Annotated in this window: 52 protein-coding genes and 1 tRNA gene (1 of these 53 cut by a window edge); 34 read left to right on the plus strand and 19 right to left on the minus strand. The window is 74.0% G+C overall.

Annotated features, from left to right (window positions below; genetic code table 11):
- Positions 1-41 precede the first annotated feature (41 nt).
- The 15 genes from ASG49_RS02250 (at position 42) to ASG49_RS02320 (ending at position 14,562) form a co-directional block, all read left to right on the plus strand.
- Positions 42-1,460 carry an APC family permease gene (locus ASG49_RS02250; protein WP_200936181.1) on the plus strand — a complete coding sequence of 473 codons (1,419 nt, stop codon included), beginning with the start codon at positions 42-44 and terminating at the stop codon, positions 1,458-1,460.
- Between the two features lies 1 nt (position 1,461).
- Positions 1,462-1,905 carry a universal stress protein gene (locus tag ASG49_RS02255; protein WP_056536546.1) on the plus strand — a complete coding sequence of 148 codons (444 nt, stop codon included), beginning with the start codon at positions 1,462-1,464 and terminating at the stop codon, positions 1,903-1,905.
- A gap of 37 nt (positions 1,906-1,942) precedes the next feature.
- Positions 1,943-2,326, plus strand: a complete 384-nt coding sequence (locus ASG49_RS02260; RefSeq protein ID WP_056536549.1) for a VOC family protein — start codon at positions 1,943-1,945, stop codon at positions 2,324-2,326.
- A gap of 94 nt (positions 2,327-2,420) precedes the next feature.
- Complete coding sequence (gene mfd / locus ASG49_RS02265; RefSeq protein ID WP_056536552.1) at positions 2,421-6,005, plus strand: transcription-repair coupling factor; 3,585 nt, start codon at positions 2,421-2,423, stop codon at positions 6,003-6,005.
- Positions 6,002-6,703, plus strand: coding sequence for a hypothetical protein (locus tag ASG49_RS02270; RefSeq protein ID WP_156384149.1), 702 nt, complete (start codon positions 6,002-6,004; stop codon positions 6,701-6,703). Before mfd ends, ASG49_RS02270 begins: the two co-directional genes overlap by 4 nt.
- On the plus strand, positions 6,694-7,326 hold the full coding sequence (locus ASG49_RS02275; protein ID WP_056536558.1) for a MazG family protein: 633 nt from the start codon (positions 6,694-6,696) through the stop codon (positions 7,324-7,326). The genes ASG49_RS02270 and ASG49_RS02275 overlap by 10 nt, the downstream gene beginning before the upstream one ends.
- Positions 7,323-8,111 carry a hypothetical protein gene (locus tag ASG49_RS18470; protein ID WP_056536562.1) on the plus strand — a complete coding sequence of 263 codons (789 nt, stop codon included), beginning with the start codon at positions 7,323-7,325 and terminating at the stop codon, positions 8,109-8,111. Before ASG49_RS02275 ends, ASG49_RS18470 begins: the two co-directional genes overlap by 4 nt.
- Before the next feature lie 58 nt (positions 8,112-8,169).
- Positions 8,170-9,447 carry a phosphopyruvate hydratase gene (gene eno / locus ASG49_RS02285; protein WP_056536565.1) on the plus strand — a complete coding sequence of 426 codons (1,278 nt, stop codon included), beginning with the start codon at positions 8,170-8,172 and terminating at the stop codon, positions 9,445-9,447.
- Between the two features lie 15 nt (positions 9,448-9,462).
- The gene (locus ASG49_RS02290; RefSeq protein WP_235561864.1) at positions 9,463-10,053 is read left to right on the plus strand and encodes a septum formation initiator family protein; all 591 of its coding nucleotides are present in this window, start codon (positions 9,463-9,465) and stop codon (positions 10,051-10,053) included.
- On the plus strand, positions 10,050-10,562 hold the full coding sequence (locus ASG49_RS02295) for a DUF501 domain-containing protein (RefSeq protein ID WP_156384150.1): 513 nt from the start codon (positions 10,050-10,052) through the stop codon (positions 10,560-10,562). Before ASG49_RS02290 ends, ASG49_RS02295 begins: the two co-directional genes overlap by 4 nt.
- A complete protein-coding gene (locus ASG49_RS02300) occupies positions 10,559-11,527 on the plus strand; it encodes a Ppx/GppA phosphatase family protein (protein ID WP_056539593.1) in 969 nt (322 codons plus the stop codon). The genes ASG49_RS02295 and ASG49_RS02300 overlap by 4 nt, the downstream gene beginning before the upstream one ends.
- A 4-nt stretch (positions 11,528-11,531) precedes the next feature.
- Positions 11,532-12,647 carry a YihY/virulence factor BrkB family protein gene (locus ASG49_RS02305; protein ID WP_056536568.1) on the plus strand — a complete coding sequence of 372 codons (1,116 nt, stop codon included), beginning with the start codon at positions 11,532-11,534 and terminating at the stop codon, positions 12,645-12,647.
- A 19-nt stretch (positions 12,648-12,666) separates the two neighbouring features.
- Positions 12,667-13,452 carry a uracil-DNA glycosylase gene (locus ASG49_RS02310; protein ID WP_056536570.1) on the plus strand — a complete coding sequence of 262 codons (786 nt, stop codon included), beginning with the start codon at positions 12,667-12,669 and terminating at the stop codon, positions 13,450-13,452.
- A gap of 10 nt (positions 13,453-13,462) precedes the next feature.
- A tRNA-Leu gene (locus ASG49_RS02315) sits at positions 13,463-13,536 on the plus strand.
- Positions 13,537-13,692: 156 nt separating this feature from the next.
- Positions 13,693-14,562: a Bax inhibitor-1/YccA family protein gene (locus ASG49_RS02320; protein ID WP_056536573.1), complete on the plus strand. Its 870-nt coding sequence runs from the start codon at positions 13,693-13,695 to the stop codon at positions 14,560-14,562.
- 28 nt (positions 14,563-14,590) lie between these two features.
- Here ASG49_RS02320 and ASG49_RS02325 read toward each other — a convergent pair whose 3' ends face one another.
- The gene (locus tag ASG49_RS02325; RefSeq protein WP_056536576.1) at positions 14,591-15,646 is read right to left on the minus strand and encodes an SGNH/GDSL hydrolase family protein; all 1,056 of its coding nucleotides are present in this window, start codon (positions 15,644-15,646) and stop codon (positions 14,591-14,593) included.
- Positions 15,647-15,689: 43 nt separating this feature from the next.
- Between ASG49_RS02325 and ASG49_RS02330 the strand changes: the two genes are divergently transcribed.
- The gene (locus ASG49_RS02330) at positions 15,690-17,060 is read left to right on the plus strand and encodes a cystathionine beta-synthase (protein ID WP_056536579.1); all 1,371 of its coding nucleotides are present in this window, start codon (positions 15,690-15,692) and stop codon (positions 17,058-17,060) included.
- 252 nt (positions 17,061-17,312) lie between these two features.
- On the opposite strand, the gene ASG49_RS02335 is transcribed toward ASG49_RS02330, so the two are convergent.
- A complete protein-coding gene (locus ASG49_RS02335; protein ID WP_056536582.1) occupies positions 17,313-18,200 on the minus strand; it encodes a cobalamin-binding protein in 888 nt (295 codons plus the stop codon).
- Positions 18,201-18,244: 44 nt separating this feature from the next.
- Here ASG49_RS02335 and ASG49_RS02340 point away from each other — a divergent pair, with 44 nt between their 5' ends.
- Positions 18,245-18,880, plus strand: coding sequence for a YigZ family protein (locus ASG49_RS02340; RefSeq protein ID WP_235561865.1), 636 nt, complete (start codon positions 18,245-18,247; stop codon positions 18,878-18,880).
- Here the strand turns inward: ASG49_RS02340 and ASG49_RS02345 are convergent.
- The 5 genes from ASG49_RS02345 to ASG49_RS02365 form a co-directional block, all read right to left on the minus strand.
- Entirely contained in the window at positions 18,877-20,652 is a 1,776-nt protein-coding gene (locus ASG49_RS02345) for a glycoside hydrolase family 2 protein (protein ID WP_056536588.1), read from the minus strand. The two genes, ASG49_RS02340 and ASG49_RS02345, sit on opposite strands and share 4 nt — an antisense overlap.
- 43 nt (positions 20,653-20,695) lie before the next feature.
- Positions 20,696-21,430, minus strand: coding sequence for a hypothetical protein (locus ASG49_RS02350; protein WP_056536591.1), 735 nt, complete (start codon positions 21,428-21,430; stop codon positions 20,696-20,698).
- A 142-nt stretch (positions 21,431-21,572) separates the two neighbouring features.
- On the minus strand, positions 21,573-22,832 hold the full coding sequence (locus tag ASG49_RS02355; RefSeq protein WP_056536594.1) for a lipase family protein: 1,260 nt from the start codon (positions 22,830-22,832) through the stop codon (positions 21,573-21,575).
- Between the two features lie 70 nt (positions 22,833-22,902).
- A complete protein-coding gene (locus tag ASG49_RS02360; protein ID WP_056536597.1) occupies positions 22,903-24,705 on the minus strand; it encodes an acyl-CoA dehydrogenase in 1,803 nt (600 codons plus the stop codon).
- 4 nt (positions 24,706-24,709) lie between these two features.
- Positions 24,710-25,855 carry an SDR family oxidoreductase gene (locus tag ASG49_RS02365; protein WP_056536600.1) on the minus strand — a complete coding sequence of 382 codons (1,146 nt, stop codon included), beginning with the start codon at positions 25,853-25,855 and terminating at the stop codon, positions 24,710-24,712.
- Positions 25,856-26,156: 301 nt separating this feature from the next.
- On the opposite strand from ASG49_RS02365, the gene ASG49_RS02370 reads away from it, so the two are divergent.
- Positions 26,157-28,298, plus strand: coding sequence for a DEAD/DEAH box helicase (locus ASG49_RS02370; protein ID WP_056536603.1), 2,142 nt, complete (start codon positions 26,157-26,159; stop codon positions 28,296-28,298).
- 90 nt (positions 28,299-28,388) lie between these two features.
- On the opposite strand, the gene ASG49_RS02375 is transcribed toward ASG49_RS02370, so the two are convergent.
- A complete protein-coding gene (locus ASG49_RS02375; protein WP_056536606.1) occupies positions 28,389-29,282 on the minus strand; it encodes an alpha/beta fold hydrolase in 894 nt (297 codons plus the stop codon).
- A gap of 5 nt (positions 29,283-29,287) precedes the next feature.
- On the minus strand, positions 29,288-30,478 hold the full coding sequence (locus ASG49_RS02380) for a cell wall metabolism sensor histidine kinase WalK (protein WP_056536609.1): 1,191 nt from the start codon (positions 30,476-30,478) through the stop codon (positions 29,288-29,290).
- 136 nt (positions 30,479-30,614) lie between these two features.
- Between ASG49_RS02380 and ASG49_RS02385 the strand changes: the two genes are divergently transcribed.
- On the plus strand, positions 30,615-32,888 hold the full coding sequence (locus ASG49_RS02385) for a glycoside hydrolase family 3 C-terminal domain-containing protein (RefSeq protein WP_056536612.1): 2,274 nt from the start codon (positions 30,615-30,617) through the stop codon (positions 32,886-32,888).
- A gap of 3 nt (positions 32,889-32,891) precedes the next feature.
- Here ASG49_RS02385 and ASG49_RS02390 read toward each other — a convergent pair whose 3' ends face one another.
- The gene (locus tag ASG49_RS02390; protein ID WP_056536614.1) at positions 32,892-33,842 is read right to left on the minus strand and encodes a pyridoxal-phosphate dependent enzyme; all 951 of its coding nucleotides are present in this window, start codon (positions 33,840-33,842) and stop codon (positions 32,892-32,894) included.
- A 93-nt stretch (positions 33,843-33,935) separates the two neighbouring features.
- Here ASG49_RS02390 and ASG49_RS02395 point away from each other — a divergent pair, with 93 nt between their 5' ends.
- The 4 genes from ASG49_RS02395 to smpB are packed head-to-tail and all read left to right on the plus strand — an operon-like array spanning position 33,936 to position 36,767.
- Complete coding sequence (locus ASG49_RS02395; protein WP_056536616.1) at positions 33,936-34,970, plus strand: acyl-CoA desaturase; 1,035 nt, start codon at positions 33,936-33,938, stop codon at positions 34,968-34,970.
- 58 nt (positions 34,971-35,028) lie between these two features.
- The gene (locus ASG49_RS02400) at positions 35,029-35,760 is read left to right on the plus strand and encodes a hypothetical protein (RefSeq protein WP_056536619.1); all 732 of its coding nucleotides are present in this window, start codon (positions 35,029-35,031) and stop codon (positions 35,758-35,760) included.
- A 31-nt stretch (positions 35,761-35,791) separates the two neighbouring features.
- Positions 35,792-36,280 (plus strand): SRPBCC family protein, encoded by a 489-nt coding sequence (locus ASG49_RS02405; protein ID WP_235561866.1) that lies wholly within the window; start codon positions 35,792-35,794, stop codon positions 36,278-36,280.
- 7 nt (positions 36,281-36,287) lie between these two features.
- Positions 36,288-36,767 carry an SsrA-binding protein SmpB gene (smpB, locus tag ASG49_RS02410; RefSeq protein ID WP_056536622.1) on the plus strand — a complete coding sequence of 160 codons (480 nt, stop codon included), beginning with the start codon at positions 36,288-36,290 and terminating at the stop codon, positions 36,765-36,767.
- A gap of 329 nt (positions 36,768-37,096) precedes the next feature.
- Here the strand turns inward: smpB and ASG49_RS02415 are convergent, their stop codons facing one another.
- The 4 genes from ASG49_RS02415 to mftR form a co-directional block, all read right to left on the minus strand.
- A complete protein-coding gene (locus tag ASG49_RS02415; protein WP_056536625.1) occupies positions 37,097-38,950 on the minus strand; it encodes a glycoside hydrolase family 15 protein in 1,854 nt (617 codons plus the stop codon).
- Positions 38,943-40,400: a glucose-6-phosphate dehydrogenase gene (gene zwf, locus ASG49_RS02420; protein WP_235561867.1), complete on the minus strand. Its 1,458-nt coding sequence runs from the start codon at positions 40,398-40,400 to the stop codon at positions 38,943-38,945. The genes ASG49_RS02415 and zwf overlap by 8 nt, the downstream gene beginning before the upstream one ends.
- Positions 40,401-40,536: 136 nt before the next feature.
- A complete protein-coding gene (locus tag ASG49_RS02425) occupies positions 40,537-41,484 on the minus strand; it encodes a SigB/SigF/SigG family RNA polymerase sigma factor (RefSeq protein WP_056536627.1) in 948 nt (315 codons plus the stop codon).
- A 168-nt stretch (positions 41,485-41,652) separates the two neighbouring features.
- A complete protein-coding gene (gene mftR / locus ASG49_RS02430) occupies positions 41,653-42,294 on the minus strand; it encodes a mycofactocin system transcriptional regulator (protein WP_056536630.1) in 642 nt (213 codons plus the stop codon).
- Between the two features lie 114 nt (positions 42,295-42,408).
- On the opposite strand from mftR, the gene mftA reads away from it, so the two are divergent.
- From mftA to mftF, 7 genes are read left to right on the plus strand one after another with little or no spacing between them, the layout of a single operon-like run.
- On the plus strand, positions 42,409-42,534 hold the full coding sequence (gene mftA / locus ASG49_RS02435) for a mycofactocin precursor MftA (RefSeq protein ID WP_056536633.1): 126 nt from the start codon (positions 42,409-42,411) through the stop codon (positions 42,532-42,534).
- Positions 42,534-42,848: a mycofactocin biosynthesis chaperone MftB gene (gene mftB / locus ASG49_RS02440; RefSeq protein ID WP_056536636.1), complete on the plus strand. Its 315-nt coding sequence runs from the start codon at positions 42,534-42,536 to the stop codon at positions 42,846-42,848. The genes mftA and mftB overlap by 1 nt, the downstream gene beginning before the upstream one ends.
- A complete protein-coding gene (gene mftC / locus ASG49_RS02445) occupies positions 42,845-44,155 on the plus strand; it encodes a mycofactocin radical SAM maturase (protein ID WP_056536640.1) in 1,311 nt (436 codons plus the stop codon). Before mftB ends, mftC begins: the two co-directional genes overlap by 4 nt.
- A gap of 1 nt (position 44,156) precedes the next feature.
- Positions 44,157-45,440 carry a pre-mycofactocin synthase MftD gene (mftD, locus tag ASG49_RS02450; RefSeq protein WP_056536643.1) on the plus strand — a complete coding sequence of 428 codons (1,284 nt, stop codon included), beginning with the start codon at positions 44,157-44,159 and terminating at the stop codon, positions 45,438-45,440.
- 18 nt (positions 45,441-45,458) lie between these two features.
- Positions 45,459-46,259, plus strand: a complete 801-nt coding sequence (mftE, locus tag ASG49_RS02455; protein ID WP_082533716.1) for a mycofactocin biosynthesis peptidyl-dipeptidase MftE — start codon at positions 45,459-45,461, stop codon at positions 46,257-46,259.
- On the plus strand, positions 46,256-47,029 hold the full coding sequence (locus ASG49_RS02460) for a mycofactocin-coupled SDR family oxidoreductase (RefSeq protein ID WP_056536646.1): 774 nt from the start codon (positions 46,256-46,258) through the stop codon (positions 47,027-47,029). Before mftE ends, ASG49_RS02460 begins: the two co-directional genes overlap by 4 nt.
- Entirely contained in the window at positions 47,026-48,468 is a 1,443-nt protein-coding gene (gene mftF / locus ASG49_RS02465; RefSeq protein ID WP_235561869.1) for a mycofactocin biosynthesis glycosyltransferase MftF, read from the plus strand. The genes ASG49_RS02460 and mftF overlap by 4 nt, the downstream gene beginning before the upstream one ends.
- Positions 48,469-48,671: 203 nt before the next feature.
- Here mftF and ASG49_RS02470 read toward each other — a convergent pair whose 3' ends face one another.
- The 3 genes from ASG49_RS02470 to ASG49_RS02480 form a co-directional block, all read right to left on the minus strand.
- Complete coding sequence (locus ASG49_RS02470; protein ID WP_056536649.1) at positions 48,672-49,496, minus strand: VWA domain-containing protein; 825 nt, start codon at positions 49,494-49,496, stop codon at positions 48,672-48,674.
- A gap of 122 nt (positions 49,497-49,618) precedes the next feature.
- The gene (locus tag ASG49_RS02475) at positions 49,619-50,512 is read right to left on the minus strand and encodes a MoxR family ATPase (RefSeq protein ID WP_056536652.1); all 894 of its coding nucleotides are present in this window, start codon (positions 50,510-50,512) and stop codon (positions 49,619-49,621) included.
- Between the two features lie 41 nt (positions 50,513-50,553).
- Positions 50,554-51,666 carry an NDMA-dependent alcohol dehydrogenase gene (locus ASG49_RS02480; protein WP_056536655.1) on the minus strand — a complete coding sequence of 371 codons (1,113 nt, stop codon included), beginning with the start codon at positions 51,664-51,666 and terminating at the stop codon, positions 50,554-50,556.
- 187 nt (positions 51,667-51,853) lie between these two features.
- On the opposite strand from ASG49_RS02480, the gene ASG49_RS02485 reads away from it, so the two are divergent.
- On the plus strand, positions 51,854-53,479 hold the full coding sequence (locus ASG49_RS02485) for a sigma-54-dependent Fis family transcriptional regulator (RefSeq protein ID WP_200936183.1): 1,626 nt from the start codon (positions 51,854-51,856) through the stop codon (positions 53,477-53,479).
- A gap of 137 nt (positions 53,480-53,616) precedes the next feature.
- Here ASG49_RS02485 and ASG49_RS02490 read toward each other — a convergent pair whose 3' ends face one another.
- Complete coding sequence (locus ASG49_RS02490; RefSeq protein WP_056536658.1) at positions 53,617-54,519, minus strand: PfkB family carbohydrate kinase; 903 nt, start codon at positions 54,517-54,519, stop codon at positions 53,617-53,619.
- Positions 54,520-54,642: 123 nt separating this feature from the next.
- Here ASG49_RS02490 and ASG49_RS02495 point away from each other — a divergent pair, with 123 nt between their 5' ends.
- Positions 54,643-54,858 (plus strand): bacterioferritin-associated ferredoxin, encoded by a 216-nt coding sequence (locus ASG49_RS02495; protein WP_056536661.1) that lies wholly within the window; start codon positions 54,643-54,645, stop codon positions 54,856-54,858.
- 10 nt (positions 54,859-54,868) lie between these two features.
- A complete protein-coding gene (gene bfr / locus ASG49_RS02500) occupies positions 54,869-55,336 on the plus strand; it encodes a bacterioferritin (RefSeq protein ID WP_235561870.1) in 468 nt (155 codons plus the stop codon).
- 94 nt (positions 55,337-55,430) lie between these two features.
- Here bfr and ASG49_RS02505 read toward each other — a convergent pair whose 3' ends face one another.
- Complete coding sequence (locus ASG49_RS02505) at positions 55,431-56,174, minus strand: IclR family transcriptional regulator (protein ID WP_235561871.1); 744 nt, start codon at positions 56,172-56,174, stop codon at positions 55,431-55,433.
- Between the two features lie 133 nt (positions 56,175-56,307).
- Between ASG49_RS02505 and ASG49_RS02510 the strand changes: the two genes are divergently transcribed.
- Positions 56,308-57,671, plus strand: the 5' portion of a protein-coding gene (locus ASG49_RS02510; protein WP_056536669.1) for a malate synthase G. It continues 826 nt past the right edge of the window; only the first 1,364 of its 2,190 coding nucleotides appear in the window; the start codon lies at positions 56,308-56,310; the stop codon falls past the right edge of the window.

The raw sequence follows: 57,671 nt of genomic DNA on the forward strand, positions 1-57,671 counted from the left end.
GCTCGACGGCTCCGAAGTGAGGCACCGTGTCCGACACGTCCGTGAACACCTCCGACGCCGAGCCCGCCGAAGGGGACCTCAAGCGGTCCATCACCGGCCGACTGCTCTTCTTCTACGTCCTCGGTGACGTGCTGGGATCGGGCATCTACGTCCTCATCGGCGCCGTGGCCGGCGAGGTCGGCGGTGCCTTCTGGGCCGCCTTCGCCGTCGGTGTCACCGTCGCGGCCTTCACCGGCCTCGCCTACGCCGAGCTGGCGACGAAGTTCCCCCGGGCCGCCGGCGCCTCGCTCTACGTCAACAAGGCCTTCGGCAACAAGGGCCTGACCTTCATGACGACCGTGCTCTACCTGTCGGCGACCTTCGCGGCGGCGGGCTCGCTCGCCGCGGGCTTCGCCCGCTACTTCGGCCAGGTCTGGGAGCTGCCGCCCGCCCTGCTCGTGATGATCGTGTTCATCCTGCTGCTGGCTCTGGTCAACTACGTCGGCATCACCGAGTCGGTGGTGGTCAACATGATCATGACCATCGTCGAGGTCACCGGTCTGGTCATCGTCCTGCTGGTGGGGGCCATCTACGTCGGGCAGGGCAAGGCCGACTTCAGCACGCTGACGGACTTCTCCACCGGCGACAGCGTCATCTTCGCCATCATCGCGGGCGTCGCGCTGTCGTTCTTCGCCATGACCGGCTTCGAGAACGCCGCGAACGTCGCCGAGGAGACCATCGACCCCTCGCGCAACTTCCCGCGCGCCCTGATCGGCGGCATGGCCGCCGCGGGTGTCATCTACGTGCTGGTGGCCATGTCGGCCGCGCTCGTGGTCCCGGTCGACACCCTGTCCGGGTCCGACGCCGCGCTGCTGGAGGTCATCCGGGCGGGCGTGCTGCCCGTCTCGGTGTCGGTGATGGTGCTGGTGTTCGCCGTCATCGCGATGGTCGCCATCACCAACACGACGCTGGTCCAGGTCGTCACGCAGTCGCGCATCCTCTACGGCATGGCCCGCGAGGACGTCGTGCCGGCGCCCTTCGCGCGCGTGCACCCCGTGCGCCGGAGCCCCGTCGTCGCGCTGGTCTTCAGCGCGATCGTCGTGGTCGCCCTGCTGGTCGTGGGCGAGCTGCTGAACCGAGCCGGGCTCAAGATCGACATCGTCGAGCGCCTCGCGGCCGTCACGGTGGTGCTGCTGCTCGTCGTCTACGCCGGCGTGATCATCTCCTGCCTGAAGCTGCGGGGCAGTGGCGAGACCGACGACACCTTCCGGGCCCCGACCGCGCTGCTCCTCGTCGGCCTCGTCGGCAACGTGATGCTGCTCTACTACGTGGTCAGCACCGACCCGGGCTCACTGGTCTGGTGCGCCGGGCTGGTGGCCGTCGGGCTCGTGCTGTTCGTGGTGGAGGCCGTCTTCGGCAAGCGTGACCGCCCGGCCGGGACGCGCCGGGGCGAGCAGACCCTCGACGAGGGAAGGAGCTGACATGCACGTCGTCGTCGCCACGGACGGGTCCAAGCAGTCGCTGGCCGCCGCCAAGAAGCTGATGTCCTTCGCCGACCCCGCCAAGATCACCGACATCTCGGTGGTCGGCGTGATCAGCCCCTACGCCTCGGTGGCCTTCGCCGACGAGATCAGCAAGGAGAAGCCGCACGACCGCAGCTTCCGCGAGGCGGCCGAGGACGCCGTCGCCACGGTGGCCGCGGTCTTCGACGGCTGGGGACCCAAGGTCCACCAGCGGCTGCGCAGCGGCTCGCCCGCCAACGAGATCGTCAAGGCGGCCAAGACCCTGGGCGCCGAGCTCGTCGTGGTGGCCAGCGGCAGCCGCGGGCTCAGCGACACGGTGCTCCTGGGCAGCACCGCCCAGCGGGTCCAGCACTCGGCGCCCTGTCCCGTGCTCGTCGTACGACCGGCGCGGCGCAAGAAGTAGGTCGCGCCCGACCCCGGTCGCGGAGGAGGGTGGGCCCATGACCTCCTTCGTCTCGCACACCTCCGTGGACTGCCACGACGCCTTCGCCCTGTCCGAGTTCTGGAAGCAGGTCCTGGAGTACGTCGACGACCCGGACGACGCCAACGAGCCCGGTCACGACGAGTGCTGGATCCAGCGACCCGACGGCGGCCACCCGCTGCTGTTCATCCAGGTGCCCGAGGCCAAGCAGGTCAAGAACCGGATCCACCTCGACCTGCGGCCCAGCGCCGGGAGCCAGGCCGAGGAGCTGGAGCGGCTGCTCGGCATCGGGGCACGGCAGGTCGCCGACCTCCGGGGGCTGCACGGGCCGGGCACCGGCTGGATCGTCCTGGCCGATCCCGAGGGCAACGAGTTCTGCCTGCTGAACCCCGCCGCGCACTAGGCGCGACCCCGCTTCCCGGGGTTCGTAGACTGGGGACACCCCCTGGCGAGGACGTCGGGGGGTCGATGCGCGTGCCCCCAGAAGTGCCAAGGAAGTGTCTGTGCCCCTCCCCACCCCCTCCCCGCTGTCCCCGCTGAGCGCGCTGGTGCTCCGCGAGCCGGTGCTCGCTGGCGCGCTCGCGCGGGCCGACGACGCCGGGGCGGCCCTCGACCTGGTGGGCCCGCAGGCGCTGCGGCCGTTCGTCGTCGAGGGCCTCGTGCGGGCCGGCCGCACCGTGCTGGCCGTCGCGGCCACGGTGCGCGAGGCCGAGGACCTGACCGAGGAGCTGGCCGACCTCCTCGGGGCCGACCAGGTGGCGCTCTTCCCCGCCTGGGAGACGCTGCCGCACGAGCGGCTCAGCCCCCGCAGCGACACCGTCGGTCGCCGGCTGGCGGTGCTGCGGCGGCTGGTGCACCCCGGCACCGACGCCTCCAACGGTCCGCTGCAGGTCGTCGTCGCGCCGGTGCGGTCGGTGCTGCAGCCCCAGGTGAAGGGGCTGGCCGACCTCGAGCCGGTCGAGCTGCAGCCCGGCCAGGAGGTCGAGCTCGAGGACGTCGTCGCCCGGCTCGCCGGAGCGGCGTACTCCCGGGTCGACCTGGTGGAGAAGCGCGGCGAGTTCGCCGTCCGCGGCGGCATCGTCGACGTCTTCCCGCCGACCGAGGAGCACCCGCTGCGCGTGGAGTTCTTCGGCGACGAGGTCGACGAGATCCGCAGCTTCGCCGTCGCCGACCAGCGCACGCTCGAGCCGGTGCAGCGGCTGTGGGCGCCCCCGTGCCGCGAGCTGCTCCTCACCGAGGACGTACGCCGCCGCGCCCGCGAGCTCGGCGAGCAGCACCCGCAGCTGCGCGAGCTCACCGACAAGCTGGCCGAGGGCGTGGCCGTCGAGGGCATGGAGTCGCTGACCCCCGTGCTCGTCGACGAGATGGAGCTGCTGGTCGACCTGCTCCCGGCCGCTTCCCACGTGCTCGTGCTCGACCCCGAGCGGGTGCGCACCCGCGCCCGCGACCTGGTGCAGACGAGCGAGGAGTTCCTCGACGCGAGCTGGGCCGCCGCGGCCTCGGGCGGCACCGCCCCGATCGACCTCGGCTCGGCCTCGCTGCAGGGCATCGCCGAGGTGCGCGAGGTGGTCCGCGAGAGCGGGCGCGCCTGGTGGGGGATCTCGCCGTTCGGCCTCGACCTGGACTCCGGGGCCCTCGAGGTCGGCGCCCAGCCGGCCGAGGCCTACCGCGGCGACGTGGAGCAGGCGGTCGGCGACATCCGCACCGCGCTGGCGGCCGGCCACACCGTGGTGACGCTGCACCAGGGCGCCGGCCCGGCCCAGCGCATGGTCGAGGTGCTCGGCGAGCACGACGTGCCCGCCACGCTGGTGGCCGACCAGGCCTTCGCCGAGCGCGCCGACGGCGTGGTGCAGGTCGGCCAGGGCTGCCTGGCCCACGGCCTGAGCCTCGCCGAGCCCGGGCTGCTGCTGCTCACCGGCGAGGACATCGCCGGGCAGAAGGCCACCACGCGCGACATGCGCAAGATGCCCGCGCGCCGCAAGAAGCAGATCGACCCGCTCGAGCTCAAGGCCGGCGACTTCGTGGTCCACGAGCAGCACGGCGTCGGCCGGTTCGTGGAGATGAAGCAGCGCACCGTCCACGGCGCGGTCCGCGAGTACCTCGTCCTGGAGTACGGCGCCTCCAAGCGCGGCCACCCCGCCGACCGCCTCTACGTGCCCGCCGACGCCCTCGACCAGGTCACCCGCTACGTCGGCGGCGAGCAGCCCAGCCTGGACCGCCTCGGCGGCGCCGACTGGGCCAAGCGCAAGGGCCGCGCCAAGAAGGCCGTGCGCCAGATCGCGGCCGAGCTGATCAAGCTGTACGCCGCCCGGCGGGCCACCAAGGGCCACGCCTTCGGCCCCGACACCCCCTGGCAGACCGAGCTCGAGGACGCCTTCCCGTTCCACGAGACCCCCGACCAGCTGAGCACGGTCGAGGAGGTCAAGGCCGACATGCGCCAGGTGGTCCCGATGGACCGGCTGGTGTGCGGCGACGTCGGCTACGGCAAGACCGAGATCGCGGTCCGGGCGGCGTTCAAGGCGGTGCAGGACGGCAAGCAGGTGGCCGTCCTGGTGCCCACCACGCTGCTGGTGACCCAGCACTTCTCGACCTTCGCCGAGCGGATGAGCGGCTTCCCGGTCACCCTGAAGCCGCTCAGCCGGTTCCAGACCGACAAGGAGGCCAAGGAGGTCATCGCGGGGCTGGCCGACGGGAGCGTCGACATCGTCATCGGCACCCACCGGCTGCTCAACCCCGACATCACGATGAAGGACCTCGGCCTCATCGTGGTCGACGAGGAGCAGCGTTTCGGCGTCGAGCACAAGGAGCAGATGAAGCGGCTGCGCACCAGCGTCGACGTGCTGTCGATGTCCGCGACCCCGATCCCGCGCACCCTGGAGATGGCGATCACGGGCATCCGCGAGATGTCGACGATCGCGACGCCGCCCGAGGAGCGGCACCCGGTGCTGACCTACGTGGGCGGCTACGAGGACCGCCAGGTCGCCGCCGCCGTACGCCGCGAGCTGCTGCGCGACGGCCAGGTGTTCTTCATCCACAACCGGGTCAGCTCGATCGAGAAGGCCGCGGCCAAGATCGCCGAGCTGGTGCCCGAGGCGCGGGTGGCCACCGCCCACGGCCAGATGGGGGAGCACCAGCTCGAGCAGGTCATGCTCGACTTCTGGGAGAAGCGCTTCGACGTGCTGGTGTGCACCACCATCGTCGAGTCGGGTCTCGACGTCTCCAACGCCAACACGATGATCATCGAGCGGGCCGACACCCTCGGCCTGTCCCAGCTGCACCAGCTGCGCGGCCGGGTGGGCCGGTCGCGGGAGCGCGCCTACGCCTACTTCCTCTACCCCCGCGACAAGCCGCTCACCGAGACCGCCCACGAGCGGCTGGCCACCCTGGCCCAGCACTCCGACCTCGGCGGCGGCATGGCGATCGCGATGAAGGACCTCGAGATCCGCGGCGCCGGCAACCTGCTCGGCGGCGAGCAGTCAGGCCACATCGCCGACGTCGGCTTCGACCTCTACGTCCGGCTGGTCGGCGAGGCGGTCGCGGAGTTCCGCCAGGACGGCTCGGCGCCGGAGCAGGCCGTCGAGGTCAAGATCGAGCTGCCGGTCGAGGCGCACCTGCCGCACGACTACGTGCCCAGCGAGCGGCTGCGCCTGGAGATGTACAAGCGGCTGGCCGAGGTGCGCTCCGACGAGGACGTCGCCACGCTGCGCGAGGAGCTGGTCGACCGCTACGGCGAGCCGCCGGCCGAGGTGGTCCGGCTGCTCGGCGTGGCCAGCTTCCGTGCCCGCTGTCGCGAGGCCGGCGTCAGCGAGGTGACGGTGCAGGGCAAGTACGTCCGGTTCCACCCCGTCGAGCTGCCCGAGTCGCGCGTCGTACGCCTGAACCGGCTGCACCCCAAGAGCCTCTACAAGGCTCCCGTGGCTACCATGCTCGTGCCGCGGCCCCAGCCGCCTGGCTTCGGTGCGCCCGCCCCGCGGGACGAGGAGCTGCTCGACTGGGCGCGGCAGGTGATCGACGGGGTGATCGCCCCGGACCAGGCCAAGGCCCCGGTCGGGGCCGGCGCGAGCGAGAGGACCGGATCGTGACTGCACTGCCAGGGAGCCGACGGGCCCGGTGGACGCGCGGCATCGCCCTGATCGGCGCGGGCGGCGTGCTGCTGACCGGGTGCAGCGGCCTCACCCCGGGCACTGCCGCCGTGGTGGACGGCACCCGGATCACCTCGGCGAGCGTGGACGAGCTCGCCGACGCCCAGTGCAGCGCGATCGAGCAGGCGGGCCAGCAGGGCCAGGCGCAGCCGGTCGCGCTGGCGTCGGTGAAGCAGCAGATGCTCTCGCTGCTCATGGACATCGAGATCGACGAGGCGTTCGCCAAGGACGAGGGCATCACCGCGCCCCAGGCGCTGGTGACCTACATCGACGACCAGCTGCAGAGCCAGGTGCAGGGCCTGCGCGGCCGCGCGGGCGAGGTGCTGGGCGCGACCCTCGAGCGGTACGCCGCGAGCCGGGCCGCCGTCGTCCAGGCCGGCGCCGAGGCGGTCGGCCAGCAGCCCAGCCCCGACAACCTCGAGCAGCTCGTCAACGCCGGGCAGGAGCGGCGCGAGCAGTGGGCCGAGGGGGCGCAGATCGACACCGACCCCCGCTACAGCCCCGACGCCGACGGCAGGCCGGGCGGCGGCAGCGGCTCGGTCTCGACGGCCGCCTCCGACTTCGCCAAGCAGGGTGCGGCCGAGCAGGTCGACCCGACCTACGTCGCCGGCCTGCCCGACTCCCAGAAGTGCGGCTGAGCCGCGCGGGGACGATGGACCCGTCGGCCCTGCTCGAGGTCGTCGCGATGATGCGGCGGCTGCGGGGGGAGTGCGGCTGGAAGGCGGCGCAGACCCACCGGACGCTGGCGCGGCACCTGCTCGAGGAGACCTACGAGACCCTCGAGGCGATCGAGTCTGACGGGCCCGACCGGGACGACCACCTGCGCGAGGAGCTCGGCGACCTGCTGCTCCAGGTGCTCTTCCACGCCGCCATCGCCGAGCAGGAGGGTCGCTTCGACCTCGACGACGTCGCCGCCGGCCTCGCCACCAAGCTGCGCCACCGCAACCCGCACGTCTTCGGCGACCTCGTCGAGACCGACCCGGTGCGGATCAACGACGCCTGGGAGGCTGCCAAGGCCACCGAGAAGCAGCGCGACGACCTGTGGGAGGGCATCCCCGCGGCGCTGCCGGCCCTCGCCCTCGCCGCCAAGGTGCTCGAGCGCCACGAGCGCGCCGGCATCGCGGCGCCGGCCCCGGTCGAGCAGCCCGACCCGGCGACCGCGGTCGGCGAGGAGCTCCTCGGCTGCGTCGAGCGGGCGCGGTCGCAGGGCGTGGATCCCGAGCAGGCGCTGCGCGACGCCGTGCGACGGCGACGGCCGTGACCGGCCGGGCCGGTGCCGCGCCGCTCGCCCTCGCGCTGGCCCTCGCACTGGGCCTGGGCGTCGCCGGCTGCGCGCGCGGTCAGGACGACGAGCTGGCGCCGCGCCCGACCCGCACCGTGACCACCACGCCCAGCCCCACGGTGCAGCCGCCCGCCACCGTCCCGCTCGGTGGGGCGACCGGGTTCACCGACGACGGCCTGGTCTGGGCCCAGGGCAGCACGCTCCACGTCGGCAGCCGCACCCTCGACCTCGCGCCGGTCTCCGTGGAGGGGCTGGTGGCCACCCCCGACGGGGCCTACGTGCTCTCGCAGGGGGAGCTGTGGTCGGTCGACCTGCGCCGCGCCGAGGGCACGTCGCTGCCGGGGGTCGAGCGGGTCGGGCTCTCTCGAGACGGTCGCCGCCTGCTGGTGGACCTCCGGGGCGACAGCCGCCGCCGTGCCTACGACCTGGCCTCGGGCCGGCTGGTGCGAGGCGCCGCGCCCGCCCCGCTCCGGGCTCGCGTGCGGGCCGCCGGCCCGGGGGAGTACGCCGTGTCCTCGGCCGCCGACGGCACCCCGCGCGTGACCGGGCCCGACGGCGGCGAGGTCACGGTGCTCGACCTGCCCGACCGGTTCGTGCCGGAGACCTGGCCGACGCCGACGACCGTGGTCGGCCGCGCCGGCGCCTCCGACGGGTCGCGCTCCACCGTCAGCTGCCGCCTGGACGGCACCGCTCGCTGCACCACGCTGGGCGACCCGGACTCCGACGAGCCGGTCGTCCTCGCGGTCGCGGCGCTCCCCGGATAGGGGCACCTGCGCCGTTAGGGTGGGAGCGCCGCTGCCCGACTCACGAGGAGCACCTCCCTTGGCTTCCATCGACACCGTCATCGCCCGCGAGATCCTCGACTCCCGGGGCAACCCGACGGTCGAGGTCGAGGTGCTGCTCGACGACGACTCCGTGGGTCGCGCCGCGGTCCCCTCCGGTGCCTCCACCGGTGCCTTCGAGGCCGTCGAGCTGCGCGACGGCGGCTCCCGCTACGGCGGCAAGGGCACCGAGAAGGCCGTCGCCGCCGTGCAGGACCAGATCGAGCCCGAGATCATCGGCCTCGACGCCACCGACCAGCGCCTGGTCGACCAGGCGATGCTCGACCTCGACGGCACGCCCAACAAGGCCAACCTCGGCGCCAACGCCATCCTGGGCGTCTCGCTGGCCGTGGCCCGCGCGGCCGCGCTCAGCTCGGGCCTGCCGCTGTTCCGCTACGTCGGCGGCCCCAACGCCCACCTGCTGCCGGTGCCGATGATGAACATCCTCAACGGCGGCGCCCACGCCGACACCAACGTGGACGTGCAGGAGTTCATGGTCGCCCCGATCGGCGCGGCCACCTTCCGCGAGGCGCTGCAGCAGGGCGCCGAGGTCTACCAGGCGCTGAAGTCGGTGCTGAAGAAGCAGGGCCTGGCCACCGGCGTCGGTGACGAGGGCGGGTTCGCCCCCGAGCTGAGCAGCAACCGCGCGGCGCTCGACCTCATCGCCGAGGCGGTCTCCGCCACCGGTCTCAAGCTCGGCGACGACGTCGTCCTGGCCCTCGACGTGGCCGCGAGCGAGTTCCACGAGAAGAAGAAGTACGCCTTCGAGGGCAAGAAGAAGTCCAGCGCCGACATGGTCGACTACTACGCCGACCTGGTCTCGGCCTACCCGATCGTCTCCATCGAGGACCCCCTCGACGAGGAGGACTGGGACGGCTGGGCCGCCATCACCGAGCGGCTGGGGGAGAAGATCCAGATCGTCGGCGACGACCTCTTCGTCACCAACGTCGAGCGGCTGCAGCGCGGCATCGACGCCCGCTCGGCCAACGCGCTGCTGGTCAAGGTCAACCAGATCGGCTCGCTGACCGAGACCCTCGACTCCGTCGACCTGGCCCACCGCAACGGCTTCCGCTGCATGATGAGCCACCGCTCCGGCGAGACCGAGGACACCACCATCGCCGACCTCGCCGTGGCCACCAACTGCGGCCAGATCAAGACCGGCGCCCCGGCGCGGTCCGAGCGCGTCGCGAAGTACAACCAGCTGCTGCGCATCGAGGAGGAGCTCGACGACGCCGCGCGCTACGCCGGCCGCGGCGCCTTCCCCCGCTTCCGCGGCTGACCCGGAGGACCACGAGTGGCCACCCGACACCCGCAGCGCGGGTCGCGCCGTACGTCCCGCCCGGGGCGTCCGGTCTCGACCCCGCGGCACCTGCCGGGCAACCTGCGGCCCCGCGCGAGCGGCGGCACCCGCGAGCGGCAGGACCCGCGCGCCCCGCGGCCGCGGTTCACCCAGCGGATGGCCGTCCTCGTGCTCGTCGTCGCGGTGCTGGTGGTCTCCTACGCCTCCTCGATGCGGGCCTTCCTCGACCAGCGCAGCCACATCGCCGAGCTGCGCGCGCAGATCGCCGGCTCCGAGCGCGAGATCGCGGGCCTGGAGCGCGAGAAGCGCCGGTGGCAGGACGACGCCTACGTCGAGGCCCAGGCCCGGGAGCGGTTCGGCTGGGTGATGCCCGGCGAGACCAGCTACCAGGTGATCGACCGCGACGGGAAGCCGCTCGAGCGCACCGACGAGCTCACCGACCCCGACTCCGTGGAGGAGGAGGTCACCGAAGCCTGGTGGGACAAGGTGTGGGGCTCGGTGGAGACCGCCGACCACCCCGAGAAGGTGCCGACGCCGCCGAGCGAGATCGACACCCCCGAGCCGCCGGCGGAGCCCGACTCGTGATCGACCCCGACGACGTCGCGGTGGTGACCGAGCAGCTCGGCCGTCCCCCGCGCTCCATCCACGCGGTCGGCCACCGCTGCCCGTGCGGCAACCCCGACGTGGTGGCCACCGAGCCCCGGCTCGACGACGGCACGCCGTTCCCGACCACCTTCTACCTCACCTGCCCGCGGGCGGCGTCGATGATCGGCACCCTCGAGGCGTCCGGCCTGATGCGCGAGATGAACGAGCGGCTGGCCGAGGACGCCGACCTCGCCTCGTCGTACGCCGCGGCGCACGACGCCTACCTCGCCGCCCGTGCCGAGATCGGCGAGGTGCCCGAGATCGCCGGCGTCTCCGCGGGCGGCATGCCCGACCGCGTGAAGTGCCTGCACGTCCTCGCCGGCCAGGCGCTGGCCCAGGGCCGCGGCACCAACCCGCTCGGCGACGAGGTGCTCGACCGCCTGGGTGCCTGGTGGGAGAAGGGGCCGTGCGTGGTCTCGACGGACCCGGCCGACGGGGACGGCTCGTGACGCGGGTCGCCGCGTTCGACTGCGGCACCAACAGCCTGCGGGTGCTCGTCACCGACCTCGATCCCGAGCGGGGGACCTCCCAGGAGCTGGTGCGCGAGATGCGCATCGTGCGGCTCGGCCAGGGCGTCGACCGCACCGGTCGGATCTCCGAGGCCTCGCTGCAGCGTGTCTTCGACGGGGTCGAGGAGCTGATGGGCCTGGTCGAGCCCCACGACGTGTCCTCGGTCCGGTTCTGCGCCACCTCGGCTGCCCGCGACGCCGAGAACGCCCAGGACTTCCTCGACGGCGTCCGGGCCCGGACCGGCACCACCCCCGAGGTGCTCGACGGCGAGGCCGAGGCGCGCGCGACCTTCGCCGGCGCCGTGCGCGACCTGCCGCCGCTGCCCGGCCCGCTGCTGGTCCTCGACATCGGGGGCGGCTCGACCGAGCTGGTGCTCGGCGACCCCGCGGGCGGGGTGAGCGCCCAGCACTCCCTCGACATCGGCTCGGTGCGCCTGACCGAGCGCTGCCTGCCCAGCGACCCGCCGACCCGTGACGAGGTCGAGGCCGCGGTCGCGGCCATCGACACCGCCCTCGACGGCTGCGAGGTCGACCCGGCGCAGGCGGGTGCGGTGATCGGGGTGGCCGGCACGGTCACGACGCTGGCGGCCGCGGTGCTCGGCCTGGCCTCCTACGACCGCGCGGTGATCCACCACAGCGTGCTGCGCGCCGACGCCGTGCAGGGCGCGGTCAGCCACCTGCTCAGCCTCGACGTCGAGCAGCGCCGGGCGCTGGGCTACATGCACCCCGGGCGCGCCGACGTCATCGCCGCCGGGGGCCTGATCCTCACCGCCGTGCTCCGGCGCACCCCCGTCGCCTCCCTGCTCGTCAGCGAGCACGACATCCTCGACGGCATCGCCTGGTCCCAGCTCGACCCCACCCCCTCAGGCCTCCCCTCGGGCGGGTCGCCCCACGGAAAGGGATAACCCCGTGTCCACCACCACCCCCACCCGCCCCGACGCCGGCAGCTCGCGGCTGCAGGCGCAGGACCCCACCACCACCGACCCGGCACCGGAGCCGGCGAGCCGTCGCTCGCCCTGGTTCGTGCTGCGCCGCACCCTGGGCGAGTTCCGCGAGGACCGCGGCAGCGACCTCGCCGGCGCCCTGACGCTGTGGACGCTGCTGGCCGTCGTGCCCGGCCTCGCGCTGCTGCTGGGGCTGGTCGGCCTCACCGGCCAGACCGGCAACGCCGTCACGCTCGTCGACGACGTGCTCTCCCGGCTGCTGTCGGGCGCCACCGTCGAGCTGGTCACCGGCCGGCTCACCGAGCTCGGCCGGCTCTCGTTCCTCGGCTCGGTGGTCCTCGTCGGCGTCGCCGCCCTGCTCCTGGCCTGGGCGGCCAACGGCTACGTCCGCGCCTTCGCCCGCGTCACCAACACCGTGCACGAGGTGCCGGAGGGGCGCCCCTCCTGGCGGCTGCGGCCCGCCCAGGTGGTGCTGACCGTCGCCGTCGTGGCCCTGGCCGCGCTGGCCCTGACGCTGATGGTCGTGACCGGTCCGGTCGCCCAGGCGCTCGGTGACGCCCTCGGCCTGTCCGCCGACGTGGTCGGGGTCTGGTCGGTGGCGCAGTGGCCGCTGCTGGCCCTCGTCGTCGTCGCCCTGGTGACGCTGCTGCTGCACGCCACCCCCAACGTGAAGTTCGGCCGGATCAAGCTGCTGACCCCCGGCTCGTTCGTCGCGATCCTGGTGTGGGTGGCGGCCTCGGTCGGGCTGGCGTTCTTCGTGGCGACCTACGGCACCTACGACCGCACGGTCGGGGCGATGGCCGGTGTCGTCGTCGTGCTGCTGTGGCTGTGGGTCACCAACGCCGCGCTGGTGCTCGGGGCCGAGCTCGACGCCGAGCTCGAGCGCGGTCGTCAGCTGCAGCACGGGCTGGCCGCCGAGGAGCGGCTCCAGCAGCCGCTGCGCGACGACCGCGTCAGCCTCAAGCGCGACCACCGCCGCGAGCGCGACCTGACCACCCAGCGCGACATCCGCGTCGCCGCCGCCGGTCACGGCAACCCCGCCGACCGACCCTTCGGCCGGGCCTCGCGCGGCACCGAGTGACAGCCGCGGTGGTCCTGCGGTGATCGTCCCGGGGTCGGGCCACCCGGCCGACCCCGTGGGTGCCGGCGCCGCGCCGCCGCCCTCCGCCCGGTCGGCGGCCGGAGTCTCGCGCCTGGCGGCCCGGGCGACGCTCGGGCAGGTCGACGCCCGCGTCTCGGTCTGCCGCGCCTGTCCCCGCCTGGTGGCGTGGCGCGAGCAGGTCGCGCGCGAGCGGCGGGCGTCGTACGCCGAGGAGGAGTACTGGGGCCGCCCGGTGCCCGGCTTCGGCGACCCGGCCGCCCGCGTGCTCGTGGTGGGGCTCGCCCCCGCCGCCCACGGCGCCAACCGCACCGGACGGGTCTTCACCGGCGACCGCTCCGGCGACTGGTTGTTCGCCTCGATGCACCGCGTCGGCCTGGCCTCCCAGCCCACCTCGCGGCACGCCGACGACGGACTGACGCTGGTCGGCACCCGGGTCGTCGCCGCCGTGCGCTGCGCCCCGCCGGCCAACCAGCCCACTCCCGTCGAGCGCGACACCTGCGCGCCCTGGGTGGAGCGTGAGGTCCGGCTGCTTCTGCCCACGCTGCGGGTGGTGGTGTGCCTGGGCGGGTTCGGCTGGGACGCCGCGCTGCGCTCGCTGGAGGGCGCCGGCGTCGTCGTGCCGCGGCCGCGGCCGCGCTTCGGCCACGCCGTCGAGGTCGACCTCGACGGCCTCACCCTGCTCGGCTGCTTCCACCCCTCGCAGCAGAACACCTTCACCGGCCGGCTCACCGAGCCGATGACCGACGCGGTGCTCGGCCGGGCCGCCGAGCTCGCCTCCCTATGATCGGCCCCGCGCCCCGGTATCCCAATCGGCAGAGGAAGCGGTCTTAAACACCGCGCAGTGTGGGTTCGAGCCCCACCCGGGGCACCGGCCCGTGCTGGTCACCCGGACGTCCGCCTCACCCGGGTGGATCCCGGGAACACCGGCCCCGGGCGGGACGTTGTGAGAGCGACGCACCGGTAGGATCCGGGCTTCACGCGAACACCAGAGTAGGGGGTTCGCACGGCTCCCTAGGAGGACGCCTTGCAGAGCAGCAACCCGATCTTCCGACGTTCCGAGGGCTTCAACGGCCGCGGGAACGCCACCACGAACAGCCCAGCGACCTGGAGCACCGGTGCCACCACCGGCTACGCCCAGGGTCAGGGCGGCTACGACCAGGGCGGCTACGGGGGCGGCTACGGCCAGGCCCCGCAGGTCGACCAGGGCCGGATGACCATCGACTCGGTCGTGCAGAAGACCGGCCTGACGCTCGGCGTCGTGGTCCTCCTCGCCGCTGCCACGTGGTTCCTGACCCCGAACCTGTCCGAGGACCCCGCGGCGATCAGCACGCTCTACGCGCTGTCGATGTTCGGCGCGCTGGCCGGCTTCGGGCTGGCGATGGTCAACTCCTTCAAGAAGGTCATCAGCCCCGCGCTGGTGCTGGCGTACGCCGCCGTCGAGGGCATCTTCGTCGGCGCGTTCTCCAAGTCGCTCGAGGCGATGTTCGGCGACGGCCTCGTCATCGGTGCGGTGCTCGGCACCATGGCGGCGGTCGCCGGCACGCTCGCGGCGTACAAGTTCTTCGACATCAAGGTGACCCCCAAGTTCCGGATGTGGGTCATGGGCGCGCTGATCGGCTTCGTCGCCGTCAGCCTGCTCAACTTCGTGCTGCGGTTCTTCGGCGCCGACTTCGGCTTCAACGGCTTCGGCACGATGGGCCTGATCTCCAGCGTCATCGCGCTGGGCCTCGGCGTCCTGCTGCTGATCCTCGACTTCGACTTCGTCGAGCGCGGCATCGAGGCGGGCCTGCCCGAGCGCGAGTCGTGGCGGGCGGCCTTCGGCCTGACCGTGACGATCATCTGGATCTACATCGAGCTGCTGCGCCTGCTCGCGATCCTGCGCGGCAACGACTGACCTGACCCGATCCCCGCGAGGGGGAGCGTCACCCGGGAGCCCCGGCCGAGTCCTCGGCCGGGGCTCCTGCGTCCTCCGGCGCGCCCTCGGCGCCGTCGGGGGTCTGGGCGGTGCCGGTCGGGAGCAGCCGCCGGCGCATCAGCGTCACCCAGCGGCCGCCGACGCCACGGGTGGCGCCGCCGACCTCGGTGCCGTCGATCTCGGTGCCGGGGCTCTCGCTGGCCTTGGCGGCGGCGTACCCGATGGGCAGCACGGCCTCGCCGCGTCCGGCGCGGGGCGCGTCCTCCTCGGTCTCGCCGAGGCCCAGGGCCGCGAGCACCGAGGGCACCATCACGCGCGCCATCGACTCGTAGCCGCGGGCGGAGGGGTGGAACCGGTCGGGACCGAAGAGCAGGGCCGGGGCGGCGGCGAACTCCTCGCCCAGGATCGAGGCCAGCGAGACCGTGCGGCCGCCGGCCTCGACGACGGCGATGGTCTGGGCGGCCGCCAGCTGCCGCGACCAGATCCGCGCGACCTGGCGCAGCGGCGGCGGCAGCGGCTGGATGGTGCCGAGGTCGGGACAGGTGCCCACCACCACCGCCGTGCCGGCCTCGGTGAGGCGGCGCACGGCCGCCGAGAGGTGGCGCACCGACGCGGACGGCAGCACCGCGTGGGTCACGTCGTTGGCGCCGATGTAGATGATGGCGACGTCGGGGGAGGCGCTCAGCGCGGCGGTGACCTGGTTGTCCAGGCCGCTGCTCTGGGCGCCGACCTTGGCGTACTCGCGGAGGTGGACCCGGCGGTCGGCCCGCTCGGCGACGCCGGAGCCCAGCCAGGCGCCGGGCGTCTCCTCCACGGTGCGCACGCCGTAGCCGGCGGCGCTGGAGTCGCCGAGCAGCGCCAGCCGCAGGGCGGGACCGGGGCGACCGCGGCCGTACCACCCGGTGGCGTCCCGGACGCGGCCGTCGGCCTCGCCGATGGTGTGCCGGGCGAACTTCGCCTCGGCCCGCAGCACGCCGTACAGGGAGGCCCCGAGCGCGGTCAGGCCACCGCCCCCGTAGACGGCCGCCGCCGCGATCCGGCGTACCGCTGCTGCTCGTGCCACGCCGCGATCCTAGTGAGTGCCGGTCGCGGCATAGGTTGGGCCCATGAAGTACGCCAACTCCCTCCTCGAGCTGATCGGCAACACCCCGCTGGTCCGGCTCAACCGCACGGCCGGCACCACCTCGTCGCTCGTGCTCGCCAAGATCGAGTACCTCAACCCGGGTGGCTCGGTGAAGGACCGGATCGCGGTCAAGATGATCGACGCGGCCGAGGCCAGCGGCGAGCTGAAGCCCGGCGGCACCATCGTCGAGCCGACCTCGGGCAACACCGGCGTCGGGCTGGCCCTGGTGGCCCAGCAGCGCGGCTACTCCTGCGTCTTCGTCTGCCCCGACAAGGTCAGCGAGGACAAGCGCAACGTCCTCAAGGCCTACGGCGCGGAGGTGGTCGTCTGCCCGACCGCGGTCGCCCCGGAGCACCCCGACAGCTACTACAGCGTCTCGGACCGGCTGACCCGCGAGATCGACGGCGCCTGGAAGCCCAACCAGTACGCCAACCCCAACAACCCGCTGTCGCACTACGAGCAGACCGGCCCCGAGATCTGGGAGCAGACCGAGGGCCGGATCACCCACTTCGTGACCGGCATGGGCACCGGCGGCACCATCAGTGGCGTCGGTCGCTACCTCAAGGAGCAGAACCCCGACATCCAGGTGGTCGGCGCCGACCCGCACGGCTCGGTCTACTCCGGCGGCACCGGCCGCCCCTACCTCGTCGAGGGCGTCGGTGAGGACTTCTGGCCCGACACCTACGACCGCGGCGTCGCCGACCGCGTCATCGAGGTCTCCGACGGTGACTCCTTCCACTTCACCCGCCGGCTCGCCCGCGAGGAGGGCATGCTCGTCGGTGGCTCCGCCGGCATGGCCGCCTTCGCGGCGGTCCAGCTGGCCCAGGAGCTCGACGACCCGGACGCCGTGATCGTGGTGCTGCTGCCCGACAGCGGCCGTGGCTACCTCACCAAGGTGTTCAACGACGAGTGGCTGGCCCGCTACGGCTTCCTGACCGACCCGCACAGCGGCCAGAGCGTCGGGGAGGTGCTGCGCGCCAAGAAGGGCGACATCCCCGACCTGGTGCACACCCACCCGACCGAGACCATCGCCGAGGCGGTCGCGATCCTGCAGGAGTACGGCGTCTCGCAGATGCCCGTCGTCCGCGCCGAGCCTCCCGTGATGGCGGCCGAGGTGGCCGGCTCGGTGTCCGAGCGCCGTCTGCTGGACGCGCTGTACGGCGGCAAGGCCCGTCTTGCCGACCAGGTCGAGGACCACATGGACGACCCGCTGCCGACCATGGGCGCCGGGGCGGGCGTGCCCGAGGCGGTCGCCGCCCTGCGCGACGCCGACGCGGTGCTCGTGCAGGAGGACGGCCGGCCGATCGGCGTGCTCACGCGCCAGGACCTGCTGGGCTTCGTCACCGCCGACTGACCCCCGCGGCGAGGGGGCCGGAAATGGCCGTGTCCCTCGCGCTTCGTGCGGGGGGAACGTAGGCTGGTCCCACGCGCGAGCGGCGGTGCACCCACACCGGCCGCCGCGCGTGCGGCCGGAGGCGGACGGCCTGCGCAGCAGGCCCCTCCACGTCCGTCGTCAGTCGAGGACGGCGGGGTGACACTCCCAAGGTCACCCCGTCGTCTGCCGGCTTCCCGCCCTGACGGGGTGCCCGCGGCCGTCCAGCGGCCACTAGCGGACGCGGCGGGCTGCGGCCGGGTCCGGCGTACGCCCGGTGAGGATCTGCTCGAGCTGCTCGACACCGTCCACCAGCCGCGGCCCCGGACGGGCGTACGACGCGTTGGCGTCCACCGCCCACACCGGCACGCCCGCAGGCAGCACGTCGCGGGCCAGCAGCTGCTCGGCCAGCTCCACCGACCGCGGCAGCTCGAAGCCGCACGGGGCGCAGACCACGACGTCGGGCGCCGCGTCGCGGACGGCGTCCCAGCCCAGGCGCACCGACTTCTCGCCGGCGCGGCCGAGCACGGACTCGCCGCCGGCCAGCTCCACCATCTCGGGCACCCAGTGGCCGGGGGAGAAGGCGGGGTCGGTCCACTCCAGCACCGCGACCCGGGGCCGGCGCGACCCGCGCAGCGAGGACCGGGCGGCGACCAGGAACAGCCGGGACCGCAGCCCCGCCACCAGCTCCGCGGCGGCCGGCTCCCGTCCGGTGGCGCGGCCGAGGACCAGGACCGAGTCGAGCACCTCGTCGAGCGTGTGGGGGTCGATGGTGAGCACCTCGGCGGTGCAGCCGAGGTGGGCCAGCGCGTCGTCGACCACCGAGACGTCGACGGCGCAGACCGCGCACAGGTCCTGGGTGACCACCAGGTCCGCGTCCAGCCCGGCCAGCGCGCCGGCGTCGAGGTGGTAGAGGTCCTCCCCGGCCCCCATCGCCTGCGCCACGAAGGCGTCGATGCCCGCCGGGTCGAGGCCCTCGGGGAGCGCGCTGGTCGACACGATGGTGCGGGAGCGGGCCTCGGGCGGGTGGTCGCACTCGAAGGTGACGCCGACGACGTCGTCGCCGGCCCCGATCGCGAACAGGATCTCGGTCGTCGACGGCAGCAGGGAGACCACGCGCATGGACGCCATCGTCGCAGGCGGTCGATGCTGCGATGATCGGCGCCGTGACCAGCACCGCCTACCTCACCGTCGCGCGCGACGGCTGGGCCGAGACCGAGGTGGAGCGCTCCCGCTTCCGGGGGACCGTCGCCCGCGTCACCGACGAGCAGGAGGCCCGGGCGGTCGTGGAGACGCTGCGCCGGCAGCACTGGGACGCCCGCCACCACTGCTCGGCCTTCGTCGTGGGCCCCGAGCGCACCCTGGAGCAGGCCAGCGACGACGGTGAGCCCGCCGGCACCGCCGGCCCGCCGATCCTGGCGCAGCTGCGCGGTCGGGGGCTGAGCGACGTCGTCGTGGTGGTGAGCCGTTGGTTCGGCGGCGTGCTGCTCGGCACCGGCGGCCTGACCCGGGCGTACGCCGACGCCGCCCGCGCCGCGCTCGACGAGGTCGGGACCCTCGAGCGGGTGCTCCACGACCTGTGCGAGGTGAGCGTCGACATCGCCGAGGTCGGCCGGCTCGAGCACGCGCTGCGCTCGCGCGGCGCCAAGGTCCTCGGCGTGGAGTACACCGGCGAGGCCCAGCTCCGGCTCTCGGTGCCGCCGGCGGCGCGCCACGTGGTGGAGGAGACGGTCGCCGAGCTGACGGGCGGGACGGCCGAACCGCGGCTGGTCGGCCGGCAGTGGGTGGACGCCGGGCGCTAGCGGCCCCCGGAGCCGGTCATGGCGGCCCGCAGCCGGGCGGTCACGGCCCGCACCGCGTCGGCGTCGGGCTTGAGCACCTCGCGGTCGTAGGTCAGCAGCCCGTTGAGCTCGTCCTCGACGTCGCTGAGCTGGGTCCAGACGGTGGCGGCCAGCCCGTCCCGGGCAGCCTCCACCAGGCCCTCGTGCAGCTGCTCGAAGGCCGCGGTGAGGGCGGCCGCGTCGTCGTGGTGGCGGTAGCCGAACTCGCGGTCGCTCCAGTCGTGCCCGGGCACGCGCAGGCTGTGGCCGCCGTACTCGGTGAGCGCGACGACGCGGCGCCACCACCGGGGCCGGTGCAGCCGGGGCAGGGTGAAGGGCCGGAGGTAGGCGTGGAAGCTGCGCACGTCGCCGCCGCCCTGGTCGACCCAGCCGCTGACGTGGTTGACCGGTCGGGTGGGGTCCTGGCGGCGTACGGCGCGGGCGTGGGCGTTGGCGTCGAACTGGCCCCAGCCCTCGTTGAACAGCGTCCAGACGACCACCGACGGGCTGGCGCCGAGCAGCGCGACGGTCTCGTGCAGCTCGCGGGTCAGCTCGGCCCGGCCGTCGGCGTCCTGGCGGCCGAACAGCCCGTGCAGCCGGTCGGGGATCGGCAGCGGCAGGCGGGCCGGCCGCGTGGTGGTGAGGGCGCGGTAGCGGCCGCCCCCGTTGACGACGTCCTGCCACACCAGCATCCCGAGCCGGTCGCAGTGGGCGTACCACCGCAGCGGCTCGACCTTGGCGTGCTTGCGCAGCACCGTGAACCCGAGGTCCTTCATGGTGGCGATGTCGTGCACCATCGCCGCGTCGCTCGGCGCGGTCAGCAGCCCGTCGGGCCAGTAGCCCTGGTCGAGCACGCCCACGTGGGGGTAGGTCCGACCGTTCAGCAGCAGCCGCGCGTGCCCGTCGGCGTCCCGGCCGGTGCCGAGGGTGCGCAGCGCGGTGTAGGAGGTGACGCGGTCCTCGCCGTGGGTCACCGTCACGTCGTACAGCTGGGGGTGCTCGGGCGACCACGGGCGTACGACGCGCAGCGGCAGCCGGGCCGTCGCGCCGGACCCCACCGACGCGCGGGCCACCTCGCCGTCCTCGGCGGTGCTCACCACCACGGTGGCGCGCCCGGCCCCGACCAGGTCGAGCCGCACCTCCAGCGACGCCTCGGCGAGGTCGGGGGACAGGACCGGGGTGACCTCCAGGTCGGCGACGTGGCCGGCGGGCAGCCACTCCAGCCAGACGGTCTGCCAGATGCCCGACTGGGCGGTGTACCAGATCTCGCCGCGGTCCAGCCGCTGCTTGCCGCGGGCGTGGGGGGCGGTCTCGGAGCGGTCGCGGACCCGCACCACCAGCTCGTGCTCGCTGCCGGGCGACCCGAGGGCGTCGGTGACGTCGAGGGTGAAGGGCAGGTAGCCCCCGGTGTGCTCGCCGACCTCGACGCCGTCGACACGGACGCTCGCCTGCTGGTCCACCGCGCCGAGGTGGAGCAGCACCCGGCCACCGGGCTCGACGTCGGGCGTGGTGAGCGCACGGCGGTACCAGAGCCACTCGTCGGGGCGGAGCTGCCGCCCGACACCGGACAGCGGCGCCTCGGGGGAGAACGGCACCACGATCGGGCCGTCGTACGCCGTGGGCGGGGTGGGCTGGTGGGTGAAGGCGTGCTCCCAGACCCCGTTGAGGCTGCGCCAGGTCGCGCGCTCGCGCTGGGGGCGCGGGTGCTCGGGGAGCGGCGCGTCGGGGTCGACCGTGCGGCCCCACCGTGTCATCACGGCAGGAGCATGGCACTCCCCGAGCGCGCCCGGGGCGTCCTCAGTCCTGCTTCTCGACGTCCTCGCGCACGTCGAGGAGCAGCGAGGCGAGCTGCTTGCTGTCGTAGCCGGCCACGGTCGGGACCAGCTCGCCCATCGTGTCGTTGGTCGCCCAGGCGCAGATGGCGATCTTCTGGCCGGTGCCCTGGTAGGCGCACACGGCCTGGCCACCGCCCTCGCCCGCGGACACCTTCTCGGTCTTGAAGCCGTTGGTCTCGGCCTGCTTGCGGAAGGAGGAGACGAACTTCGCGGGGTCCTGCTGGCCGTCGATCTTGGCGCCGAGGAAGACCAGCGCGCCCTTGGGGCCGCGCTTGGTGTCGTCCTGGTCGTAGACGCCCGAGCGGACGTAGCTGACCCGCTTGGCCTGCGTCTTGAACTGCTCCTCGGCGGCGGTGAGCTGCTCCTTGAGCTCGGCCTCCTTGGCGCTGTCACGCTTCATGCCGCCGGCGGTGTCGGTGATCGTCAGGGTGTGCTCGTCGGGCCCGGTGAGCGCCACGACCGCCACCACAGCGGCGCCGGCGACCAGCGCCAGGGCGACCACGGCGGCGACGATGCCGATGACCAGCTTCTTGCGCGACTTCTTCTCCGGCGGGGGCGGCGGGGGCGCACCGCCCGGCGTGCCGTAGCCCTCGGTGGGGGGCGGGGGCGTCGTGCCGCCGGCGCCGCCCGGGGTCGCGCCCGCGGCGGGCGTCCCGTCGTGGGGCGGCTGGGCGGGCGGCGGGAACTGGTCGCTCATGCGGGCCAGTGTGCCCCAGGGGCCTCAAACCCGACCAATCGCGCGTGCGAGGGGTGAGTCGACCCACGGCGCGGGCGGCGCTGGGAGGACGCTATGGAGACCGTGGCACGTGCCACGGTCTCCGTAGTCGACCTCGGTGCCCTCAGAAGGTGCCGCAGGTGCTGACGGCCGGCTTGCCGGCGAAGCGGGCCTCGAGGAAGGCCAGCGACTCCGGGTACGACGCGACGGCGCCGCCGACGTGGGTGGGGGCGGCGTTGGGGGCGAACCGGACCGTCGCACCCTGGGCGCACCAGCGCCGGGCGACGTCGCGACCCACGGTGAAGGGGATGACGTCGTCGGCGACGCTCTGGGTGACCAGCGCCGGCACCGACGGCTTCCGGCCGTCGCCGATCTTCTGCTCCGCCACGACAGTGTCGAACGGCGGCTCGTCGAGGTAGGCGGTGAGCGGCCGGCCGTCCGCGGTGAGGGTCGCCGACCGGGTGAAGGGGTAGCGGGCCACCGACTCCACGGTGCACTGGCCCTCGAGCTCCTCGAGCACCTGCTCGCCGCGGGGGTTGAGGTAGGGGTCGGTGTCGATGTCGTAGCTGGCGGCCAGCCCGGCCACGGCGTACCCCAGGAAGGCGAAGTAGGGCGAGCCGTCGAGGTTGTCGGCCACCGCCTTCAGGTCACCGGGCACGGCGCCGGCCACGACGCCCGCCAGCCGCAGCTCCGGGGCGTACGACGCGGCGATCTCGGCGGCCGCGGCGGTGGCGCCCCCGCCCTGGGAGTAGCCGGTGAGGGCGACCCGGCCGGCGTCGGGGAGGTTCGCCGCCGGCAGCGCCTGGGCCGCGCGGACCACGTCGAGGGTGGCGCGTCCGGTCACCTCGCGGCTGACGTAGGTGTGGGTGCCGGGCGTGCCCAGGCCCTCGTAGTCGGTGATCGCGATGCCGTAGCCGCGGCTCAGCAGGCCCTTGACGAAGCCGCCCTCGTACTCCGTACCGGCGTTGAGCTGGCGCGAGGGGGCGCACTGGTCGCCGAGCCCCTGGGTGCCGACGGCGAAGCCGACGACCGGGCGCTCGCCGGGACCGGACCACGCGCGGCGCGGCGTGAGCACGCTGCCGGTCACGGCGATCCGCTCCCCGTTGCGGTCGGTGCTGACGTACATCACCCGCTGCACGTCGGCGTCGGCCCGCAGCGTCCGGGCGGGGTCGAGGTAGAACGCCGACGGCTCGCTGCGGATCACGGTGCCGGGGGCGCCGTCGACGCTCGCGGGCGGCGTGTAGAAGGCCGCGTCGTCCGCGGCGACCGGGGCCGTCACGGTCGCGGCGCTCGCGGCGGGTGCCGTGCCGGCCAGGAGCGCGACCGGGGTGGCCAGGGCGACCGCTGCTGCGGCGAGACGACGGGGACGGCGGTGCGGGTGCATGACGCTCCAGGGGGTCGACGCGGTGAGACCCGGTTCCTACCCGTCGTTACCGCGCGGTAATCCTGGCGTGTCAGAGCACGGTCGGGTCGAGGTCCAGCGTCGTGGTGTCGAGCGAGGCCAGCAGGTCGAGCCTCGGCCCGGTGGTGGGGAGCTCGAAGGCGTAGAAGTAGCGCGCCGCGGCCCGCTTGCCGTGGTGGAACGGCTCGTCGCCGTCGCCCACCGCGACCAGCTGCTCGAGCCACAGCCACGCCACCACCACGTGGCCGAAGGCCTCGAGGTAGGGCGTCGCGTTGGCCAGCGCCAGCGCCGGGTCGCCCTTCTCCCACAGCACGCCGGTGACGCGCAGCAGCTCGGTCCAGGTGCGGTCCAGCCGGTCGGCGTACGCCGCGGGCTCGCCGCCGGCGGCCCGGGCCGCCGCGACGGTGGCCGTGACGCGGGCGCCGAGCACGCCCAGCGACCGACCGCCGCCCTCGACGACCTTGCGGCCCAGCAGGTCCTGGGCCTGGATGCCGTGGGTGCCCTCGTGGATCGGGTTGAGCCGGTTGTCGCGGTAGAGCTGCTCGACGACGTAGTCACGGGTGTAGCCGTAGCCGCCGTGCACCTGGATCGCGAGGTCGTTGGCGGCCAGGCACCACTGCGAGGGCCACGACTTGGCGACCGGGGTCAGCAGCGAGAGCAGCTGCTCGGCCTCGTGGGCGGTCTCGGCGTCGGGGTGGGTGCGCGACTCGTCGACGAGGTGGGCGCAGAACAGCACGAGGGCGAGCGCGCCCTCGGCGTAGGACTTCTGCGCCAGCAGCATCCGGCGCACGTCGGCGTGCTCGACGAGCGGCACCGGGGGCGTCGTGGGGTCCTTGCGGTCCAGCGGGCGGCCCTGCGTGCGGACCCGGGCGTACTCCAGGGAGTGCAGGTAGCCGGTGTAGCCGAGCGCCATCGCGCCCGCACCGACGCTGACCCTCGCCTCGTTCATCATGTGGAACATGTAGGTCAGGCCGCGGCCCTCCTCGCCGACGAGGTGGCCGACTGCGCCCGCCCGACCGCCCGGCGTGGCCAGGCCCTCGCCGAAGTTGAGCAGCGTGTTCGTGGTCGCGCGGTAGCCCATCTTGTGGTTGAGCCCGACCAGCGCGACGTCGTTGCGCTCGCCGACCGAGCCGTCCTCGGCCGGGAGGTGCTTGGGCACGATGAACAGCGAGATGCCCTTGGTGCCGGGCGACGCGTCGGGCGTGCGGGCCAGCACCAGGTGGACGATGTTCTCGGCCAGCTCGTGGTCGCCGCCGGAGATCCACATCTTGGTGCCGGTCAGCCGGTAGCTGCCGTCGTCCTGCCGCACCGCCCGGGTGGTGATGTCGCCGAGCGAGGAGCCGGCCTGCGGCTCGGAGAGCGCCATGGTGCCGTACCAGCGCCCCTCGACCACCGGGACGGCGTACGTCGCGACCTGCTCGGGGGTGCCGTAGGTCGCGAGCAGGTTGGCGTTGCCCTCGGCGAGGAAGGGGTAGGCGAAGGCGCCGATGCTGGCGGCCTGGAACCAGCTCGACGCCGCCTGGTGGACCACGAACGGCAGCTGCATGCCACCGAGCTCGTGGTCGAAGACGCTGGTGGGCAGCCCCGAGGCGGTGTAGGCCGCCAGCGCCGCCTTCACCGACTCCGGCTGCACGACGCGGCCGTCCTCGCCGACGTACGGCTCGTGCGTGTCGGCCTCGCGGTTGAGCGGGGCGAAGTGCTCGGTCGCGAGCTGCTCGGCGAGGTCGAGCACGGCGTCGAAGGTCTCGCGGTCGTGCTCGGCGTACCGCTCCCGCTCGACGAGCCGCTCGACCCGGAGCCAGTCGTGCAGCAGGAAGTCGAGGTCGCGGCGCGACATGATCAGCGAGGAGGCCATGGGGTCAGCCTGCCACCGGCGGCGCGGGCACGACCCCGTCCGCCTCGAGCCGGTCGAAGAGGTCGAGGAAGGCGTCGAGGGTGACGCGGTGGCCGGTGAAGCCGGCGCGGCGGCTGCGGGCCAGGTCGGTCAGGCACTCCATCTCGCGGCCGAGGTCGCCGTCGGTGTGCCACCACGAGGCGACGCGGTCGACGTCGGTCTCGCGCAGGCCCTCGCGCTCGGCGATGGTGCGCCAGGTCGGTGCGGCGTCGGCCATCTGCTCCTCGAGCGGGCGCGGCGCGTCGGCGTACCCCTCGGGGCGTACGCCGAGCCGGTCGGCCAGCCGCGGCCACAGCCAGCGCCAGCGGAAGACGTCGCCGTTCGCGACGTTGAAGGCGGTGTCGGCGGCCGCCGGGGTCGTCGCCGCCCAGTGCAGCTGCTCGGCCAGCAGGTCGGCGTCGGTCATGTCGGTGACGCCGTTCCACTGCGTCTCCGAGCCCGGGAACACGAACGGCCGGTCGAGCTCGCGGCAGATCGCGGCGTACGCGGCGAGGGTCTGGCCCATGTTCATCGCGTTGCCCAGCGCGGCGCCGATGATCGTGTGCGCGCGGTGGACGCTCCAGGTGAAGCCGTCGCGCTCGGCCGCGGCGAACAGCTCGTCCTCCTGGGCGTAGTAGAAGTTCTTGTGGGGCAGCCGCTCCTCGTCCTCGTGGAACGGCGTGTCCGGCACCTCGCCCTGGCCGTAGGCCTCGAACGGGCCGAGGTAGTGCTTCAGGCCGGTCAGCAGTGCCACGTGGCGCACCGACCCGCCCGCGCGGACGGCGTCGAGCACGTCGCGCACCATCCCGGCGTTGACGCGGATGTTCTCGTCCTCGGTGTCCTGCCGCGCCCAGGCGGTGAGGAAGACGTGGGTGGGCCGGTGGTCGGCCAGGGCGGTGCGCAGCTCCTCGGCGTCGGTGAGGTCGGCCCGCACCGTCTCCACGGACTCCAGGCCGGGCAGGTCGCGGCCGCTGCGGGACAGGCCGAGCACGTGGCAGCCGGCGTCGACGAGACGGGCGGACAGGGCGGCGCCGGAGATGCCGGTGGCACCCACGACCAGCGCGGTCGACCCGTCCGGTGCGGGGGTGGGCACGGGCGGGACGGAGGACGAGGGGGCGTCGGAAGAAGTCACGGACCGACGTTAGGCGCACCATCCAACGTTCCGGGGGTACGATGAGGCGCAGAGCAGCCGTCTCGACGGCTGCGGTCCCACCCGGAGGTGGCCCGTCGTGGCCCGACCCGGAGGTCGCCCAGGCCACGCGAGCAGCAGCGTGGGGACCGACCCAGCAGGAAGCGGACGCCCGCCGTCCGCCGCAGATCCGCCGCACCTGGTCCTCGACCGCGGACCCGGTGCGTCACCGGGGCCGCTCCGCAGCAGCCCCGGACCGGGCTCGTCGAGGTGGCGTACCCGGGCACACCGACAGGAGGAACCTGTGGCTCGAGGAGGCCAGCGCCAGAACGGCGCCCGCCGAGGCACGCAGCAGCGACGTCGCACGCGCGCGGTCGACAACGAGGGCATCATCCCCGTGCTCGCGCGCACCGTCCGCGAGGTCGAGAACGCCGTCGGCCGTGGCTCGGTGATGCCGTCGGTCCGCAGCAAGTTCCAGGTCGTCGCGCTCCTCGCCCGCGAGGAGCGCACCCGCGTCAAGGCCGACACCGAGCTCAACGAGTCGCGCCGCGGCGAGCAGCTCAAGCGGCTCGACGGCATCGCCACCATCCTGGCCACCACCGCCGCCCGCGACAGCACGCTGTTCACCCTGCTCGACGAGAACGCCGAGATCAGCGAGTCGGCCAAGGTGCTGATGCGCGAGATGCTCGAGGAGGCCGGCCTCGAGGCCCCCGAGGAGCCCGAGCCCCAGGTCGACGACGTCGTCCTGCCCGCCACGCACCGGCAGGTGGTGCCGCAGTCGGTGGTCTCCCGCCAGCTCGCGAACCCCTTCCTCGTCCCCGACTTCACCAACGCCCGCCAGGTCCGCACCCAGGCCCGGCGGCTCGCCGGCTGGGAGCTGCTCGGCCCGCTCTTCCGCTCCTTCGAGTACGCCGGCGCCGGCGCGTCCGCCTGCATGGCGCTGCCCGACCTCGAGGCCGACCCGGGGGCCTTCCAGGCACCCGACGGCCTCGAGCTGATGCCCCACCAGGCCCAGCTCGTCGCCTCCGCCGCCGGCGGCCACCGCACCTTCCTGCTCGCCGACGAGCCCGGCCTGGGCAAGACCGCGCAGGCGCTGCTCGCCGCGCAGGCCGCCGACGCGTTCCCGCTGCTCGTCGTGGTGCCCAACGTCGTCAAGACCAACTGGGCCCGCGAGGCCGGCCTGTGGACGCCCGCCCGACCGGCCACCGTGATCCACGGCGACGGCCGCGACGTCGACGGGTTCGCCGACATCGTGGTCGTCAACTACGAGGTGCTCGACCGCCACGTCGGCTGGCTGGGCGAGTTCGGCTTCCGCGGCATGGTCGTCGACGAGGCGCACTTCATCAAGAACAAGCAGTCGCAGCGCTCCCAGCACGTGCTCCACCTGTCGGAGAAGATCCGGGCCCGGGCCGGTCGGCCGCTGCTGATGGCGCTCACCGGCACCCCGCTGATCAACGACATCGAGGACTTCCAGGCGATCTGGGAGTTCCTGGGCTGGATCAACGACAAGGTCCCGCTCGGCGACCTCATGGAGTCGCTGGAGGAGACCGGCCTGACCCCGCAGGACCCGGGCTTCTACCCGGCCGCGCGGCAGAGCGTGGTCGACCAGGGCATCGTGCGCCGCCGCAAGGTCGACGTCGCCGCTGACATCCCCGCCCGCCGGGTCGCCGACCTGCCGGTCGAGCTCGACGACGAGGCCGGCCGCTCGATCCGCGAGGCCGAGCGCGAGCTGGCCCGCCGGCTCGTGGGTCGCTACGAGAGCGCCATGGCCACGCGGTCCTCGGGCCGCACCGGCGAGGGCATCGACCACGAGCTGGTCCGCCGCGTCGCCCAGTGGGAGCGCGAGGACGGCAGCAGCGAGGGCGGCGAGAACGTCTTCGGGATGCTGCGCCGCATCGGCCAGGCCAAGGCCGGGCTGGCGGCCGACTACGCCGCCCAGCTGGCCCGCAGCGTCGGCAAGGTCGTCTTCTTCGCCAAGCACGTCGACGTCATGGACCAGGCCGCCGAGGTCTTCACCAAGCGCGGCCTGCGGTACTCCTCGATCCGCGGCGACCAGACCACCAAGCACCGCCAGGAGCAGATCGACGCCTTCGTCAACGACCCCGACGTCAGCATCGCCGTGTGCTCGCTGACCGCCGCGGGCGTGGGCCTCAACCTCCAGGTCGCCTCCAACCTGGTGCTGGCCGAGCTGTCGTGGACCGACGCCGAGCAGACCCAGGCGATCGACCGCGTCCACCGCATCGGCCAGGAGGAGCCGGTCACCGCCTGGCGCATCATCGCCACGCAGACGATCGACACCCGCATCGCCGAGGTCATCGACCGCAAGGCCGGCCTCGCCGCCCGCGCGCTCGACGGTGCCGGCGAGGACGTCGCCACCTCGGTCGACGTCCAGCTCGAGGCCCTCGTCACCCTGCTCACCGACGCGCTGGTGGAGCAGGCCGCCTGACGCCGACCGGGCAGCTGTGCTGACCTGGGAGGCGCCGACCGGGCAGGAGTGCGGGTCCCGGCCGGCAGAAGTGCCCGGTCGCGTGGGTGGTCAGTCGGCGAGGAAGGCCGCGATCGCGGTCGCGGTCTCGTCGGGGGCCTCCTCGGGGAGGAAGTGGCCGCAGTCGAGGGCGCGGGCGGTGACGTCGGTGGCGTACTGCTGCCACACCGCCTCCACGTCGTACGCCGCACCGACGAACCCCCGCGAGCCCCACAGCACCAGCAGCGGGACCTCGACGCGACGTCCGGCAGCCGCGTCGGCGTCGTCGAGCGCGAGGTCGACGGTGACCGCCGCGCGGTAGTCCTCGCAGCTGGCGTGGACGACGGCCGGGTCGGAGAAGCAGCGGACGTAGTCGGCCACCGCCGCCTCGTCGAAGGCGTCGGGCACCGCCGACCAGGCGCCCAGCTTGGCGCGCAGGTAGCCGCCGGGGTCGGAGCCGATCAGCCGCTCGGGCAGGTCGTTCTCCTGGCTGAGGAAGAACCAGTGCTCGTAGGTGCGTGCCAGCGCGAGGTCGACGTGGTGCAGCACGTGCCGGGTGGGCGCGACGTCGAGCACCGCGGCGCGGGTGACGGCGTCGGGGTGGTCCAGGCACAGCCGGTGGGTCACTCGAGCGCCGCGGTCGTGGCCGACCACGGCGAACCGCTCGTGGCCCAGCGCGCGCATCAGCCCGACCTGGTCAGCGGCCGTCGCGCGCTTGGAGTACGCCGTGTGGGCGGGCTCGTCGGGCGCGTCGACGGGCCGGTCGCTGTCGCCGTAGCCGCGCAGGTCGGCGAGCACGACGGTGTGGTGCTCGGCCAGCGTCGGGGCGACGCGGTGCCACATCAGGTGGTTCTGCGGGTAGCCGTGGAGCAGCAGCACCGGCGTCCCGGAGCCCGCCACCCGGGCGTGCACCCGGACGCCCGCGACGTCGAGGTCGAGGGTGTCGAAGCCGGGGAGCAGGTCCATGCGGCTCATCCTGCCGGGAGCGTCACGCGGAAGCTGCTGCCCTCGCCGGGGGTGCTGGTCGCCTCGAGCCGTCCGCCCATCAGGTCGACCAGCTCGCGGCAGATCGCCAGGCCCAGCCCGGCGCCGCCGTGGCGTCGGGTCTGGGAGGAGTCGAGCTGGCTGAACGGCTCGAACAGCGACTCCAGCAGCTCCGGAGGGATGCCGGCCCCGGTGTCGACGACCTCGAACCGGACGGCCGGCGCGTCGGCTCCCCCCGCGCCCAGGGCGGCCGTCGTGGTGACGGCCAGGATGGCGATCTCGCCGTCCTCGGTGAACTTCACCGCGTTGCCGACGAGGTTGGTCAGCACCTGCGAGAGCCGCGCCGGGTCGGCGACGAGGCGGGGCAGGTCGCCCGCGACCTCGCAGCGCAGCCGCAGGCCGCGGCGTACGGCCAGGGGCTCGGCCCACGCCCGCAGGTCGTCGACGATGTCGGTCACCACCAGCTCGACGGGGTCGAGCCGGAGCCGGCCCGCCTCGAGGCGGGAGATGTCGAGGATGTCGTTGACGAGCAGCAGCAGCCGCTCCCCGGACCGGTGCACGACGTCGACAAGGTGGCGCTGCTCCTCGTCGAGCTCGCCGTCGGCCAGCAGCTCGGTCGCGCCGAGCACGCTGGTCAGCGGCGTGCGCACCTCGTGGCTCATGTTGGCCAGGAACATGGTCTTGGCGGTGGCCGCGTCCTCCGCCGTACGCCGCGCCTCCTCGAGGTCACGCATCATGGCGTTCTCGCGGGTCATGTCCTCGGCCACGCCGTGCAGCTCGACGACCTCGCCCTCGACGACGACCGGGACGAGGGCCACGTTGAGCTCCATCGCCTCGCCGGCCGCGTTGCGGATCTGCGTGTGCAGCTTCTGCGACTCCCGCCCCAGCGCACCCTCGAAGGCCGCCACCGCGTCGGGCAGGGCCTCGGCCACGAGGACCTCGTCGAACCGCATCGTGCGCAGCTGCTCGAGGGGGTAGCCGCTCAGCTCGACGGTGACCGCGTTGGCGTCCTGGAACCGGCCCTCGGGGTCGAGGGAGAACGTGGCGTGAGGGTTGTCGAAGAACAGCGCCCGGTAGCGCTCGGTGCTCTCGCGGAGGGCCTCGGCGTCGCGCTCGGCGGCGGCGTGCCGGTCGGACGGGTCGTGGGGTCCGGTGCTGTCACTTCCAGGCGACGTCACGCGCGCCGACTCCTTCCTCGCACGGCCCCGGCGGGGTCAGGGCACATCGTGACAGAAACGGCAGACCTCGCGGGTCGTGACGTCGCTTCCGGGCGCGCTAGCGTCGGCAGCGCCCCCGAGGACCCCTGGAGGACCCGTGACCCCGCTCGACGTCGACGACGTGCTGCCCCAGCTCACGCTCGAGGAGAAGGTCTCGCTGGTGATGGGGGGCGACTTCTGGCACACCGCCGCGGTGGAGCGTCTCGGCGTCCCACGGGTGATGGTGGCCGACGGCCCGCACGGCCTGCGGATGCAGCCCGACGAGGGCGACCACGCCGGCATCGGCGGCAGCCTGCCCGCCACCTGCTTCCCGCCGGCCGCCGGCCTCGCGTCGTCGTGGGACCGCGCCCTGCTGGCCGAGGTCGGCGCCGCGCTGGCCCACGAGGCCCGCGAGCAGGGCGTCTCGGTGGTGCTCGGCCCCGGCGTGAACATCAAGCGGTCGCCGCTGTGCGGGCGCAACTTCGAGTACCTCTCCGAGGACCCCCACCTCGCCGGCGAGCTGGCGCTCGCGCTCGTCCAGGAGCTCCAGGCGGGCGGGGTCGGCACCTCGGTGAAGCACTTCGCCGCCAACAACCAGGAGGACGACCGGCTGCGGGTCAGCGCCGAGGTCGACGAGCGCACGCTGCGCGAGATCTACCTGCCCGCCTTCGAGCGCGTCGTCACCGGGGCCCAGCCGTGGACGGTGATGTGCGCCTACAACAAGGTCAACGGCACCTACGCCTCGGAGCACCACTGGCTGCTCACCGAGGTGCTGCGCGACGAGTGGGGCTTCACCGGTCTGGTGGTCTCCGACTGGGGCGCGGTCCACGACCGCGTCGCGGCCCTCGCCGCGGGACTCGACCTCGAGATGCCCCCGCAGCGCGGGGTCAGCGACACCGCGCTCCTCGACGCCGCGCGTTCCCACCGGCTGCCGCCCGAGGTCCTGGACCTCGGCGCCCGCCGCGTCCTGGAGCTCGTACGCCGCGCCCAGCCCACGCTCGAGGCCGCCGGCGACACCCCCGCCCCGGCCAGCCGCGCCGAGGAGCACCACGCCCTGGCCCGTCGCGCCGCGGCCGCCTCGGCGGTGCTGCTGCGCAACGAGGGCGGCCTGCTGCCGCTGGACCCCGACGCCGGAGGGGTGGTGGCCGTCCTGGGGGCGTTCGCGACCGAGCCGCGCTACCAGGGCGCCGGCAGCTCCCAGGTCAACCCGACCCGCGTCGACGTGCCGCTCGAGGAGCTCCGCGCGGCGCTGCCGGGGGCGCAGGTGGAGCACGCTGCGGGGTTCGTCCTCGACGGCGAGCCCGACGAGGCGCTGCTCACCGAGGCCCGCGACCTCGCCGCCCGAGCCGACACCGTGGTGCTGTGCCTCGGCCTGCCGGCGGCCGCGGAGTCCGAGGGCTTCGACCGGACCCACCTCGAGCTGCCCGCCGACCAGCTGGCCCTGCTCGACGCCGTCGCGCGCGTGCACGACCGCGTCGTCGTGGTGCTCGCCAACGGCTCGGTGGTGCGGATCTCGGACTGGGAGCACCGCGTCGGCGCGGTGCTGGAGTGCTGGCTCGGGGGACAGGCCGCCGGCGGCGGGCTCGCCGACCTGCTCACCGGCCGCGCCACCCCCGCGGGCAAGCTCGCCGAGACGGTGCCGCTGCGGCTGGAGGACACCCCCTCCTACCTCGGCTTCCCCGGCGACTCCCAGGTGGTGCGCTACGGCGAGGGGCTCTTCGTCGGCTACCGCGGCTTCGACGCCCGCGCGCAGGAGGTCAGCCACCCGTTCGGGTTCGGCCTGTCCTACACCACGTTCGCGCTGGCCGAGCCGCGCGTCGAGGTGACCGGCAGCGTCGCCGACGGCGACCTCGCCGTCGTGGTCCGGGTCGCGGTCACCAACACCGGCGAGCGCGCCGGGGCCGAGGTCGTCCAGCTCTACGTCGCGGCGCCCGACGCGACGGTGACCAGGCCGCACCGCGAGCTCAAGGCCTTCGACCGGGTCGCCCCGGAGCCGGGGGAGACCGGCGAGGCGGTGCTGCACCTCGACGAGCGGTCGTTCGCCCACTGGTCGGAGCTGCACCGGCGCTGGGCGGTGGAGGCAGGCGACTTCGTGCTGCACGTCGGCACCTCCTCGCGCGACCTGCCGCACGCGTCGCGGGTGCACCTCGACGCCCCGTCGCTCGCGGCCCCGCTCGGGCCGGACTCGACGCTGCACGAGTGGCTGGCCGACGACCGGGGGCGCGTGCTGCTGGCCGAGCTGTTCGAGCAGCAGGGCGGCGGCGGGATCCTGGCCGACGAGCACATGGTCGCGGTGATCGGCACGATGCCGCTCACCACGCTCGCCGGCTTCGGCACCGCGGGCCTCGACCACGCGGCGCTGTCCGGGCTGGTGGAGCGGCTCGACCGGTAGCGGTCAGGCGGGTCCGAGGCCGGCCGCGAAGCCGGGCACCGCCGCCGACCCGAAGAGTCCCGGGAGCCCGCCGGTGTGCAGCAGCACGGTGCGCTCGCGGCGGCGTACGTCCCCCTCGGCGACGGCCGCCACCAGCCCCGCCAGCGCCCGGCCGGTGTAGACGGGGTCGAGCACCATGCCCTCGGTGCGCGCCGCCAGCACCAGGGCGTCGCGGACCGGCTGCGGGAGCGCCGAGTAGCCCTCGCCCACCTGGTCGTGCCGCAGCCGCAGCTCCCCGGTGAGGTCGGCGCCGAACTCGGCCGCGAGCCGCCGCACCCGCACCTCGGGGTCTCCGGTCGCGCCGGTGTCCACGCCCAGCACCCGGTCGGTGCCGAGCGCGGCGAGCAGACCGGCCATGGTGCCGCCGGAGCCGACGGCCACCACGACGTGCGCCGCGTCGGGCACCTGCTCCAGCAGCTCGGCCCCTGCGTCGGCGTACGCCTGGGCGCCGACGGCGTTGGAGCCGCCGTAGGGCACGAGGTACGCCGCGTCGCCGAGCTCGGCGACCCGCTCCGCGGCCCGTCGCTCCAGGCCGGGTGTGTCGACGTGGCCGGCCCAGTGGAGCCGGGCACCGAGGAGGTGGTCGAGCAGCAGGTTGCCGGTCGGGTCCCCGTGGGGGGCCTCGCCGGCCAGCACCAGCTCGACGGCGAGCCCGAGCCGGGCGCCGGCGGCCGCGGTCAGCCGGGCGTGGTTGCTCTGCGCGGCACCGGTGGTGACCAGGGTGGTCGCACCGCGGGCGAGTGCCTCGGCGGTGGTCCGCTCCAGCTTGCGGACCTTGTTGCCGCCGCCGCCCAGGCCGAGCAGGTCGTCGCGCTTGACCACGAGGTCGGCATCGCCGAGGCCGAGGGCCCGGGCCAGCCGGGGGGCCGGCTCGACGGGGGTGGGATAGGTGCCCAGGACGGTGCGGTCAGCCATGGCCCGACCCTGGCACAGGGCGTACTCTCGCCGGGAGGGCCGTCCCGCCCGTCCCGTCGGGACCGGGGCGCGGGCAGTCAGGGGAAGGTCGCCATGACCGCAGCACCGACCGCAGCGACCAGTCCCGGGGCGGGCTACGCCCTGCTGGCCAAGGAGATCCGTGGCCTCGGCCTGCTCGAGCCACGTCGCGGCTTCTACGCCGGCGTCGGCGCGGTGGCGCTGGTGCTGACTGCGCTCGTCGTCGTGGCGATGGTGGTCTGGCGCGACTCGTGGTGGCTGCTGCTGGGGGCGCCGGTGCTCGCGGTGCTCTCCACGCAGTACGGCTTCCTCGGCCACGACATCGGCCACCGCCAGGTCACCCGCGGCCGCGTCGCCACCCGGGTGCTCGGCATCGGGGTCGGCAACGGGCTCGCCGGGCTGTCCTACGGCTGGTGGGTGGCCAAGCACAACGCCCACCACGCGCACCCCAACGACCTCGCCACCGACCCCGACGTCGCCGTCGGCGCGCTGGTCTGGGACGCCGACCAGGCCGAGGAGCGCCGGGGCGGGTTCGTCGGCTGGGTCACCCGCCACCAGGCGGCGCTGTTCGTGCCGATGCTGCTGGGCGAGGCGTTCGCGCTGCACGTCTCGAGCGTCCGCGAGCTGTTCAGGCCCGGGCTGCGCGACCGGTGGGCCGAGGCGACGCTGCTGGTGGCCCACCTCGCGGCGTACGTCCTGCTGCTCGTGACGACGCTGACCTGGGCCCAGGCCATCGTGTTCGGGCTGGTGCACAAGATGCTCCAGGGGCTCTACCTCGGGCTGTCCTTCGCGCCGGGCCACAAGGGGATGCCGACGCTGGGGCCCGTCGAGGCGGCCGACCCGCTGCTGCGGCAGGTGCTGACCTCGCGCAACATCCGCGGTGGCCGGTTCGTCGACGCGGCGCTGGGCGGGCTGAACTACCAGATCGAGCACCACCTGTTCCCGAGCATGCCGCGGTCCAACCTGCGCCACGCCCAGCCCGTCGTACGCCGCTTCTGCGCGGAGCGCGGGGTGCCCTACGCCGAGGCGGGGGCCGGCACGGCGTACGCCGCGGGGCTCAAGCACCTCCACGCCGTCGGCAGCCGGCTGCGGGAGCGCGTCGCGGCCTGAGGCCGCTGTCGGCGCCGCTGTCGATGTCGTTGTCGGGGCCGGGTCCTACCGTGGACCCATGGCCGATCTCCGCTTCTGGTTCGACCCCGTCTGCCCGTTCGCCTGGATGACCAGCCGCTGGGTGCGGCTGGTGCAGGAGCAGCGCTCCTACGACGTCGAGTGGCGCTTCATCTCGCTGCGGCTGCTCAACGCGGCCGTGGACTACGACGCCCAGTTCCCGCCGGAGTACGCCGCCGGCCACACCGCCGGGCTGCGGCTGCTGCGGGTCGCGGCGCGGGTGCGCGAGGAGCACGGCCCCGACGCGGTCGCGCGGCTCTACGAGGCGCTGGGGCAGCGGATCTTCGAGACCCCGCGCGCGGGCGGCTGGACCGACGCCGACCAGTCCGTCGACGAGCGCGGCACGGCGGCGTTCCTCGAGCCGGTGCTGGCCTCGGTGGGGCTGCCGACCTCGCTGGCGGAGGCGCTGTCGGACGACACGCTCGACGCGGTGGTGCGGGCCGAGACCGACGAGGCGCTCGCGCTGACCGGGCGCGACGTCGGCACCCCGATCATGCAGGTCGACCCGCCGGACGGCGTCGCGTTCTTCGGCCCCGTCATCAGCCGGGTGCCCGACGCGACGGGTGCCGCCGAGCTGTGGGACCACGTGGTGGGGCTGGCGCGCTACCCCGGGTTCGCCGAGCTCAAGCGCAGCCTGCGCGAGCGGCCGCAGCTGCCCGGCCTCGGTGTCGACGTGGACGAGGTCGGCGTCACCGAGGACTGGCACGGCGGCAGCCGGCGGCAGCACCGCTGAGGTCTTGCCCGGCTCTGCCAGGGTGGGGCCCGTGACCACCTCGCCGCCGCTGCACCACCAGCAGACCATCGTCGTCCACGTCCCCGCCGAGGAGCTCTACGACCTCGTCAGCGACGTCACCCGCACGGGCGAGTGGAGCCCGATCTGCACCGCCTGCTGGTGGGAGGACGGCTCCACTCCGGGCACCGTCGGCGCGTGGTTCGGCGGCCGCAACCAGACGCCCGACCGCACCTGGGAGACCCGCTCGCAGGTCGTCGCCGCCTCCCGGGGCCGCGAGTTCGCCTGGCTGGTCGGCGGCCGCTTCGCCCGGTGGGGCTTCACCCTGGAGCACGACGACGACGGCACCTACCTGACCGAGTCGTGGGACTTCCTGCCTGCGGGCATCGAGTTCTTCCACGAGAAGTACGGACCCGAGGCCGAGGCGCAGATCGCCGACCGGTCGCAGGCCGCGCTGAGCGGCGTCCCCGAGACACTGGCCGCCATCAAACGGATCGCCGAGGACGCCGCCGCCGCGCGATGATGGCGCGGTGAAGAAGCAGGAGCAGGAGCTGGTCGTCGCGCGCAACCGCAAGGCGCGCCACGACTACCACCTCGAGGACACCTGGGAGGCCGGCATCGTGCTCGTCGGCACCGAGGTCAAGGCGCTGCGCGCCGGTCGCGCCTCGCTGGTCGACGGCTTCGCCGAGGTCGAGGACGGCGAGGTGTGGCTGCAGCAGGTGCACATCCCGCAGTACGCCCAGGGCACCTGGACCAACCACACCGTCCGCCGCAAGCGCAAGCTCCTGCTGCATCGCACCGAGATCGACCGCATCGAGCGCCGGCTGAGCGAGAAGGGCCTCACCCTGGTCCCGATCTCGCTCTACTTCTCCGGCGGTCGCGCCAAGGTCGAGATCGCCCTCGCCCGCGGCAAGAAGACCTGGGACAAGCGCCACGCCCTCGCCGAGCGCCAGGCCACCCGCGAGGTCGAGGCGGAGTTCTCGCGGCGGTTGAAGGGGCGGCGGGAGTAGGTCGGGCGGGGTTGGCCGGGCGGGGTTGGTCGGGCAGTTTCACCGGCCAGCCGGTGAAACTGCCCGCGAGGGTGGGGCAAACCGGGCACGAACGGGCAGTTTTGGTGCACCCGGCGCCCGAGTTGTCCGCACGCCGGGTCGGCGGGGCGACGGGCCGGTCGGTCGCCGGGTCGCCGGATCGGCGTACGCCGGGACGCGGGCCGTGCTGCCCCGAGCAGGTAGACGCCATCTGGTGCGGTGCTGTGGTGCCCGAGTGCGGCGTACACGCCTTGTTCAGATGCAATAACTCCGCGTTACATGGGGGCCCGGCCCCGGCCACCCACCGACCCCTACCCGAGCTCCCGGTCGAGGTTCATCGCCGCGGAGATCAGCGAGAGGTGGGTGAAGGCCTGGGGGAAGTTGCCGAGCTGCTCGCCGGCGAGGCCGATCTGCTCGCCGTAGAGACCGAGGTGGTTGGCGTAGGTGAACATCTTCTCCAGGGCCAGTCGGGCGTCCTCGAGGCGGCCGGACCGGGTGAGCGCCTCGACGTACCAGAACGAGCAGAGCGAGAAGGTGCCCTCGGAGCCCTCCACACCGTCGGGCGAGGCCTCGACGTCGTAGCGGAAGACGAGGCTGTCGGAGACCAGGCGCTCCTCGATCGCGGCCAGCGTGGAGGTGAAGCGCGGGTCGTTGGGGGCCACGAACTTCACCATCGGCATCAGCAGGACGCCGGCGTCGAGGGTGTCGGCGCCCGCGTGCTGCATGAACGCGCCGACCTCGGGGTCCCAGTGCTCGTCCATGATGCGGCGGTAGATGTCGTCGCGCACGTCGGCCCAGCGCGACAGCTCGCCGGGCAGGCCGCGCTGGCGGGCGGTGCGCATCATCCGCTCGATCGCGACCCAGCTCATCAGCAGCGAGGTGGTGTGGTGGCGCGGGTCGTCGCGGATCTCCCACATCCCGGCGTCGGGCCGCTCCCAGTTGTCCATCAGCCACTCCAGCGCGCGGGTGAGGTCGTGCCAGGAGTCGGCGCTGATGCCCTCGCCGTACTTGTTGTAGAGGTAGACCGAGTCGATCAGCTCGCCGTAGATGTCGAGCTGGAGCTGGTCGACGGCGCCGTTGCCGATCCGCACCGGACGCGAGTCGCGGTAGCCGCGCAGGTGGTCGAGCTCGGTCTCGTGGGGGACGTTGCCGTCGATGTCGTAGAGCACGCGCAGCGGGCCGAGGTCCTCGGTCGTGCCGTTCTCGGGCGGGTGCGCCATCCGCTCCGACAGCCACCGCATGAAGGCGGCCGCCTCGTCGGTGAAGCCGAGCCGCAGCAGGGCGTAGAGGCTGAAGGCGGCGTCGCGGATCCACACGTAGCGGTAGTCCCAGTTGCGCCCCCCGCCCATCGACTCGGGCAGGCTCGTGGTCGGCGAGGCGATGATCGCGCCGGTCGGCTCGTGGGTGAGCAGCTTGAGGGTGAGGGCGGAGCGGTTGACCGTCTCCCGCCAGCGTCCGGTGTACGTCGACCGCGACACCCACGACCGCCAGAACTGGGCGGTGCGCTGGAACAGCCGGTCGCTGTCGACCGCGTCGGTCGAGGCCACGGCGTCGTCCTCGCCCAGCACCTCGAGCACGAACAGCGCCTCCTGGCCCTGCCTCAGGGTGAGGTCGGCCAGCACGTCGCCGTCGCGCAGGTGCAGCTCGACCGACGCCGTCAGCCCGAGGCGTACGTCGCCCCCGGTGATCAGCACGCCCTCCGCGACCGCCTCCGTCTCCGGGTGGGTGCGGCCGTAGTCGGGCCGGGCGCTCAGCGTCATGGTGAGGTCGGTGGTGCCGCGGACGGCGGTCACCCGCCGCACGATGCGCTGCCGGTGGTCGGGGTCCGAGGCCTGCAGCACCGGCATGAAGTCGTGGACCTCGGCGACCCCGCGCTCGGTCATGAAGCGGGTGACCAGGATGGTGCTGTCGGGGAAGTAGAACTGGCTGGTGCGCACGCCCTCCTCCTGCTGCGGCCCGAGCCGCCACGAGCCGCCGCGGCGCGGGTCGAGCAGCGAGCCGAAGACGCTGGGCGAGTCGAAGCGGCCGGCGCAGAACCAGTCGATGGTGCCCTCCGAGCCCACCAGGGCGCAGGTCCGCAGGTCGCCGATCAGCCCGTGCTGGGCGATCGGCAGGAAGTCCTCGTGACCGTCCGCCTGACCGTCCGCCTGACCGGCCTCAGCCACGGAGCTGCCAGCCGCCGGGCGGCATCGCCAGCGCGGCCTCGGGACCCCAGGAGCCCGGCGCGTAGGGCTGCACCGCGGGCGGCGCCTGCAGCACCGGCTCGCAGACCTGCCACAGCCGGTCGACCTCGTCGGCGCGGGTGAACAGCGTCTGCTCGCCGCGGAGCACGTCGAGCAGCAGCCGCTCGTAGGCCTCCAGGGGCGTCGCGTCGGGGGCGTCGTCGCCGACGTCGAGGTGCATCGTGGCCTCGACGAGGTCCATGTCGGGCCCGGGCTTCTTGGCCCGGATCTCGACGTGGATGCGCGGGTCGTCGGTCAGCTCGAGCACGAGGTCGTTCGGCGGGCGCGAGGTCGGCTCGTCGTCGAACATGGTGCACTCCGAGCCGCGGAAGCGCAGCGTGATCACCCGGTCGCCCTTGGCCAGGCGCTTGCCGGTGCGCAGGTAGAACGGCACGTCGCGCCAGCGGTCGTTGTCCACGAACGCCTCGATCGCGACGAACGTCTCGACCTCGGAGTCGTCGGCGACGTCGTCCTCGTCGCGGTAGCCGTCGTACTGGCCGTAGACCACGCGCTCGGGGTCCAGCGGCCGCATCGCCTCGAACACGGCGTGCTTGGCGTCGCGCACCGCGTCGGCGGTGAAGTGCTTCGGGTCCTCCAGCGCCACGAACCCCAGCAGCTGGCACAGGTGGGTGGAGATCATGTCGCGCAGGCAGCCGGTGGACTCGTAGAAGCTGCCGCGGCCCTCCATGCCGAGGTCCTCGGGCACGTCGATCTGCACCGAGGCGATGGAGTGGCGGTTCCAGGCGGGCTCGAACAGGCCGTTGGCGAACCGCAGCGCCAGGATGTTCTGCACCGCCTCCTTGCCCAGGAAGTGGTCGATGCGGAAGACCTGGTCCTCGTCGACGACGTCCTTGAGCGCGGCGTCGAGCTCGCGCGCGGTCTCCAGGTCCAGGCCGAACGGCTTCTCCAGCACCAGCCGCGCGCGCTCGGTCAGCTGCTCGCGACCGAGCATCGCGACCATGCCCTGCATGGCCGAGGGCGGCACGGAGAGGTAGACCAGGCGGCGTACGTCGTCACCGAGCTCCTCCTCGCAGCTGCGGACCGCGTCGGCGAGGTCGCTGCCGTCGTCGGCGTCGGAGGTCTGGAAGCTGATCCGCTCCAGCAGCCGCTGCGCGACGTCGTCGTCGAGGTCGTCGACGGTGTCCTGGAGCCCTTCGCGGACCTGGTCGCGGAACTCGTCGTCGGTGCCCGGCGAGTGGCGGCCGCTGCCGATGATGCGGAAGTCCTCGGGCATCCGGCCGGCGGCGGCCAGGTGGTAGAAGCCGGGGAAGAGCTTGCGGGCGGCCAGGTCACCGGTGGCCCCGAAGAGGACCATCACGTGGGGCGGGAGCTGCTCCTCGGTGGAGGAGGTGGAGGGGGCGGACTGCGGGGCGGTGGGGGAGGAGTCGCTCACGTCTCCTTCGTACCCGACGCCACCAGCGCGTCACGTGGCCCACGCCACGCCGCTCACGGGCCCGCGACGCAAGCCCCTGACGCAGCACGGACGCGGACCCGAGAGGGGTCCGCGTCCGGGTGTGGTGCCTGGTGGCTCAGCCGACCGAGCGGTCCCCCTGGGGGTCCTCGATGTCGGAGCGCAGCTGGCCCAGGATGCGGGCGAGCAGCCGGGAGACCTGCATCTGCGTGACACCGATGTCCTCGGCGATCTCGCGCTGGGTCAGGCCGTCGAAGAAGCGCAGCTGCAGCACGCGGCGGTCGCGGTCGCCGAGGCGGCGCACGACGGGACCGAGCATGACCCGGGCCTCCGCGGCGTCGCCGTCGTTCTCCTGACCCGGCAGCACGTCGCCCAGGGCGATGGGGGAGTCCTGTCCGACGGGCACGTCCAGCGAGGCCGGCGTGAAGCAGCCGAGCGCGCTCATGGCCTCGGACACCTCGCTCTCGGCGACGCCGAGGCGCTCGGCGATCTCCTTGGGCTCCGGGTCGCGACCCAGGCTGTTGGCGAGGTCGCCGCGCGCCGGGGCGATGCGGGCCTGGAGCTCCTGGATCCGGCGCGGGGGCCGGACCATCCACCCGGCGTCGCGGAAGTGGCGCTTGACCTCGCCCCGCATGGTCGGCACGGCGAAGCTGACGAACTCGTGGCCCGTGGAGCGGTCGAAGCGTCGCGCCGCCTTGACGAGTGCGAGCCGGGCGACCTGGAGCAGGTCGTCGGTGGGGATGCCGCGCGAGCGGAACCGGGCGACCACCGCGGTGGCCAGGCCGAGGTTGAGCTCGACCACGCGGTCGAGCAGTCGACGGCGCTCCTCGGGGTCCTCGGTCGCCTCGGCCTCGGCGAAGAGGTCGGCGGTGTCGTGGGCACGCTCCTGGCGACGTGCCTCCGAGGGCGTCGTGGGGCGGTCGTCGAGCGAGGCGGAGGCCTGGGCGGGCGCGCGCGGCTCGCGTGTCATCGTCGTCGTCGGCGCCTCGTGGGGGGCGGCGATGGTCGTGGCAGAGGTGGAGGTGTCGGAGAGGTCAGAGTGCGTGGGGCGGTCGATGTCGTCCATCGGGTGCTCACCACCGTTCGTGTCGCTGTGTGGTTTCGCCGAGTGGCTGCAGCGAAGGTGGGCGCGAGGCGCCTCGCACGAGGTGTATCGGTGGGTGCTTCCTGGTCCGCCGACGTCGGGGCGATCTCGTGCAACGTCATCGACAGTACGCCCTCCCCCTGACAGTCCTCACCCCCCTGCGGGTGAATTTCCGGTGAGGTGGGCCCTCAGGCCGATCATCGCGTCGTCCAGCAGGCCGCGCAGGTCGGCGTCCGGGTGACGCAGCCACAGCTCGTACGCCGCGAGGGCCAGCGCGAGGGAGACCTGGCTCACCACCTCGGGCAGCAGGTCGTGCGGCCCGACCCCGTGCCGGCGGGCCACGAACGCGGCGATCACGGCCCGCCACTCGGCGTACCGCAGCACCGAGTGGGCCTGCAGCTCCGGCGTCATCAGGATCAGTCGCATCCGCTCGCGGTGCCCCGGCTCGGCCCCGTCGGGGAAGTCGTTGAAGGACAGCACGGCCCGGTGCACCGCCTCGTGGACCGGCAGGTCCTCGGGCAGGGCGGCCAGGGTGTCGCGGAAGCCGGCCAGGGTGCGGTCGAAGCGCCCCCACGGGATGTCGTTCTTGGAGCGGTAGTAGCGGAACAGGGTGCGGCGGCCGACCCCGACCTCGGCCGCGATCATGTCGAGGGTGGTGCCGGCGAAGCCGTGGGTGGCGAAGAGCCGGAAGGCCGCTCGCTCGATGGCGCCGTGGCTGGTCGCGACGGGGCGTCCGAGGGCCGAGCTGCTGCTGCGCGCCGGCGTGGCGCCGGACGGGGACCGCTCCACCATGAGGGGCGCGAATCTACCCGACCGGAGGGGTGACTTTCCGCACTTGGTGCCAATACTGTGGCGCGAACCACAGCCCGGGCACGGGGTCCGGGCGGGCGACGTCCAGGAGGACCCATGACCCCCGAGCAGCCCAGCACCACCGCGGAGCAGAGCGCACCGGCCGACGCCGCCACCGGGGAGGTCGTCACCGACAGCCTCGTCGAGGAGGTCTCCATCGACGGCATGTGCGGCGTCTACTGATGCTCGACGAGCCCTGGACCCTGTCACCGGCGGTGGCGTTGCGACCCGAGCCGTTCGGGGCGCTGGCCTACCACTTCGGCAACCGCAAGCTGAGCTTCCTCAAGCGGCCCGAGCTGGTGACGGTGGTCCGGGGACTCGGCGACCACGCGGACGTGCGCGCCGCGCTGCTCGCCGCCGGCGTCCCCGAGCCGCAGCACGCCTCGTACGTCGAGGCGCTGCGCGGCCTGGCCGCCACCGACATGATCCGTCCCCGTACGACCTCCCGCGAGACCTCCTCTCAGGTCTCCTCCCAGACCGCTGGAGCCCCGGCATGACCCTCACGCCCGCCCGCCCCTCCGCGCGCACCGCCCCGCTCGTGGCCCGTTCCGAGCGACCGCAGGGCGGCACCCTGGTGGAGCAGTTCGAGTTCGGCCTCGACGCCCCGATCTGCCTGACCTGGGAGCTGACCTACGCCTGCAACCTCGCCTGCGCCCACTGCCTGTCCTCCTCGGGCAAGCGCGACCCGCGCGAGCTGAGCACCGAGCAGTGCGAGGCCGTGATCGACGAGCTGCAGCGGATGCAGGTCTTCTACGTCAACATCGGCGGCGGCGAGCCGACGATCCGGCCCGACTTCTGGCACCTGCTGGAGTACGCCGTGGACCACCAGGTCGGCGTGAAGTTCTCCACCAACGGGGTGCGCATCACCCCCGAGCGGGCGCGCTTCCTGGCCTCCACCGACTACGTCGACGTGCAGATCTCGCTCGACGGCGCGACCGCCGAGGTCAACGACTACGTGCGCGGGCCGGGCTCCTTCGACACCGCCCTGACGGCGCTGCAGAACCTCCAGGACGCCGGGTTCGAGGACGCCAAGATCTCGGTCGTCTGCACCCGGCAGAACATCGGCCAGCTCGACGACTTCAAGGCCATCGCCGACCGGTTCGGCGCCACCCTGCGGCTGACCCGGCTCCGGCCCTCGGGCCGCGGCGCCGACGTGTGGGACGAGCTGCACCCGCTGCCCGAGCAGCAGCGCGTGCTCTACGACTGGCTCGTGGCCCACGGCGAGGGCGTGCTGACCGGGGACTCCTTCTTCCACCTCGCGGCCTTCGGCGAGGCGCTGCCCGGCCTCAACCTGTGCGGCGCCGGACGGGTGGTGTGCCTGATCGACCCCGTCGGCGACGTCTACGCCTGCCCCTTCGCGATCCACGACAACTTCCTCGCCGGCAACCTGCTGGACGAGGGCGGCTTCCAGCGGGTCTGGCAGGACTCCGAGCTGTTCACCGACCTGCGGTCGCCGCAGACCGGCGGCGCGTGCGCCAGCTGCTCGGCGTACGACGCGTGCCGCGGGGGCTGCATGGCCGCGAAGTTCTTCACCGGCCTGCCGCTCGACGGCCCCGACCCGGAGTGCGTCAAGGGCAACGGCGAGTTCGCCCTGGCCGGCGAGCGCACCATCCCCGCGCCCAGCCAGGACCACTCGCGCACGATGCCGACGCGCAACCAGCCGGTGATGCTGACGCTGCAGCGCACGCCCCCGGTGAGTGCCTGCGCCGAGAGCCCGCTGGCGGGGTTCGACCCGGTCAGCCCGCTGGGCGACGGGGCCGCGCCGGTGGTCTCCTCGGGCGGCTGCGGCTGCGGGGACCACTGAGATGGCCACCCCGGCGATCTTCTCCAGGATCGAGAACCCCTGGAAGCAGAACCCCTGGTTCGAGTCCGTCGCCGTCGCCCAGCAGCGGGCGCGCAAGCGGCTGCCCAAGCCGGTGTACGGCGCCCTGGTCGCGGGCTCCGAGCGCGGCCAGACCATCGCCGACAACCAGGCGGCGTTCGCCGAGCTCGGGATGGCGCCGCACGTCGCCGGCCACCAGGCCGAGCGGTCGCTCGGCACCACGGTGATGGGCCAGTCGATCTCGCTGCCGGTGATCATGAGCCCGACCGGCGTCCAGGCCGTGCACCCCGACGGCGAGGTCGCCGTCGCACGGGCCGCCGCCGCGCGGGGCACCGTGATCGGGCTGTCCAACTTCGCCTCCAAGTCGGTGGAGGAGGTGGTGGCGGCCAACCCGCAGACCTTCTTCCAGATGTACTGGACCGGCGACCGCGACACCATGGTGCAGCGGATGCAGCGCGCCCACGCCGCCGGCTCCCAGGGCCTGATCGCCACCCTCGACTGGTCGTTCTCGATGGGCCGCGACTGGGGCAGCCCCGAGATCCCCGAGAAGGTCGACCTCAAGACGATGGTGCGGATGGCGCCGCAGGTCGCGCTGCGGCCGCGGTGGCTGTGGGAGTTCGGCAAGACCGGGCAGATCCCCGACCTGACCGCGCCCAACCTCGCCCCGCCGGGGCAGGACAAGGGACCGACCTTCTTCGGCGCCTACTACGAGTGGATGACCACGACCCCGCCGACGTGGGACGACGTGGCCTGGATGCGCGAGACCTGGCACCAGATCTCCGGCAAGCCGTTCATGCTCAAGGGCGTCTGCCGCGTCGACGACGCCCTGCGCGCGGTCGACGCGGGCGTCACCGCGATCTCGGTGTCCAACCACGGCGGCAACAACCTCGACGGCACACCGGCCGCGATCCGCTGCCTGCACCCGATCGCGTCCGCGGTCGGCGACCAGCTCGAGGTCGTCATGGACGGCGGCGTACGCCGTGGCTCCGACGTCGTCAAGGCGCTGGCCATGGGGGCCCGTGCGGTGATGATCGGCCGCGCCTACCTCTGGGGCCTCGCCGCCAACGGCCAGGCCGGCGTGGAGAACGTCCTGGACGTTCTCCGCAGCGGCATCGACTCCGCGCTGCTCGGCATGGGGCTGTCCTCGATCGACCAGCTCACCCCCGAGCTGCTCGTGGTGCCCGAGGGCTTCCACCGCACCCTCGGTGCCCCCGGCAGCCACGGCGCCGCGGCCACCTCGGCGCCGCGGGCCACCGCCGCGTCGTGACGACCTGGTGACCCGCCCATGACCGGTCGCGCGCTCCGGCTCGCCGACCTGACCTGGCCGGAGCTGCCACCGTCCGCCACGGTGGTGGTCCCGGTCGGGTCGCTGGAGCAGCACGGCCCGCACCTCCCGCTCGAGACCGACGCCCTGGTCGCCGAGGCGGTCGCGGTGCGGGCCGTCGCGGCGCTCGACCGCGACGACGTGCTGGTCGCCCCCGTCGTGGCGTACGGCGCCAGCGGCGAGCACCAGCACTTCGCCGGCACCGTCTCGACCGGCACCCCCGTGCTGCACCTGCTGCTCGTCGAGCTGGTGCGCTCGCTGCGCACCTGGGCGGCGCGGGTGGTGCTGGTCAATGGTCACGGCGGCAACCTCGACGCCGTCCGCGGCGCGGTCGGCCAGCTGGTCGACGAGGGCCACGACGTGACCTGGGCGCCGTGCGCCGCTGTCGGCGCCGACCTGCACGCCGGCCGCACCGAGACCTCGCTGCTGCTCCACCTGCGCCCCGACCTGGTGCGGCTCGACCGTGCCGTCGCCGGGGCCACCGCGTCCGCCGCCGAGCTGCTGCCGCTGCTGCGTGCCGGCGGCGTGGTCGCGGTCTCGGCCAACGGCGTGCTCGGCGACCCCGCCGGCGCGAGCGCCGAGGAGGGCCGCGCGCTGCTGGAGGAGATGGTGGGTCGGGTCGTGGCCGTGATCTCCTCGTCGGTCGAGCCCGCTCCGTCGCCGGTCGAGCCCGCTCCGTCGTCGGTCGAGCCCGCTCCCTCGTCGGTCGAGCCCGCTCCCTCGTCGGTCGAGCCCGTCGAGACCCCGCAGGGCGCCCGGTGAGGGTCGCGCTCGTCACCGGCGCGGCCCGCGGGATCGGCGCCGCGACCGTCAACCACCTCGCCCGGGACGGGTGGGCGGTGCTGGCGCTGGACGCGTGCGCCGGGCCCGACGCGGCGCCGTACGCCCTGCCCGACGTGGCCGACCTCGAGGCCGTCGCCGCCCCGCACGCCGAGGTCGAGGCGGTGGTGGCCGACGTCCGCGACCGTCCCGCGCTGGACGCGGCGGTCGCCCGCGCGCTCGACCGGTGGGGCCGCCTCGACGCGGTCGTGGCCTGCGCGGGCATCGTCGGCGGCGGGCGGCCGCTGTGGGAGACCGACGAGGCCGAGCTCGACCTGCTGTGGGACGTCGACGCCAAGGGCGTCTGGCACACCGCGGCGGCCACGGTGCCGGCGCTGCTGGCCGGGCCCGACCCGTCGGGCGCGCGGTTCGTGGCCGTCGCGTCGGCGGCGGGGACGCACGGGCTGTTCCGGATGGCGGCCTACAACGCGGCCAAGCACGCGGTCGTCGGCATCGTGCGCGGCCTGGCCGCCGACCTCGTGGGCACCGGCGTCACCGCCGTGGCGGTCTCGCCGGGCTCGACCGACACCGCGATGCTGCGCGCCACCGCCGCGTTGTACGACGCCACCACCGACGACCTCGCCGCCCACCAGCTGCTGCGCCGCGCGCTCCGGCCGGAGGAGGTGGCCGCCACGCTGGTCTTCTGCTGCTCGCGCGAGGCCGCGGTGCTCAACGGCAGCGTGGTCAGCGCCGACGGCGGGTTCCAGGCGTGAGCGCCGCCCTGGCCGAGCCCGCCGACGACGGTCGGCTCCCCGGTGGGTTCGAGGTGCGGGTGCGCTCCGACGTACGCCGGGTCGAGGACGGCCGCACCCTGCTCGGCGGCTCGCCGCTGCGCTCGCTGCGGCTCTCGCCCCGCGCCCGGCTCGCCCTCGACGGCGACCGGCTGGTGGTCGCCGATGCCACCTCGGAGGAGCTCGCGCGCCGGCTGCTGGGCGCCAACCTCGCCGACCCGGTGCTGTCCGGGGTGCGGGTCGCGCCGTCCGAGCTGACCGTGGTGGTCCCGGTCCGCGACCGTCCCGAGCAGCTCGAGCGCGCGCTCGCCCCGTTGGCCGGGCTGCGGCTGCTCGTGGTCGACGACGCCTCGCACGACCCGGCCGCGGTCGCCGCGGTGGCGGCGCGGCACGGCGCTCGTGTGCTCCCGCTGCCGGTCAACCTCGGCCCCGCGGGGGCACGCAACGCCGGGCTGCGCGAGGTGCGCACGGCGTACGTCGGCTTCGTCGACTCCGACGTCCAGGCCGAGAGCGCCATGCTGCTCCGGCTAGCCCGCCACCTCGCCGACCCGCGCGTCGCGCTGGTCGGGCCGCTGGTGCGGAGCCGGGCCAGGTCGGTGCCACCGCGGTGGTTCGAGCGGTACGACGAGTGCTCGTCCTCACTCGCCCTGGGCAGTCGCAGCTGCGCGGTCGCGCCGGGCGCCGCCGTGGCGTGGCTGCCCAGCGCCTGCCTGGTCGGCCGCACCGACCTCCTGGGCGACGGCTTCACCGAGGCGATGCGGGTCGGCGAGGACGTCGACCTGGTGTGGCGGCTGGTCGGGGCGGGGCGGGTGGTCCGCTACGAGGCGGGCGAGACCGCGTGGCACGACGCCCGGACGACCGTGGGGGAGTGGGCGGGCCGGAAGTACCTCTACGGCACCGGCGGCGCGTCCCTCGCGGCCCGCCACGGCGCTGCCGGCGCGGTCGCGGTGCTCTCGCCCGCGATGGCGGTCGCGGGTGCGGCCGTGCTGCTGCGCCGGCGCTGGTCGCTCCCGGTGGTCGCGCTCGGCCTGGCCTGGGCCTTCCAGCAGCTGGTGCGGGTGCTGCCCGACGTGCCCGAGCGCCCGGCCCTGGCGGCCTCGGTCGCCGCTCGCGGTCTCGGCTGGGCCGTTCGTCAGGAGTCCGCCCTGCTGCTGCGCCACTGGTGGCCGCTCGGGCTGCTCGCCCTCGGCTCCCGGTCGGGTCGTCGGGCCCTGGTCTCCGCGGTCGCCGTCGACCTGGTGGTGCACCGTGACGTCGTACGCCGCACCGGGCTGCTGCGCACCCTCGTGGCCCGCCGCGTCGACGACCTCGCCTACGGCGCCGGCTTGTGGGCCGGGGCGGTGCGGGAGCGCGAGTGGCGCGGGCTCGCCGTACGCGTGGTGGGGCGGCGGCGTCCTCCAGCCCCACCCGCTGGACGATGACGCCGGGCTGATCGCGACTCGGGCACAGCCGGCTCTGCTGGATCCGAGCCCCCGGTCGGTCCCCCCAGCCGTACGTCGCCCACGGTCGCCGCTCACGCGACGTACGGACAACTCGGGCGGGCGATGGGGGAAAACTGCCCGTGGTTGACCGTTATGCCGGACCTCGCGGGCAGTTTCACCGGCCAGCCGGTGAAATTGCCCCCTCACCGCCCCAACAGCTGGTCCAGCAACCGCGGCAGGTCGTCGACGGACTCGATGGCGGCGATGCGGGCGCCCGCCTCCCGGGCGACGCGGCGGGCCTCCTCGTCGTCGGAGGCGGGGGCGATGACGACGAGCTCCTCCAGCGCCCGGGCGGCGGGGACGGCGTCGACCTCGTCGGTGGCGCGGCAGTCCGAGAGCACGATGGTGATCCGGCGGGTGGCGCGGGCGCCGCGGAGCTGGTCGGCGGCGGCGCGGAAGGCGGCGTCCATCGAGGTCATGCCGTGCCCGCGCAGTCCCAGGACGCGCTGCACCGTGCGCAGCGGGGGCGAGGGCGCGTGCAGGTCGAGCAGCACCTCCGGCGTCCGGTCGAAGGCGATCACCGACAGCTCGCCCTCGGCCCGCAGCGCGCACGCGGCGGCGGCCATGGCGGCGGTGACCAGCCGGGAGCCGTCCATCGAGCCTGACCGGTCGACGAGCAGGCACAGCGCGGTGCGCGGCCGGTGCCAGGTGGTGGCGGTGAGCTCCTCCAGGCCGGGCGGCCGCTGCTCCCCGCGGGCCTGGCCGATCGCCTCCATCGAGGCGTCGACGTCGAGGTCGCCGCCGCGGTCGGCGGGGGAGCGTCGCAGCCGGCCGGCACCGGACCCGCCGCGGGTGCCGGAGCGGGCACGCTCCAGCACCAGGCGCGGCACCAGCGCCTGCACCTTGGCGCGCAGCGCGGGGTCGGTGGCCGTCGACATCTGCATCAGCAGCGGCAGCACGTCGTCGGGGTCGTCGGCGACGGCGTCGCGCACCGCGGCGGTGTCGAGCTCCCCGACCTCGGGCGACATCTCCTCGAAGCGGGCGTGCCGGGACAGCTCGGCGCGTCCGGTGGTGCGTTGCGGCCGGCCGCGCCGCGAGGGCTGCGGCTTCGGCGGAGCAGCGGAGCCGCCCGCCCCGGCCGGGGGCGGGCTCAGGCTTCCCCCGGCGGGTCACCACCCTCGCTCGGCGGAGCCTCGTCCGAGGACGGCTCGGCGCCGAACGTCGCGACGTACAGCTCCTCCACGACCTCCTCGGCCGTCCGCGACGACGACTCGTCGACCTTGACCCGGCCGCTGAGCGCCACGAAGGCGGCGTCGAGGCCGGTGCGCCAGTGCGTCGGGGGTACGCCGCGCACCAGCGCCAGCTCGTGGGTCAGGCCGGCCAGGTCGATGGTGCCGCGCACCGACGAGCCGACCCGCAGCTCGGGGTGCTCGCGCGTGGCCCGCACCAGCGCCACCGCCTTGGCGGCCCACTCCGGGGAGTCGATCGGCGCCTGCTGGGTCAGGATCGCCTGCTCGGACTCGGCCGACTGGTAGCCCATCACGATGCGGCAGGTCCGGTCGTAGACCGCGCTGGAGACCCGGGCGGTGCCGACCGCGTCGTAGGGGTTCATCGCGGCGACGATGCCGAAGCCCGGCTCGGCGCGCACCGTGCCGAGACGAGGTACGGCGATCTCCCGCTCGCTCATCACCGTGAGCAGCACGTTGAGCGTCTCCTCGGGGACGCGGTTGAGCTCCTCGAGGTAGAGCAGCCCGGCGCCGCGCATGGCGTCGAGTAGCGGACCGTCGACGAACACGTCGGGGCGGTAGCCCCGGTCGAGGACCAGGGCGGGGTCGAAGTGACCCACCAGGCGGGCGGGGGTCAGCTCGGCGTTGCCCTCGACCAGCACCAGCGCGGAGTCGCGACGACTGGCCAGGGCGCGCAGCAGGGTGGACTTGCCCGTGCCGGGCGGTCCCTCGAGGACCACATGGGCGCCCGCGCGGAGCGCGGCCTCGAGCAGCTCGGTCTCACGTCGGCGGTCGACGACCGGGGCGGGTGTTCCCACGCCCCGGTCGCCGAGCCCGCTGTCGACGCGGCGGACGGTGCTCAGTGCTCGTGCACCACGATGCCGCGGACGTTCTTGCCCTCGAGCAGGTCGTCGTAGCCCTCGTTGACCTGGTCGAGGGTGTAGGTCCTCGTGATGATCTCGTCGAGCTTGATGTCGCCCGACTGGTAGAGGCCGAGGATGCGCGGGATGTCGGTGGTCGGGTTGCAGTCGCCGAACAGGCTGCCGCGCAGCTGCTTGCGGTAGAGCGTCATCACCGAGCCGGAGAGCTGGATGTTCTCCATCTCGATCTTGTTCAGGCCGGTCAGCACCACGACGCCGCCCTTGCCGACGGAGTTGAAGCCGTCGCGGACGATCTCGGAGGTCATCAGGCCGGGGGTGAGGATGGCCGAGTCGGCCATCTGGCCGCGGGTCAGGTTGGTGACCGTCTCCATCGCCTCCTCGGCGCTGCCGAAGGCGTGGGTGGCGCCGAGCTCCATCGCCTTCTCGCGCTTGTTGGCGAGCGGGTCGATGGCGATGACGTTCTTGGCGCCGGCGAGCGCCGCGCCCTGCACGGCGTTGATGCCGATGCCGCCGATGCCCATGACGACCACGGTCTGGCCGGCCTTGACCTCGGCGGTGTTGACGGCCGCGCCCCACCCAGTGGGGACGCCGCAGCCGACGAGCACGGCCTTGTCGAGGGGCAGGTCGTCGTCGACCTTGACGCAGGAGTTCTGGTGGATCACGCCGTACTGGCTGAAGGTGCCGAGCATGCACATGGCGCCGTACTGCCCGCGCGGGCCGGTGATCGGGAACCGCTCGCCGGGCAGGTAGCCCTCGAGGATGGTGGCGCCCATGTCGCAGATCGACTGCTGGCCGTTGGCGCAGTAGCGGCACGAGCCGCAGTTGGGGATGAACGAGCAGACCACGTGGTCGCCGACCTTGACGCGCGAGACGCCGGGACCGACCTCCTCGATGATGCCTGCGCCCTCGTGGCCCAGCACCATCGGCAGCCGCGCCTCGAGGTCGCCGTGGGCGACGTGGACGTCGGAGTGGCACAGGCCGGCGTAGGTGTAGCGGATCAGGACCTCGCCCTCCTTCGGCTTGTCCAGGTCGAGCTCCTCGATCTCGATCCGCTTGCCGGCTTCGATGACGACTGCTGCCTTGGTCTTCACCTGGGTGACTCCTCTGGTCGGGCGGCGTGGGTCCCCGCCTGCGCGGGGGTGGACGACGTACGCCGGACCGGCGCGCGTGACCTCCGCCACACTCACACCTCCGCCGGGTGCCTGGCTGTTCAACAACTGGACATTCGGCGGGTGGACAGCGCGGCGTAGTGTGACCGGCACCACAGGGGGTGACGCGGTGGACCTGATCGGCACCGAGCCGGGACTGCGCGCGCCCATCGCCGACTCGTGGCGCCGCGCATCACTCGCCGGCGTCGACCCCGACTCCGCCCTCGACGCGCTGCCGCTGCGCGACGTCGACCGGACCTCGCCGCTGCTGGCCGCCGCCACCCCGGTCCTCGACGACCTCAACGAGCGGCTCCGCGAGACGATGTTCGCCACGCTGCTCGTGGACCGCGAGGGCCACGTCGCCCGTCGCTGGTGCGGCGACCGTGCCGCGGCCGGGGCGCTCGACGACCTCGGCGTCGACGTCGGGGTCGGCCTGCTGGAGGACACCGTCGGCACCAACGCGCTCGGCACCGCCCTGGAGACGCGACGGGCGATCTCGGTGCACGGCGAGGAGCACTTCGCGGTGCCGCTCAAGCGGTTCAGCTGCTACGGCCACCCGATCGTGCACCCGACCACGAAGCGCATCGAGGGCGTCCTCGACATCACCGCGCTCGTCGACCGGGCCAGCCCGCTGCTGCCCCCGCTGGTGGCGCGGGCGGTGGCCGACATTGAGCAGCGGCTGCTCGACGGCAGCCGGATCTCTGAGAAGCAGCTGCTCCTCGCCTTCCAGGTCGCCTCGGCACGGCGACGTCCCGTCGTGGCCGTGGGGGAGGACCTGATGCTGAGCAACCACGCGGCGATGGACCTGCTGGGGGCCACCGACACGGCGGTGCTGCGGATGATCGGCCTCGACCTCGCCCGGGGCCACACCACCGACCTCGACCTGACCCTGGCCAGCGGCACCCCGGTGCGGGTGCGGGCCGAGCGCGTCACCGGGGCGCGCCACGGCATGCTGCTCCACCTCGAGCCCGCCCTGTCGCGGCCGCGGCCGGCGCCCGCCGTCGCCGGCCCGGCCTCCGACGCCGACGCCCCGGTCCTCGTCGCCGGTGGACCCGGCACCGGCCGGTCCGCACGGGCCCGCGCCCTGGCGCAGGAGCCGGTCTCGGTGCTCACCGCGGCCAGCGCGCTGCTCGACGGCAGCGATGCCTGGGCCCGCGACTTCGCCTCGATGGTGCGTGCGGGGCAGGGCACGGTCTGCGTCGACGGCCTCGACCTGCTGCCCGAGGAGCTGCTCGACCTCGTGTCCTCCCACGTCGCCACGCAGCGCCCGCCGCGGCTCGTGCTGGTCTCGGGACCGGTCGACGCGCTCACCGGTCGCGCCGCCGCGCTGGCCGCCGAGTGCCTGCGCCGCGAGGAGCTGCCGCCGCTCTCGGCCCGGCTGACCGAGCTGCCGGCGCTGGTCGCCGCCATGCTGCTCGACCTCGGCGCCCCCGCCTCGCTCCACCTCACGCCCGCCGCCCTCGCGGCGCTCTCGGCCCACCCCTGGCCGGGCAACCTGCGCGAGCTGCGGGTCGTCGTGCGCCACGCCGCCGCCCGGCGCTCGACCGGCGCGGTCACGGTCGAGGACCTGCCCGAGCAGTACCGCACCGGCGGCTCCACCCACCACCTCGCGCCCATCGAGCGCGCCGAGCGCGACGCCATCGTCGGGGCGCTGCGCGAGCACGGCGGCAACAAGCTGCGCACCGCGCGCACCCTCGGCATCTCCCGCACCACGCTCTACGCCAAGATGCGCACGCTGCGGATCACGCACTACTGAGCGTCGGGAGCAGGCCGGGGAGGTTTCGCTAGGTCCCCTGTGAAGCTCCGCTCTCCGAACGTGCGGCACGCGACACGCCGTACGGCAGGGGCCGGGCGTTCGGCGTCCGCGGTTTCACAAGGTCCCCTGTGAAACCGTCAGCCCAGGTAGCCCCGCGCGCCGGCCGTGGTGACGGCCTCGGCGGCCGCGGCGCAGGCCTCGCTCACCGCGGTGATCAGGTCGGCGCCGTCGGCGAGCCGGGCGGCCAGGGTGCCGACGAGCACGTCGCCCGCGCCGGTGGTGTCGACCGCCTGCACCCGCGGCGAGGACACGCGGAGCTCGCGACGCGCACCGACGGCGCCGCTGACGACCACCGCGCCCTCGGCGCCGAGCGAGACCACGACGGAGGGGCAGCCGAGCAGGTCGGCCAGGGGGCGCGCCAGGTCGGCCGCGGGGGAGTGGGAGGAGAACGCGCCGCCGTGCTCGCGCAGCAGGTCGACCGCCTCGTGCTCGTTGACGACCAGGGGGTCCGCCGCCCGCAGCGTGTCGGCGTCCAGCCCGTCGACGGGGGCCGGGTTCAGCACCAGCCGTACGCCGCGCGCAGCGGCCTCCCGGGCGGCCGCGACCACCGGGTCGGTGCCCGGCTCGGTCTGGGCGAGCACCACGTCGACGTCGCCGGGGGTCAGGGCCCGTGCCACGTCGTCGGCGTCCAGGAGGGCGTTGGCCCCGGCGCCGACCGCGATGGAGTTCTCCCCGTCGGGGGTGAGCACGATCAGGGCGGCGCCGGTCGCGACGTCGGCCGCGCGGCGTACCCCCGAGACGTCCACGCCCGCGGCCTCCAGCGAGCCCAGCTGCTCGTGACCCGCGGCGTCGTCGCCGACGACGGCGCACAGCCGCACCCGGGCGCCGGCGTACGCCGCAGCGGCGGCCTGGTTGGCGCCCTTGCCCCCGCCGCCCACCACGGGTCCCTCGCCGACCGTGGTCTCGCCACCTGTCGGCCGGCGGTCCACCCGCACGGTCACGTCCTGGTTGACCCCACCGACCACGAGCACGACTCCCACGGCGTCACGCTCTCACGCGCGTGACGCACGTCCTGCCCCGAACCGGTTGACGCGGGCCCCCGCTTAGGCAAGCCTTACCTCACCGCTCGTCGCCCCCGTCGTCCTCACCGCCCCGGAGCCCCCGTGATCTTCTGCCACTGCGCCGTCGTGGGCGACCGCGAGGTCAAGCAGGCCGTGGACGCCGGCGCGCGCACGGTCTCCCAGGTCTGCCGCTCGACGGGCGCCGGCCAGGAGTGCGGGTCGTGCGTCTTCGCCGTGCGTCGCGTGGTGTGCGAGCATCTCGAGCAGGTGGCCGTGATGGCCGCCGCCGACCCGGAGGTGGACGTTGCAGCCAGTTAGCCCGCGCGTGGTGGAGCTCCTCAACGAGGCGCTCACCTTCGAGCTCACCGTGACCAACACCTACTTCCTGCACGCCCGGATGCTCGACAACTGGGGCCTGCCCAAGCTCGGCAAGGTCTTCTACGCGCTCTCCATCGACGAGATGAAGGACGCGGACGCGATCATCAACCGCATCCTGATGTTCGAGGGCCACCCCAACCTGCAGCGCCTGGGCAACATCACCGTCGGCGAGACGCCCGAGGAGATGCTCGCGCTCGCCTACGAGAGCGAGAAGGCGGCCGTGAAGCAGTTCAACGGCGCCGCCCAGGAGTGCCACGACCTCGGCGACCACGGCACGGCCGCGGTGTTCGAGGAGTACGTCCGCGACGAGGAGCAGCACGCCGAGTGGTTCGAGGCGCAGCTCGAGGCGATCCAGCGCGTCGGCGTCCAGGGCTACCTCGCCCAGCAGATCGACGCGAGCACCCCTCCAGGCTCCTGACGCACCTCTGGTGCGGTGCTGTGGTGCCCGAGTGCGCCGTACGCGCCATGTTCAGAATCAATAACTCCGCGTTACATGCGGGGTGGGTCGTCCCTCAGGAGACCTCGGACACCAGCGCCGAGGCCGTACGACGCAGCAGCGGCACCGCCTCGGCGACCAGCTCGTCGGTCATCCGGGGCGCCGGGCCGGAGATCGACAGCGCCAGCGGGAGCGGGCCGCCGCCCAGCGCGACGGCGACGCACCGCACCCCGACCTCCTGCTCGCCCTCGTCGAGGGCGTAGCCGGCCTCGCGCACCTGTGCCAGCGCCGCCACGAACGCGTCGGCGTCGGTGATCGTGTGGTCGGTGTGGCGGGGGAGCCCGGTGCGGGCCAGCAGCGCGCGCACGTCGGCCTCGGGGGCACCCGCCAGCAGCGCCTTGCCGACGGCCGTGCAGTGCGGGTGCACCCGCCGGCCGACCTCGGTGAACATCCGCATCGCGTGCCGCCCGGGCGCCTGGGCGACGTAGGCCACCTGGTCGCCGTCGAGCATCGCCAGGTTGGCGGTCTCGCCCAGCGCGTCGACGAGCCCCCGCAGCAGCCGGTCCGTGCCGGCGCCGGCCATGGCGCTGGCCGAGCCGCCCAGCGGCACCAGGCGGAACCCCAGCGCGTAGCGCCGGTCGGGCATCTGGCGCATGTAGCCCCGGTCGACCAGCGTGCGCAGCAGCCGGTGCGTCGTGGGCAGGGGTACGCCGGTCACCTCGGCGATCTCGCCGATGCTCAACGTCCCGCCCCGGGCCGCCACCACCTCGAGCAGGTCGAGCGACCGGTGGACGGACTGCACGCCTCCGGACTGATTCATCCCGCTGTTCCTGGGCATGGAGAGGACCCCCCGGGTGTGACGGTTGACACCAGGTGCCGCCGTTGCCTAGTTTCCAATATCGAGCAGTGACGATTCCACATCGTGGAAAAACCGGCAAGCATCAAGGAGCTCCATGGATCAGCGCGTGCAGACCGGCGGCCTCGAGGTCGGGGCCCGCCTCCACGACTTCGTCGAGCAGGAGGCCCTGCCGGGCACCGGCATCGAGCCCGCGGCGTTCTGGGAGGGCCTGGCCGCGATCGTGCGTGACCTCGCCCCCCGCAACCGCGAGCTGCTGGCGAAGCGCGAGGAGATCCAGCAGCGCCTCGACGACTGGCACCGCGAGCACCCGGGCCGCCCCGACCAGGGCGCCTACACCGACCTGCTGCGCGAGCTGGGCTACCTGCTGGACGAGCCGGCCGAGGTCGCGGTGACCACCTCCGACGTCGACGAGGAGGTCGCCGAGATCGCCGGCCCGCAGCTGGTGGTGCCGCTGCTCAACGCGCGGTTCGCGACCAACGCCGTCAACGCCCGCTGGGGCTCGCTCTACGACGCGCTCTACGGCACCGACGTCATCTCCCACGAGGGCGACCTCGCCCCCGGCGACTCCTACAACGAGGTCCGCGGCGACGAGGTCATCCGGCGCGGTCGGGCCTTCCTCGACGAGCACTTCGCGCTGGCCTCGGGCTCCCACGCCGACGCCACGGCGTACGCCGTGGACGACGAGGGCGTCGCCGTCACCGTCGACGGCGAGGTCGTGCGGCTGGCCGACCCCGCGCAGCTGGTCGGCTTCCGCGGCCCCCGCGAGTCGCCCGAGGGCGTGCTGCTGGTCCACCACCGGCTCCACGTCGAGATCCAGGTCGACCCCGAGGACGCCATCGGCGCCACCGACCGCGCCGGCGTGAAGGACCTGCTCCTCGAGTCCGCGGTCTCCACGATCATGGACCTCGAGGACTCCGTGGCCGCCGTCGACGCCGAGGACAAGGTGCTCGGCTACCGCAACTGGCTGCACCTGATGCAGGGCACCCTGGCCGAGGAGGTCACCAAGGGCGGGAAGACCTTCACCCGCCGGATGAACCCCGACCGGACCTACAGCACGACCTCCGGCGAGGACGTCACGCTGCGCGGCCGCTCGCTGCTGTTCATCCGCCAGGTCGGCCACCTGATGACCACCGACGCCGTGCTCGACGGCGAGGGCCAGGAGGTGCCCGAGGGCATCCTCGACGCCGTCGTGACCGCGCTCGGCAGCGTGCGTGCGCTCCGGGGCGAGGCCGAGCTGACCAACTCGGCGACCGGCTCGCTCTACGTCGTCAAGCCCAAGATGCACGGCCCCGAGGAGGTCGCCTTCGCGGTCGAGCTCTTCGGCCGGGTCGAGGAGCTGCTCGGCCTGCCGCGGCTGACGATCAAGGTCGGCATCATGGACGAGGAGCGGCGTACGACGCTCAACCTCAAGGCCTGCATCGCCGAGGCCCGCGAGCGGGTCGCCTTCATCAACACCGG

This window comes from Marmoricola sp. Leaf446, assembly GCF_001424755.1.
Classification (GTDB): domain Bacteria; phylum Actinomycetota; class Actinomycetes; order Propionibacteriales; family Nocardioidaceae; genus Marmoricola.

Excerpts from the sequence above, each read along its gene's own strand:
- ASG49_RS02255 (WP_056536546.1), top strand. The coding sequence starts at position 1,462 with ATGCACGTCGTCGTCGCCACGGACGGGTCCAAGCAGTCGCTGGCCGCC.
- ASG49_RS02260 (WP_056536549.1), top strand. The coding sequence starts at position 1,943 with ATGACCTCCTTCGTCTCGCACACCTCCGTGGACTGCCACGACGCCTTC.
- ASG49_RS02330 (WP_056536579.1), top strand. The coding sequence starts at position 15,690 with ATGAAGTACGCCAACTCCCTCCTCGAGCTGATCGGCAACACCCCGCTG.
- ASG49_RS02335 (WP_056536582.1), bottom strand. The coding sequence starts at position 18,200 with ATGCGCGTGGTCTCCCTGCTGCCGTCGACGACCGAGATCCTGTTCGCG.
- ASG49_RS02345 (WP_056536588.1), bottom strand. The coding sequence starts at position 20,652 with ATGACACGGTGGGGCCGCACGGTCGACCCCGACGCGCCGCTCCCCGAG.
- ASG49_RS02350 (WP_056536591.1), bottom strand. The coding sequence starts at position 21,430 with ATGAGCGACCAGTTCCCGCCGCCCGCCCAGCCGCCCCACGACGGGACG.
- ASG49_RS02355 (WP_056536594.1), bottom strand. The coding sequence starts at position 22,832 with ATGCACCCGCACCGCCGTCCCCGTCGTCTCGCCGCAGCAGCGGTCGCC.
- ASG49_RS02360 (WP_056536597.1), bottom strand. The coding sequence starts at position 24,705 with ATGGCCTCCTCGCTGATCATGTCGCGCCGCGACCTCGACTTCCTGCTG.
- ASG49_RS02375 (WP_056536606.1), bottom strand. The coding sequence starts at position 29,282 with ATGGACCTGCTCCCCGGCTTCGACACCCTCGACCTCGACGTCGCGGGC.
- ASG49_RS02390 (WP_056536614.1), bottom strand. The coding sequence starts at position 33,842 with ATGGCTGACCGCACCGTCCTGGGCACCTATCCCACCCCCGTCGAGCCG.
- ASG49_RS02395 (WP_056536616.1), top strand. The coding sequence starts at position 33,936 with ATGACCGCAGCACCGACCGCAGCGACCAGTCCCGGGGCGGGCTACGCC.
- ASG49_RS02400 (WP_056536619.1), top strand. The coding sequence starts at position 35,029 with ATGGCCGATCTCCGCTTCTGGTTCGACCCCGTCTGCCCGTTCGCCTGG.
- ASG49_RS02425 (WP_056536627.1), bottom strand. The coding sequence starts at position 41,484 with ATGGACGACATCGACCGCCCCACGCACTCTGACCTCTCCGACACCTCC.
- mftR (WP_056536630.1), bottom strand. The coding sequence starts at position 42,294 with ATGGTGGAGCGGTCCCCGTCCGGCGCCACGCCGGCGCGCAGCAGCAGC.
- mftA (WP_056536633.1), top strand. The coding sequence starts at position 42,409 with ATGACCCCCGAGCAGCCCAGCACCACCGCGGAGCAGAGCGCACCGGCC.
- mftB (WP_056536636.1), top strand. The coding sequence starts at position 42,534 with ATGCTCGACGAGCCCTGGACCCTGTCACCGGCGGTGGCGTTGCGACCC.
- mftC (WP_056536640.1), top strand. The coding sequence starts at position 42,845 with ATGACCCTCACGCCCGCCCGCCCCTCCGCGCGCACCGCCCCGCTCGTG.
- mftD (WP_056536643.1), top strand. The coding sequence starts at position 44,157 with ATGGCCACCCCGGCGATCTTCTCCAGGATCGAGAACCCCTGGAAGCAG.
- mftE (WP_082533716.1), top strand. The coding sequence starts at position 45,459 with ATGACCGGTCGCGCGCTCCGGCTCGCCGACCTGACCTGGCCGGAGCTG.
- ASG49_RS02470 (WP_056536649.1), bottom strand. The coding sequence starts at position 49,496 with ATGTCGCCCGAGGTCGGGGAGCTCGACACCGCCGCGGTGCGCGACGCC.
- ASG49_RS02505 (WP_235561871.1), bottom strand. The coding sequence starts at position 56,174 with ATGAATCAGTCCGGAGGCGTGCAGTCCGTCCACCGGTCGCTCGACCTG.